Origin of the sequence: Streptomyces rimosus (genome assembly GCF_008704655.1) — a bacterium.
GTDB lineage: Bacteria > Actinomycetota > Actinomycetes > Streptomycetales > Streptomycetaceae > Streptomyces > Streptomyces rimosus.
In genome coordinates this window covers 4,124,783-4,182,453 of record NZ_CP023688.1, presented here as the reverse complement: position 1 = coordinate 4,182,453, position 57,671 = coordinate 4,124,783, and the positions used below count along the sequence as shown (strand labels likewise).

Here is a 57,671-nt window from a genome sequence, read left to right as displayed (position 1 = left end):
TGTTCACCGCCGGGCAGCTGGACCTGATCTTCCAGCGGCTGCTGCTGGTGCTGGAGGCGATGACGGCCGACACCGAACGGCCGGTCGGCGCCATCGACATCCTCACCGGCGAGGAGACCCGGCAGCTGGCGGACTGGACGCACGCCGGGGCACCGGCTTCCGCGGCCACCGTCGTGGAGCTGTTCGAGGCCGCCGCGGCCGGTCACTCCGGCGCCACCGCGCTGGTCGCGCCGGCTGGTTCCCACGACGCCGACGGTACGGCGCGGCTCACCTACGCCGAGCTGAACGCCCGCGCCAACCGCCTGGCCCGGCTCCTGGCCCGGCACGGCGCCGGGCCCGAGACCGTGGTGGCGCTCGCCCTGCCGCGGACCGCGGACCTGATCGTCGGCCTGCTGGCCGTGCTCAAGAGCGGCGCGGCGTACCTGCCCGTGGACACCGACTACCCGGTGGACCGCATCGCCTACATGCTCCAGGACGCGCGGCCCGTGCTGGCCCTGGTCACCGGGGAGACGAGTGCCCTGGTGCCGGACGTGCCGCAGGTCGTGCTCGACGGGCCCGGCACGGCCGACGCGCTCCGTACGCTCGCGGACACCGACCCCGGCGACACCGACCGGCTCCGCCCGCTGCGCCCCGAGCACCCCGCGTACGTCATCTACACCTCCGGCTCCACGGGCCGCCCCAAGGGCGTGGTCATCGAGCACCGCAGCGTGGCCAACCTCCTGCACGCGCACCGCGGGGGCCTGCTCGCCGCGCCGGACGACGGCCCGTTCCGGCTGGCGCTGACCGCCTCCATCTCCTTCGACACCTCGTGGGACCAGCTGCTGGCGCTGCTCCTCGGCCATGAACTGCACCTGATCGACGACGAGGTACGGCGCGACCCGGCGGCCCTGACCGCCCATGTCGTCACCGAGAAGATCGACTTCCTGGACCTGACACCGACCTTCGCGCAGCACGTCGTCAACAGCGGTCTGCTGCGCGACCCGCGGCACCGCCCGTCCGTGCTCAGCCTGGGCGGCGAGGCCCTGGGCGAGGCGCTGTGGGCGGAGCTGGCGGCGCTGCCCGACGTGACGGCGTACAACTGCTACGGCCCGACCGAGGCGACGGTCGACTCCGTGGTCACCGAACTGCGCGCGTCCGACCGGCCCTCGATCGGCCGGCCGGTCACCGGCACCCGCGCCTATGTGCTGGACGCCGCGCTGCGCCCGGTGCCGCCGGGGGTGACCGGCGAGCTGTACGTCGCGGGCGCGAGCCTGGCCCGCGGCTATCTGCGGCGCCCCGGCCTGAGCGCCCAGCGGTTCGTCGCCGACCCGTTCGGCACGCCGGGGACCCGTATGTACCGCACGGGCGACCTGGCGCGCTGGACCGAGCGCGGCCACCTGGAGTTCCTGGGCCGGGCCGACGACCAGGTGAAGATCCGCGGGTTCCGCGTCGAGCCCGGCGAGATCGAATCCGTACTGGCGGGCCTGGACGCGGTGGCGCAGGCCGCGGTGACCGTCCGCGAGGAGGGCCCCGGGGACCGGCGGCTGGTGGCCTACCTGGTGCCCGCCGTGCCGGAACCGGACCTGGGCGCCGTACGCGCGGCGGTCGCGGACGTACTGCCCGACTACATGGTCCCGGCGGCCTTCGTCACGCTGCCGGTCCTCCCGTTGACGGCGAACGGCAAGCTCGACCGCAGGGCGCTCCCGGCCCCCGACTACGGGGCGGTGCTCTCGGGTGTGCGCAAGCCGCCGCGCAACGACGTGGAGCGGGCGCTGTGCGAGGTGTTCGCGGAGGTGCTGGGCGTCCCCGAGGTGGGTATCGACGACAGTTTCTTCGATCTCGGTGGCGACAGCATCGTCTCGATTCAGCTGGTCAGCCGGGCGCGTAAGGCCGGGCTGGTGATCAGCCCGCGCGAGGTGTTCACCCACCGCACCGTCGAAGGACTGGCCCCCGTGGCGCGGGCGGTGCCGGAGACCGGCGCCGAGGACCCCGGCGCGGCCCTGGGCGAAGTGCCGCTGACCCCCATCGTCGCCGGGACCCTGGCCGAGACGGGACAGGCGGCGCACACCTTCGCGCACTACTACCAGTCGATGGTGGTCGAGGTGCCCGCGCAGCTCGGCCACGACCGGCTGCTCACCGCCGTACAGGCGCTCCTGGACCGGCACGACGCGCTGCGCTCCCGGCTCGGCGACGACCGGGTGTGGGAGATCGTCCCGCGGGGCGCGGTGCGGGCCCGCGACTGCGTGGTCCGCGTCGAGGTCCCCGAAGACGATGCCGCGTCGCTGGCCTCCGTACTGGAGGAGCAGGGCCGGGCCGCACAGCAGTGGCTGTCCCCGGCCCACGGCCGCATCGCCCGCTTCGTGTGGTGCGACGCCGGGGCACGGCGCTCGGGCCGGCTCCTGGTGGCCGTCCACCACCTGGCCGTGGACGGGGTGTCGTGGCGCATTCTGCTGCCCGATCTGGCGAGTGCGTGGGAGCAGGCGGGGACCGGTCGTCCGGTGGTGCTGGACCCGGTTGGTACGTCCTTCCGTACGTGGGCGCAGGGGTTGCGGCGGGCTGCCGCCGATGAAAGCCGGGTCGCCACTGAACTACCTTTGTGGAAAACGCAGTTGGCGGGGGAAGGTGCCCTTTTGGGTACGAGAGCGCTGGACCCGGCGCGGGACACCGTCGCCACCGCACGGGAGCTGGAGCTCTCGCTGTCGGCGCGGTGGGCGGAGCCGTTGCTGACGACGGTTCCGGCGGCGTTCCGCGCGGGAGTCAACGATGTGCTGCTGACGGCGTTGGCGCTGGCCGTGGTGCGGTGGCGGGGTGCCGGTTCGGGCCTCGTCCTGGACCTGGAAGGCCATGGCCGTGAGGAGCAGGTGGTTGCGGGTGCGGATCTGTCCCGTACGGTCGGCTGGTTCACCAGCCTGTTCCCCGTGCGGCTGGACCTGGAGGGCGTCGATGTTGAGGACGCGTTCCGGGGTGGTGCGGCGGCCGGGGTGGCGCTCAAGCGCGTCAAGGAGCAGCTGCGGGCGATTCCGGATCATGGCATCGGCTACGGGCTGCTGCGCCACCTGAACCCGGAAACCGAAGAGGCCCTGTCCTCGGCCCCTGCCCCGCAGATCGGCTTCAACTACCTCGGACGCTTCGACGCTTCCGACGAGCAGAGCGCACCGCAGTACTGGGTCTCCGCCCCGGAGTCCACCGGCATCGGCGGCGGCGCCGACGACGCGATGCCGCTGCCGCACGCCCTCGAACTCAACGCGCACACCGAGGACCGCGCCGACGGTCCGGCCCTGGTGGCCGGCTGGGGCTGGGCGGCCGGGCTGCTGTCCGAACAGGAGGTGCACCGCCTGGGCGAGGCGTTCTTCGAGGCGCTGCGCGCGCTGGTGACGCACGCCGAGCAGCCGGGCGCGGGCGGCCTGACGCCCTCCGACGTACCGCTGGCCGGGCTCGCCCAGCACCAGTTGGAGGCACTGCCCGCCGCCACGGCCGACGTGCTGCCCCTGTCGCCCCTCCAGGAGGGCCTGCTCTTCCACGCGCTCTACGAGAGTGAGGGCGTCGACCTCTACAACACCCAACTGGAACTCGACCTCGAAGGGGAACTGGACCGGGACCGGCTGCGCACCGCGGCCCGTACCGTGCTCGAACGGCACGCCAACCTGCGCGCGGCCTTCTGGCAGCGGGACCTCGACCGGCCGGTGCAGCTGATTCTCGACGGGCTCGACGTTCCGTGGCAGGAGATCGACCTCACCGGCCACCCGGACCCCGAGGCCGAGGCCCGTACCCTCACCGAGGCCGACCGCGCCCGGCGCTTCGACGTCACCGAGCCGCCCCTGCTGCGGTTCACCCTGCTCCAACTGGGCGAGAACCGGCACCGCTTGCTGTTCACCAGCCACCACATCCTGCTCGACGGCTGGTCGATGCCGCTGCTGTTCGGTGAGCTCTTCGACCTGTACGCGGCCGGGGCCGACACGCTGCCCGCGGTGCGCCCGTTCAAGGACTACCTGGCCTGGCTGGCCGGGCAGGACCGGGACGCGGCCGAGGACGCCTGGCGCCGGCGGCTGTCCGGTGTCGAACCGTGCCTGCTCGCCCCCGGGAACGAGCAGCCGCCCGCCGTGCCCGCCCAGCACGTGGTCTCCGCGGAGGCCGGGCTGACGGGGGCCCTGGAGGAGCTGGCCCGGCGCCTCGGCGTCACGGTCAACACCGTGGTCCAGGGCGCCTGGGCCGTGCTGCTCGGCTGGTACACCGGGCGCCGGGACGTGGTCTTCGGCTCCACGGTGTCCGGACGCCCGGCCGAACTGCCCGGCGTCGAGACGATGGTGGGCCTGTTCATCAACACCCTGCCGGTACGGGTGGACGTGGACCCGTCCCGCCCGGTCGGCGACCTGCTGCGGCAGCTCCAGGAGCAGCACACCGCGCTCATGCCGTACCAGCACATCGGGCTGCCCCGGCTGCAGTCCCTCGCGGGCGCCGGCGAGCTGTTCGACACGCTCATGGTCTTCGAGAACTACCCGCTGGACGGGGCGGCGCTCCAGGAGGCCGTACCGGGCCTCGCGGTGTCCGCGGTGGGCGGTGAGGACGCCGCCCACTACCCGGTCAGCATCGCGGTGATCCCCGGCGCGGACCTGGAGTTCCGGGTGGACTTCCAGCCGCACGTGCTCGACCGGCAGGCCGTCGGCACCCTGATGGCGCGCCTGCTGCGGGTGCTGCGGGCCATGACCGACGCGCCGGACACCCCTCTGGCCGCGCTCGGGCTGCTCACCGACGACGAGCGCCGCACCCTGCTGACCGGGCGCAACGCCACCGCACTGCCGGTGCCGGAGGCGACCTGGCCCGAGCTGTTCGAGGCCCGCGTCGCCGAGTCCCCGGACGCCACGGCCCTCGTCGTCACCGGGGAGGAACTGACCTACGGAGAGCTGAACTCCCGGGCCAACCGGCTCGCCCGCCTGCTCGTCGGCCGGGGCGCCGGGCCGGGCCGCCACATCGCGCTCGCCCTCCCGCGCGGCAGCGAACTGGCCGTCGCCGTGCTCGCGGTCCTCAAGGCGGGCGCCGCCTATGTGCCCGTCGATCCCGACTACCCGGCCGAGCGCATCGCCTACCTGCTCCGGGACAGCGGCCCGCACATGGTCCTGACCGCCTCCGTGACGGCCGCCGCGCTCGACGCCGCGGACCAGGCCCTCGGCGGCGTACCGCGTCTGGTGCTGGACGCGCCGGAGGTGACCGGAGCGCTCGCCGGCCTCGCCGCTACGGACCTGACCGACGCCGACCGGAGCGCGCCCGCCCGGCCCGCCGACCCGGCCTACGTCATCTACACCTCCGGCTCCACGGGCCGCCCCAAGGGCGTCGTCGTGCCGCACACCGGCATCGCGAGCCTGGCGGCCACCCACGCCGGACGGCTGGCCGCGGGCCCCGGCAGCCGGGTGCTCCAGTTCGCCTCGGCGAGCTTCGACGCCTCGGTGTGGGAGACCTGCATGGGGCTGCTGACCGGCGCCACGCTGGTCATCGCCGACGCGGAGCAGCGCGCCCCGGGCGAGCCGCTGGAGCGGCTGCTGACCGAGCAGCGGATCACCCACGCCACCCTGCCCCCGGCCGTCCTGGCCCAGCTGCGCACCGACCGGGTCCCGGCGGGCACGACCCTGATCGTCGGCGGCGAAGCCTGTGCGCCGGACCTGGTCGCCCGCTGGTCGCGGCGGCACACGCTGATCAACGCCTACGGGCCGACGGAGACCACGGTCTGCGCCACGATGAGCGGGCCGCTGACGGACGGCGGCCGGGTGCCGATCGGCGGCCCGGTGGCCAACACCCGGGTGTACGTCCTGGACGACGCGCTGCGGCTGGTGCCCGACGGCACGGTGGGCGAGCTGTACGTGGGCGGCGCCGGGGTGGCCCGCGGCTACCTCGGCCGCCCCGGCCTGACCGCGCAGCGCTTCGTGGCCGACCCCTTCGGCCCGCCCGGCGCGCGGCTGTACCGCACCGGTGACCTGGTCAGCTGGAATGGACAGGGCGAGCTGGAATTCATCGGCCGGGCGGACGGCCAGGTGAAGATCCGGGGGTTCCGCGTCGAGCCCGGCGAGATCGAGGCGGTGCTCGGCGAGCACGCCGAGGTCGACCGGGCGGCCGTGGTGGTACGCGAGGACACTCCCGGCGACAAGCGGCTGGTGGCCTACGTGGTGCCGGTCCCCGGCAGCACCGCCGCGTCCGCCGAACTGCGGGAGTCCACCGCGGCCCGGCTGCCGCGCCACATGGTGCCCGCCGCGTTCGTCACGCTTCCCGAACTGCCCCTGACGGTCAACGGCAAGCTCGACCGCGCCGCGCTGCCCGCCCCGGACTTCGCCGCCGAGGCAGGCCGCTCGGGACGCGGGCCGCGCAACGACGTGGAGCGGGCGCTGTGCGAGGTGTTCGCGGAGGTGCTGGGCGTACCCGAGGTGGGTATCGACGACAGCTTCTTCGACCTCGGCGGCGACAGCATCGTCTCCATCCAGCTGGTCAGCCGCGCCCGCAAGGCCGGGCTGGTGATCAGCCCGCGCGATGTGTTCACCCACAAGACCGTCGAGGCACTGGCGGCCGTAGCGACGAGCGAGGAGCAGCAGACGGTGAGCGAGGAGCCGAGCGCCGGCATCGGGGGCGTCCCCGCGACCCCGATCGTGCAGGCGTTCACCGGGGCCGCGTGGTTCCCGCGGTTCAGCCAGTCGATGGTGGTGAGCGTGCCGCCGCAGCTGGGCACGGACCGGCTCACCCGGGCCGTGCAGGCGGTGCTCGACCACCACGACGTGCTGCGCTCGAAGCTGGTGACCGTGGCCGGTATCCCGCTGTGGGAGGTGGCCCCGCGCGGCAGCGTCCGGGCCGGTGACTGCGTCACCCGTGTCGATGTGTCCGGCGTGGACCGCGCCGGCCTGTCCCGGCTGCTGGACGAGCACACCGAGGCCGCCCAGCAACAGCTCTCCCTCGAACAGGGCTCACTGGTGCGCGCGGTGTGGTTCGACGCCGGAGACCGGGCCGCCGGCCGTCTGCTGGTGGTGATCCACCACCTGGCGGTGGACGGCGTGTCCTGGCGCATCCTGCTCCCGGACCTCGCCTCCGCCTGGGAACAGACCGCGACCGGCGGCGCGATCACGCTGGAGCCGGTCGGTACGTCCTTCCGCACCTGGGCCCAGCAACTCCAGCTGGCCGCCTCGGACATCGGGCGCATCGGCGCGGAGCTGCCGATGTGGCAGCAGCAGCTGACCGGCGTACGCCCGCTGCACCAGGGCCCGGTGCCCGACGGCACGCCCGCCGTCGAGACCAGCCACGTGCTGCCCGCCGACTGGACCGAGCCGCTGCTCACCGACGTACCGGCGGCCCTGAACGCCTCGGTCAACGACGTGCTGCTCACCGCCCTCGCCCTGGCGCTCGCCGCCTGGCGGCAGGACGGCGGGGCCCTGCTGGTCGACCTGGAGGGCCACGGACGCGAGGAGCAGGTCGGTGACGGCGCCGAACTGTCCCGTACGGTCGGCTGGTTCACCAGCCTCTTCCCGCTCCGCCTCGACCTGGACGGGGTCGATGTCGCCGAGGCCCTGACGGCGGGCCCGGCGGCCGGTGCCGCGCTGCGTACGGTCAAGGAGCAGCTGCGGCGGATCCCCGACAACGGCATCGGCTACGGACTGCTGCGCCACCTGAACCCGCAGACCTCACCGGTCCTCGCCGCCCTGCCCCAGGCCCAGATCGGCTTCAACTACCTGGGCCGGTTCGCCGTGGAGAGCGGCGGCCCGGGCGCCGCGGCGGACACGTACTGGATGCCGGTCTCCGAGGAGGACGCCACGGCGGACCGGAGCGACGGCGACGCCACGGCCACCGGGGCCCGGCTCACGCTCGCGCACCTCGTCGAGATCAACGCGCAGGCCGAGGAACGCCCCGACGGCACCCGTCTGGTGGCTTCCTGGGCGTGGGCGAAGGACGTGCTGGCCGAGGACGACGTACGGCGGCTGGCCGACGGCTGGTTCGCCGCGCTGCGCGCCCTGGTCGAGCACGCACGGGGCGGGGCCTCCGCGGGCCTGACCCCCTCGGACGTTCCGCTGGCCGGGCTGTCCCAGGGGCAGCTGGACGCCCTCGCCGAGGCCCGTCCGGGCACCGTGGACGTGCTGCCGCTGTCCCCCCTCCAGGAGGGTCTGCTGTTCCACGCGTCGTACGACGAGGACGGCGTGGACGTCTACAACACCCAGGTGGTCTTCGACCTGCGGGGCCCGCTGGACGCCGCGGCCCTGAAGGACGCCGCACGGGCGCTGCTCGACCGGCACCCGAACCTGCGCGCCGCGTTCTGGCAGCAGGGCCTGGACGCGCCGGTCCAGTTCGTGCCCGCCGAGGCACCCCTTCCGTGGCAGGACGCGGACCTGAGCACCCTCCCCGAGGAGGAGCGCGCCACGGCGGCGGACCAGCTGGCCGAGACCGACCGGACCACCCGCTTCGACATGAGCACGCCGCCCCTGGTGCGGTTCACCCTGGCCCGGCTGGCCGCCGGCCACCACCGGTTCATGCTCACCAACCACCACATCCTGGTGGACGGATGGTCGATGCCGCTCGTGGTCGAGGAGCTGTTCGCCCTCTACCGCTCCGGCGCGGACGCCTCCGCGCTGCCGCCGGTCGCGCCGTTCTCGGACTACCTCGCCTGGCTGGCCGGGCAGGACCGCGCGGTCGCGGAGAAGGTCTGGGGCGAGGCCCTGGCGGGTGCCGAGCCGGTCCGGCTCGCACCGTCCACGGCGGAGCACGCCCAGGCCGCCCCGAGCAGCCTCTCGCACATCGCGTCCGAGGAGCTGACCGTACGGCTCGGGCAGCTGGCGCGGCGGCTGGGGATCACCGTCAACACCGTGGTCCAGGGCGCCTGGTCGCTGCTGCTGGCCCGGCTGACCGGCCGGGACGACATCGTCTTCGGCACCACCGTCTCCGGCCGCCCGGCCGACATCCCCGGCATCGAGACCATGGTCGGCCTGTTCATCAACACGCTGCCGGTACGGGTGCGCCTGGACCCGGCCGAGTCGGTCGCCGCCCTGCTGATCCGCGTGCAGCGCGAACAGTCCGACCTGATGAACCACCAGTACCTCGGGCTGGCCGAACTCCAGTCGCTGGTCGGCGGCGCGGAACTCTTCGACACCCTGCTGGTGTTCGAGAACTACCCGCTCGACGGCGACGGCGTCCTGGAGCCCGGCGCCGACGACGGCCTGACCGTGGCCGGCATCGACATCAGCGACGCCGCCCACTACCCGGTCACCATCGCGGCCCTCCCCGGCGAACGGCTGGAGTTCCGCACCGACTACCGGGCGGACCTGTTCACCGAGGAGGAGGCCGGGCGGCTGGTCCGGCGCCTGGTGTCCGTACTGGAGACGCTGACCGCCGACCCGGACGCCACGGTCGGCACGCTGGACACGCTGCTGCCCGGCGAGCGGGAAGAGCTGCTGGCCGCGCCCGGCCCGGAGCTGCCCGGAACCGACCCGCGCACCCCGGCCCGGCTGTTCGAGGAGCGGACGGCGGAAACTCCCGACGCCACCGCGGTGACCTGCGAAGACGTATCGCTCACCTACGCGGAGCTGAACGCCCGGGCCAACCGGCTGGCGCGGCTGCTGCTCGCCCGCGGCGCCGGCCCCGAGACCTTCGTGGCAGTCGCCCTGCCGCGCTCGGCGGACCTCGTCGTCGCCCTCCTCGCGGTGGCCAAGACCGGCGCCGCGTATGTGCCCATCGACCCGGACTACCCGGCCGACCGCATCGCGTTCATGCTCGGCGAGACCCGGCCGGTGCTGGCGCTCACCGTACGGGACACCGCGGGCGTGGTGGACGCGACTCCGGCGTACGTCCTCGACGACGCCGGGACGGCCGCCGAGCTGGCCGCGCTGGACGGGCACGACCTGGACCCGGTGGAGCGCCGCGACGGGCCGGGCGCCGCCGACCACCCGGCGTACGTGATCTACACGTCCGGCTCGACGGGCCGCCCCAAGGGCGTGATGGTCCCGCACCGCAACGTCGTCCGGCTGTTCACGCACACGGCCCACTGGTTCGGCTTCGACGCGCGGGACGTGTGGACGCTCTTCCACTCCTACGCCTTCGACTTCTCCGTATGGGAACTGTGGGGCCCGCTGCTCAGCGGCGGCCGTCTCGTCGTCGTGCCGCGCGAGGTGAGCCGCGCCCCGCGCGAGTTCCTGGAGCTCCTGGCACGGGAGCGCGTCACCGTGCTCAACCAGACCCCGTCGGCCTTCTACCAGCTGGTACAGGCCGACCGGGAGCACCCCGCGCTCGGGGACCGGCTGGCGCTGCGCCAGGTCGTCTTCGGCGGTGAGGCGCTCGACCTGCGGCGTCTGGCGGGCTGGTACGAGCGGCACGCCGACGACGCCCCGCGCCTGGTCAACATGTACGGCATCACCGAGACCACCGTGCACGTCACCTACCGGGCCCTGGACCGCGGCGCCGTCGCCGACGCCACCACCAGCCTCATCGGCGAGCCCATCCCCGACCTGCGCGCCTACGTCCTGGACAGCCACCTCAGGCTGGCGCCGCCCGGTGTGGCCGGAGAGCTGTACGTCGCCGGGGCGGGCCTGGCCCGCGGCTACCTGGGCCGCCCGGACCTGACCGCGCAGCGCTTCGTCGCCGACCCGTACGGCGCGCCGGGCACCCGCATGTACCGCACCGGCGACGTGGTCCGCCGCAACGCCGACGGCGAGCTGGAGTACGTCGGCCGCGCCGACGACCAGGTCAAGATCCGCGGCTTCCGCATCGAACTCGGCGAGATCGAATCCGCGCTGGAGGCACACCCCGGCGTCGCCCGGGCCGCCGTGCTCGCAAGGGAGGACGCGCCCGGCGACAAGCGGCTGGTGGGCTATGTCGTACCGCAGGGTGACGACGGCCTCGACACCGCCGGGCTACGGGAGTTCACCGCCACCCTCCTGCCCGACTACATGGTGCCCGCGGCCCTGATCTCCCTCCCGGGGCTGCCGCTGACCGTGAACGGCAAGCTGGATGCCAAGGCCCTGCCCGCACCCGACTACGCCGCCGGGACGGGCGCCGCCCGCCGTGCCCCGCGCACCGCCACGGAGCGCACCCTGTGCCAGGCGTTCGCCGAGGTGCTGGGCATCGAAGAAGTCGGCATCGACGACAACTTCTTCGACCTCGGCGGCCACTCGCTGCTCGCCACCCGGCTGGCGGCCAGGGTCCGGGCGGCGCTGGAGGTGGACCTGTCCGTACGGGCGGTCTTCGAGGCGCCCACCGTGGCCGGGCTCGCCGAACGCTGCGGCGCCGCCACCGGCACGCACGAACCGCTGCTCCCCGTGCCCCGGCCCGAGCGGATACCCCTGTCCTTCGCGCAGCGCAGGCTGTGGTTCCTGCACCGCATCGAGGGTCCCAGCGCCACGTACAACCTGACGCTCGCGCTGCGGCTGACCGGACGGCTGGACCAGCAGGCGCTGCGGGCCGCGCTCCAGGACGTGGTGGCCCACCACGAGAGCCTGCGCACCGTCTTCCCGGACGACGACGGAAACCCGTACCAGCTCGTCCGCACGCCCGAACAGGCGCAGGTCGAGGTCGAGTTCCTGGACGTCGAGGAGAGCGAGGCGGAGCGGTACGCCGAGGAGGCGGCCGGCCACGCCTTCGACCTCACCACCGACATTCCCGTACGGGCCCGGGTGCTGACCACCGGCCCCGACACCTGCGTCCTCGTCCTGGTCCTGCACCACGTCTCCGCGGACGGCTGGTCGCTGACGCCGCTGGCGGACGGCCTCGCCACCGCGTACACCGCGCGGGCCGCGGGCGACCGGCCGGAATTCCGGCCGCTGCCCGTCCAGTACGCCGACTACACCCTGTGGCAGCAGCGGACCCTCGGCAGCGAGGACGACCCGGACAGCCCGATCGCCCAGCAGGTCGCCCACTGGCGCGACGCGCTGGCCGGGCTGCCGGAAGAGCTGGCGCTGCCCTTCGACCGGCAGCGGCCCGCGGTGCTCAGCCACCGTGGCGCCACCGTCCCGGTCCGCATCCGCCCCGAGTTGCACGCCGCCCTCCGCGAGCTGGCGCGCGCCAACGGCGCCTCGGTGTTCATGGTGCTGCGGGCCGCACTGGCCACCGTCCTTTCGAGGCTCGGAGCCGGTACGGACGTGCCCATCGGCACACCGGTGGCCGGCCGCACCGACCAGGCCCTGGACGACGCCGTGGGCTTCTTCGTCAACACCCTGGTGCTGCGGACCGACCTGTCCGGCGACCCCACCTTCACCGAGCTGCTGGCCCGGGTACGGGAGGGCGACCTCGCCGCGCACGGTCACCAGGACGTGCCGTTCGAGCGGCTGGTGGAGGTGCTGCAACCGGCCCGGTCCATGGCACGGCACCCGCTGTTCCAGGTCATGCTGTCCATGGACAACAACAGCGCGGCCGACCTGGACCTGCCCGGCCTGACCGCCGAACCGGTGGAACTCGGCTCCCGTACCGCCAAGTTCGACCTGACCCTGCACGTCATGGAGACCCAGGGCGGGACCGGCCCGGCCGGTATCGAAGGCGAGCTGGAATACAGCACCGACCTCTTCGACCGCGCCACCGTCCAGGGCGTCCTGGACCGGCTGGAGCGGGTGCTCACCGCTGTCACCGAGGCCCCGGACCGGCCCCTGTCGGCGATCGACGTGCTCGGCGGCGCCGAACGCGAACGGCTCCTGGCCGACGGCACCGGCACCGCCCTGCCCGAACCCGCCGGCCGGCGGCCCACCGTCCCCGAGCTGTTCGCTGCCCAGGTGGCGGCGGCACCCGGCGCCATCGCGGTCTCCACACAGGAAGCCGAGCTGACCTACGCGGAGCTGGACGCACGGTCCAACCGCCTCGCGCGGCTGCTCATCGGGCACGGAGCCGGGCCGGAGACCTTCGTGGCCCTCGCGCTGCGGCCCGGCACGGACCTGGTGGTCGCCGCGCTGGCGGTGCTCAAGACGGGCGCCGCGTACGTACCGATAGACACCACCTACCCGGCCGAGCGCATCGCGTACATGCTCGCCGACTCCGCGGCGGTGCTCGCCGTCACCGACGACGGCACGCTGCCGACGGCGGCCGACGCGCCCCCCGCGGTCCGGCCGGCGGAAGCGGACGGCCTGGACGGCACGGCCCTGGACCGGCCGGCGCCCCACCCGGCGCACCCCGCGTACACCATCTACACCTCGGGCTCGACCGGCCGTCCCAAGGGCGTCGTCATCGAGCACCATTCGCTCGCCGCCTACGTGCGCTGGGCCACCGAGGCGTACCCCTCGCTCGCCGGGACGGCCCTGCTGCACTCCTCGGTGTCCTTCGACCTCACCGTCACCAGCCTGTTCGGGCCGCTGATCAGCGGGGGCAGGGTGCACGTCGGACCGCTGGACGACGCCGACGGCACAACCGGGCGTCCCGCCGCGACCTTCGTCAAGGCGACCCCCGCCCACCTGCCGCTGCTCACCGTGCTGCCCCGACCGTTCTCGCCCACCGGCGAACTGGTCGTCGGCGGCGAGCAGTTGGTCGGCGAGGTGCTGGACCAGTGGCGCACCGCCCACCCCGGCGCCGCCGTCGTCAACGAATACGGCCCGACGGAGGCCACCGTCGGCTGTGTCGTGCACCGCGTCGGACCCGACGAGGAGATCACCCCCGGGGCGCTGCCGATCGGCCGCCCGATCCCCGGCGCCGGTGTCCGGGTGCTGGACGAGCGGCTGCGCCTGGTGCCGGAAGGCGTCCTGGGCGAGCTGTACCTCACCGGCGCCGGGCTGGCCCGCGGCTATCTGGGCCGCCCCGGCCTGACCGCGCAGCGCTTCGTCGCCGACCCGTACGGCGCCCCCGGCGCCCGCATGTACCGCACCGGTGACCTGGTCCGCTGGCACCGAGGGCGGCTGGAGTACGCCGGCCGCGTCGACGACCAGGTGAAGGTGCGCGGCTTCCGTATCGAACTCGGCGAGATCGAGGCGGTGCTCAGCGGCCACCCCCGGGTGACCCACGCGGCCGTCGTGGTGCGCGAGGACGGCCCGGGGGACCGGCGGCTGGTCGGCTACGCGGGCGGCGAGTGCGAGGCCGCCGAGCTGCGCGCGTACCTGGCGGAGCGGCTGCCGGACTACATGGTGCCCCCGGTGGTCGTGGTACTGCCGGAGCTGCCGCTGACCCCGAACGGCAAGGTCGACCGCAGGGCCCTGCCCGCGCCGGAACCCGCAGAGGCCGCCACCACCTCCGGCGAACCACCGCGTACCCGGGCCGAGCGGGTGCTGTGCGACCTCTTCGCCGAGCTGCTCAAGCTGCCCGAGGTCGGGGCCGACGACGGCTTCTTCGACCTGGGCGGCGACAGCATCGTCTCGATCCAGCTGGTCAGCCGCGCCCGCAAGGCCGGTATCGGCATCTCGCCGCGCGATGTGTTCACCCACAAGACGCCGCGGGAACTGGCCCGCGCCGCCAGGACCGAGCGCGCCGCGACGGCCGAGGACCCCGCCGCCGCGATCGGTGAGATACCGCTGACGCCCATCGTCGCCGGGATGCTCGCGGACGGTGGCCCGCACGCGCAGTTCCACCAGTCGATGCTGATGAGCGTGCCCGCGGGTCTCGGCGCGGCACGGCTGGCCCGCGCGCTGGACGCGGTGCTCGACCACCACGCCGTACTGCGGTCCCGGCTGACGGCGGACGGGCAGTGGACCGTCCTCGACCGTGGCGCGGTACGGGCCGACGCGTGCCTGTCGCGTGTCGACGTGACCGGGCTGGACACCGCCGCCCTGACCGCCGTGGTGGAACGCGAGAACCTGGCGGCACAGCACCGGCTCTCGCCCGCCGACGGCCGCGTGCTCCAGGCCGTCTGGTTCGACGCCGGACCCGACCGGCCCGGACGGCTGCTCGTCCTCGCCCACCACCTCGTGGTCGACGGTGTCTCCTGGCGCATCCTGCTGCCCGACCTCCACAGCGCCTGGGAACAGGCGGGGGAGGCCGGGGACGGCACGGTGACGCTGGAGCCGGTGGGCACCTCGTTCCGTACCTGGGCGACCAAGCTGCGGGACGCCGCCGCCGACCCGCGGCGCGTGGAGACCGAACTGCCGCTGTGGCAGCAGTACGCGCAAGGCGCCGAGCCGCTGGCCGCCCGTCCGCTGGACGCGGCGGTGGACACCGCCGCCACGGGCCGGGACCTCACTCTGTCCCTGCCCACCCGCTGGACCGAAGCCCTGCTGACGGTGGTGCCCTCGGTCTTCAACGCGGGCGTCAACGATGCGCTGCTGACCGCCCTGGCCCTGGCCGTCGCCGACCGGCGGGGCACCGGCGGGGTCGCGGTCGAGCTGGAGGGCCACGGCCGCGAGGAGCACATCGTCGACGGCGCCGACCTCTCGCGCACCGTCGGCTGGTTCACCAGCCTCTTCCCCGTATCCCTCACCCTGGACGGCATCGACATCGCGGACGCGCTGGCCGGCGGCCCGGCGGCGGGCACCGCGCTCAAGCAGGTCAAGGAGCGGCTGCGGGCCATCCCCGACCACGGAGTCGGGTACGGCCTGCTGCGCCACCTCAACCCCGCGACCGGGGAAGAGCTGGCGGCCCAGGCCCGGCCGGAGATCGGCCTCAACTACCTCGGCCGGTTCGCCGCCGGGGACGGTGACGGGGCGGACGGGGCCGGCCGGCCCGAGGACGCGTACTGGATCGGCGAGCCCGGCGGCGGCAGCGAGCCGGACATGCCACTGGCCCACGTGATCGACATCAACGCCATGACCGAGGACCGGCCCGAAGGACCCGTCCTGGTCGCCACCTGGACCTGGGCCGCCGAGCTGCTGCCCGAGGCGGAGGTCCGGCGGCTCGCCGACGGCTGGCTCGCGGCCCTGCGCGCCCTCCTCGGCCACGCCGAGCGCCCCGACGCGGGCGGCCTCACCCCGTCCGACGTCTCGCTCGTCGAGGTGGACCAGGACGACATCGATGAGTTCGAAAGCGACATGGAAGACGACTGGGGGACCGCGGAGTGAAGCAGCAGTCGAAGATCGAAGACCTCCTTCCGCTGTCACCCCTGCAAGAAGGGCTGCTCTTCCACGCCCTGTACGACGAGCGGGAAGCAGACCTGTACGCGGTCCAGCTGACGCTCGACTTCCACGGCGAACTGGACGCCGGACGGCTCCGCAGGTCAGTCGAGGCCGTCGTACGGCGTCACCCGGCGCTGCGTGCAGCCTTCCGCCAGCGCAAGAGCGGCGAATCCGTACAGCTCATCGCCCGCGCGGTCCAGGTGCCGTGGCAGGAGGCCGACCTCTCGGGCCGCCCGGCGGCACAGGCGGAGGCCGAGGCCGCGCGACTGGCCGAGGCGGACCGTACGCGCCGGTTCGACATGACCCGGCCGCCGCTGCTGCGCTTCACGCTCCTCAAGCTCGCGGACGGGCTGCACCGGCTGGTCTTCACCCACCACCACATCCTGCTCGACGGCTGGTCGATGCCGCTGGTCTTCGGCGAGGTCTTCGAGATCTACGCACGCGACGGCGACGCGTCCGCGCTGCCCGGCGTCCGCCCGTACAAGGACTACCTGTCCTGGCTCGCCACCCAGGACCGCACGGAGGCCGAGGCGGCCTGGCGGCACGCCCTGTCGGGCGCGGAGCCCTGCATGGTGGCGCCCGCCGGCGCGCTGCGCGAGTCGGTGGTGCCGGGCAAGTGCGTGAGCGTACTGAGCGCCGCGGAGACCAAGGCGCTCGGCGAACGGGCCCGCGGGCTGGGCGTCACCGTCAACACGGTGGTGCAGGCGGCCTGGGCGCTGGTGCTCGGCTCCCTCACCGGCCGCGACGACGTGGTCTTCGGCGCCACGGTGTCGGGCCGCCCGCCGGAGCTGGACGGTGTCGAGGACATCGTCGGCATGTTCATCAACACCCTGCCGGTCCGGCTGCGCCTGGACCCGTCCGAGACGCTGGGCCGGCTCGTCACGCGTCTCCAGGAGGAGCAGACCCAGCTGCTCGCCCACCAGTACCTGGGCCTCAACCAGCTCCAGTCCCTCGCGGGCGGCGAACTCTTCGACACCCTCATGGTGTTCGAGAACTATCCCATCGACGAGGACGCCTTCGACGACACGGAGGACGGCCTGCGGGTCTCGGCCGTCGCCGCGGACGACGCGACCAACTACCCGCTGAGCGTCTCGGTCGTCCCCGGCCACGACCTGGAGATCCGCTTCGACTACCGCCCCGACCTCTTCCGGCTGGAGCAGGCCCAGGAGGTGCTGGACCGCCTGGTACGGGCGGTCCTGTCGATCACCGAGGACCCGGACAAGTGCGTGGGCCGGGTGGACGTGCTCCCCGCGCCGGAGCGGGTCCGGCTGCTGGCGCTGGGTCGGGGCACGGGGCTCCGGACCGCCCCGACGACCCTGGCCGAGCTGTTCGAGGAGCAGGCCACGGCCACGCCGGACGCCACCGCGCTGGTGTCCGCCGACGGTGAGCTGACCTTCGCCGAACTCGACGCTCGGGCCGACCGGTTGGCCGCCATGCTCACCGCACGCGGCGTACGGCCGGAATCCCGCGTCGCCCTCGTGCTGCCGCGCGACTCCTCGGCCCTGGTGGCGATGCTGGCGGTGCTCAAGTCCGGCGCCGCGTTCGTGCCCGTGGACATCGAGTACCCGGCTGAGCGCATCGGCTACATGCTCACCGACGCGGCCCCGGTGCTCACCCTGACCACGACCACCACCCGCGCGGCCGTGTCCGGCACGGGCGTCGCCGAACTCGTCCTGGACGACGCGGAGACCGTGCGGACGCTTGCCGCCACGGACGTGGCGCGGCGTGAGGACAGGACGCGGGTGTCGCCGTCCAGCCCGGCGTATGTGATCTATACGTCGGGTTCAACGGGGCGTCCCAAGGGTGTGGTGGTGGAGCACCGGAGTGTGGTGAATCTGCTCCGTGCGCACCAGGCGGAGTTCTATGGCCCGGTGTCGGGTGGGCGCCGGTTCCGGATCGCGCTGACGGCTTCGCTGTCGTTCGATACCGCGTGGGACGAGCTGCTGTGGATGTGGGCGGGTCACGAGCTGCACTTCATCGACGACCGCACCCGGCGCGACCCCGACACACTCCGCGACTACGCCCTCGACAAGTCCCTCGACCTGCTGGACGTGACGCCGACGTTCGCACAGCACCTGTTGGACTCCGGCCTGTTCTCGGGGCCGGGACACCGGCCGAGTGTGCTGGTGGTCGGTGGTGAGGCGCTGGGCGCGGCGCTGTGGGAGCGGCTGGCGGCGCTGGAGGGCGTGTCGGTCCATAACTTCTACGGGCCGACGGAAGCGACGGTGGATGTGACCTCCACCGGCCTGGCGGACGCCTCCTGGCCCGCCATCGGCCGCCCGGTGGGCAATGCCGGGGTGTACGTGTTGGACGGGCGGTTGCGTCTGGTTCCGGTGGGTGTGCCGGGTGAGCTGTACGTATCGGGTGAGGGCCTGGCGCGCGGCTACCTGGGCCGTGCGGGCCTGACGGCCGAACGATTCGTGGCCGATCCGTACGGTACGGCGGGCGCTCGTATGTACCGCACCGGTGACGTGGTGCGCTGGAACGCGCGCGGTCAGCTGGAGTTCGTGGGCCGGGCCGACGACCAGGTCAAGATCCGCGGCTTCCGCGTCGAACTCGGCGAAGTCGAAGCGGCCCTGACCGCCCTGCCGGGCGTGAACCGGGCCGCGGTCGTGGTGCGTACCGACGGCGATGTCACCCGGCTGGTCGGTTACGTGGTCGGGAACGCGGAGGGGCCGCGGCTGCGGCAGGCACTCGCCGACCGGCTGCCCGACTACATGGTCCCGGCCGCGGTCGTCCCGCTGGACGAGCTGCCGCTGACCGCCAACGGCAAGATCGACCGCAAGGCGCTGCTCGCGGACCAGCCGGCGCCGGACTACGCCGGGTCGGCCGCCCGCTCCGGCCGCGCGCCGCGTACGGAGACCGAACGGCTGCTGGCCGGGCTCTTCGCCGAGGTGCTGGGCGTTCCCCAAGTGGGGCTGGACGACAGCTTCTTCGACCTGGGCGGCGACAGCATCGTCTCCATCCAGCTCGTCAGCCGCGCCCGCAAGGCCGGGCTCGTGCTCAGCCCGCGCGAGGTCTTCACCCACCGTACGGTCGAGGCGCTCGCCGCGGTCGCGGACACCGCGCGGGACGCGGTCGTGGTGGAGGAGGCCGGGGCGGGCATCGGGCAAGTGCCGGTGACCCCGATCGTGGCCGTGACCGACGAGGCCGGGCCCTGGGGCGAGTTCCACCAGTCGATGCTGGTCGAGGTCCCCGCCGACGCGGGGCTCGACCGGCTGACCACCGCGCTCCAGGCGGTGCTGGACCACCACGACGTGCTGCGCTCCCGGCTCGACGGGGGTACCTGGGAGATCGCGCCGCGCGGTGCCGTGCGGGCTGCCGTACGGCGTGTGGACGTGGCCGGGGCGGACGGTGACGCGCTGATGGCGGCCCTGGCCGACGAGGCCGAGGCGGCGCAGCGGTCGCTGGACCCGAAGACCGGCGACCTCGTGCGGGCCGTGTGGTTCGACGCCGGTCCGCACGCCTCGGGACGCCTGCTCCTGGCCATCCACCACTTGGCCGTGGACGGCGTGTCCTGGCGCATCCTGCTGCCCGACCTGCGCAGCGCGTGGGAGCAGACCACCGGGGGAGGGGAGATCGAACTCGACCCGGTCGGCACGTCGTTCCGCACCTGGGCGCGCGCCCTGGAGACGGCGGCACGGGAACGGACCGGCGAACTCGAACTGTGGCGCGCCATGGTGGCCGAGCCCGAACCGCTCCTCGGCGCCCGCGCCCTCGACCCGGCCCTCGACACCGTCACCACGGCGGCCGAGCTGACGCTCAGCCTCCCCGCCCGGTGGACCGCGCCGCTGCTGACCCAAGTGCCCGCCGCGTTCCGGGCCGGCATCAACGACGTGCTGCTCACGGGCCTGGCGATCGCCGTCGCGAACTGGCGCGACCGGCAGGGCAAGGAGAACGCCGGACGCGCCGTCCTGGTGGACCTGGAGGGCCACGGCCGCGAGGAGCAGGCCGTGCCCGGCGCGGACCTGTCCCGTACGGTCGGCTGGTTCACCAGCCTGTACCCGGTCCGCCTGGACCTGGACGGCATCGACCCGGCCGACGCCGCCGCGGGCGGCGCGGCGGCGGGCGCCGCCCTCAAGCGGATCAAGGAACAGCTGCGGTCCGTACCGGACAACGGCATCGGCTACGGCCTGCTGCGCCACCTCGATCCGCGGACGGCCGAACAGCTGGCGGGCGGCGCCGTACCGCAGATCGGCTTCAACTACCTGGGCCGGTTCGCGACGAGCGGCCCGCAGGACACCGGCGGGGATGCGCACTGGGTGTCCGCGCCCGAGGCCACCGGCATCGGCGGCGGCACCAACGACGACATGCCGCTGCCGCACCTCATCGAGGTCAACGCCCACACCGAGGACCGCGCGGACGGCCCGCACCTGGTCGCCACCGTGGGCTGGGCCGGTGACGTGCTGTCCGAGGCGGACGTCAAGGCCCTCGGCGAGGCATGGTTCGACGCGCTCAAGGCGCTGGCGGCGCACGCCGCGCGGCCGGGCGCCGGCGGGCTCACCCCCTCCGACGTACCCCTGGCCGGACTCGGCCAGCCGGAGCTGGACGCGCTCGCCGCGACCGTCCCCGGCGAGCTGGCCGACGTGCTGCCGCTCGCGCCCCTCCAGCAGGGCCTGCTTTTCCACGCCGTATTCGAGGAGCAGGGCCCCGACATCTACAACACGCAGCTCGTCTTCGACCTCGAAGGCGACTTCGACGCCGACGCGCTGCGCACCGCCGCACACCTCCTGCTGGACCGGCACGCCAACCTGCGCGCCGCCTTCCGGCACGACGGCCTGGACCGCCCGCTCCAGCTCATCCCCGCACGCGTCGATCTCCCGTGGGAAGAGATCGACCTCACCCACCTCCCCGCCCAGGAGGCCGAAGCCCGGGCTCGGGCGGCGGTCGAGGCCGACCGGCTGCGCCGCTTCGACCTCGGCGCACCGCCGCTGGTGCGCTTCACCGTGCTCACGCTGCCGGGCGGCCGGGCCAAGGTGCTGTTCACCAGCCACCACATCCTGCTGGACGGGTGGTCGACCCCGCTCCTGGTGGGCGAGCTGTTCGAGCTGTACACGTCCGGTGGCGACGCCGCCGCCCCGCCCAAGGTCCGCCCGTACCGGGACTATCTCGCCTGGCTGGCGGGCCAGGACCGGCAGGCCGCCGAGGGCGCCTGGCAGCAGGCGCTCGCGGGCGTCGAGCCCTGCCTCCTCGTACCGGAGGACAACCAGCACACGCCGGTGCTGCCCGCGCAGCGCTCGGTACGGGCGACGGCGGAGCGGACCGAGGCGCTGACCGCCTTCGCGCGCCGGCACGGTCTGACCCTGAACACCGTCGTGCAGGGCGCCTGGGCGGTACTGCTGAGCAGGCTGACCGGCCGCGACGACGTGGTGTTCGGCAGCACCGTCTCCGGACGCCCGCCCGAGGTCCCCGGCGTCGAGACCATGGTGGGCCTGTTCATCAACACCCTGCCGGTCCGCGTCACCACGGACCCGGACCAGCCGGTCGCCACGCTGCTGTCCCGCCTCCAGCACCAGCAGACCGAGCTGATGCCGCACCAGTACCTCGGCCTCAACCGCCTCCAGTCCCTGGCCGGAACCGGCGCGCTCTTCGACACCCTGCTGGTCTTCGAGAACTACCCCGTGGACGGCACGGCCCTGGACGAGCAGACCGGCGGGCTGTCGATCCGCGGCGTCGAGGGCGAGGACGCCGCGCACTACCCCGTCAGCCTCGCCGCGATCCCCGGCACCGAACTGGAGCTGCGCGCCGACTACCGGCCCGACCTCTTCGACGCCGAGCGCGTGGACCAGCTCCTCGGCAGCCTCCTGCGGGTCCTGGACGCCATGGCCGACAACCCCCGGGGCACGGTCGGCGACATCGAGATCCACTCGGCGGACGCCCGGACCGCCCTGCTGGAAACCGGGCGCGGCACCGAGGTCCCGGCCACCCCGGCAACCCTGGCCGAGCTGTTCGAGGCGCAGGCCGCGGCCACGCCCGAGGCGACGGCGCTGGTGTGCGCCGACGGCCGGTTCACCTTCGCCGACCTCAACGCCCGCGCCAACCGGCTCGCGCACCTGCTGGTCGCGCGGGGTGCCGGACCGGAGACCTCGGTGGCGTCGGCGCTCCCGAGGACCGGCGAGGCCGTCGTCGGCCTGCTGGCGGTGCTGAAGTCCGGCGCCGCCTACGTCCCCGTCGACCTGGAGTACCCGGCGGACCGCATCGCGTTCATGCTGGCCGACTCCCGCCCCGTACTGACCCTGACCACGCACGGACCGGCATCGGCGGAACTGCCGTCCGGGACGGACCAACTGCCGCTGGACGACCCCGAGACCGTACGGGCGCTCGCCGCGCTCCCCGCCACGGACCTGGCACAGGCCGACCGGGTGGCGCCGGTGTCGCCGTCCAGCCCGGCGTATGTGATCTATACGTCGGGTTCGACCGGCCGCCCCAAGGGTGTGGTGGTGGAGCACCGAAGCGTGGTGAATCTGCTCCGAGCCCACCAGGCGGAATTCTTCGGGCCGGTATCGGACGGGCGCCGGTTCCGGATCGCGCTGACGGCGTCGCTGTCGTTCGACACCGCGTGGGACGAGCTGCTGTGGATGTGGGCCGGTCACGAGCTGCACTTCATCGACGAGACCACGCGCCGGGACCCCGAGCTGCTGCGTGCGTACGCGGTGGCCGAGCAGCTGGATCTGCTGGACGTGACGCCGACGTTCGCGCAGCACTTGTTGGACTCCGGGCTGTTCACGGGGCCGGGACACCGGCCGAAAACGCTGGTAGTTGGCGGTGAGGCGCTGGGCGCGGCGCTGTGGGAGCGGCTGGCGGCGCTGGAGGACGTGTCGGTTCACAACTTCTACGGGCCGACGGAGGCCACGGTTGACGTGACCTCTACCGGGCTGGCGGAGGCGTCCTGGCCTGCGATCGGGCGACCGGTGGGCAACGCCCGGGTGTACGTGTTGGACGGGCGGTTGCGTCTGGTTCCGGTGGGTGTGCCGGGTGAGCTGTACGTATCGGGTGAGGGTCTGGCGCGCGGCTACCTGGGCCGTGCGGGCCTGACAGCGGAGCGGTTTGTCGCCGATCCGTACGGTACGGCGGGCGCTCGTATGTACCGCACCGGTGACGTGGTGCGCTGGAACGCGCGCGGTCAGCTGGAGTTCGTGGGCCGGGCCGACGACCAGGTCAAGATCCGCGGCTTCCGCGTCGAACTCGGCGAGGTCGAAGCGGCGCTCGCGGCGCATCCCGGTGTCAGCCGGGCGACCGTGGCCGTACGGGAGGACCGGCCGGGCGTCACCCGGCTGGTCGGCTATGTCGTCGGTACGGCGGACGGACACGAGGTGCGGTCCTTCCTCGGCGGGCGGCTGCCCGACTACATGGTTCCGGCCGTGGTCGTATCGCTGGACGAGCTGCCGCTGACCGCCAACGGCAAGATCGACCGCAAGGCACTGCCCGCGCCCGCCCACCACGCCACCAGCGACCGGCCGCTGTCCGGCCCGCGCGACGCGACGGAGCGGACGCTGTGCGAGGTGTTCGCCGAGGTGCTGGGGGTGCCGGAGGTGGGCATCGACGACAGCTTCTTCGACCTGGGCGGTGACAGCATCGTCTCCATCCAGCTCGTCGGCCGCGCCCGCAAGGCCGGGCTCGTGCTCAGCCCCCGGGACGTCTTCCGGCACCGGACGCCGCGCGCTCTGGCGCAGATCGCCGGCGACCGTCCGCCGGGCGTGGCCGAGGACCGGGACGCCGGTACCGGCCCGGTGCCGCTGACCCCGATCGTGGCCTCCATGATCCAGGAGGCCGGGCACTACGCCGGGTTCCACCAGTCGATGCTGGTCGAGGTCCCGGCCGGGCTGGGGCTCGACCGGCTGACCGCCGCGCTCCAGGCCGTACTCGATCACCATGACGTGCTCCGGTCCCGGCTGCGCGGGGACAGCTGGGAGATCGCCCCGCGGGGGACGGTGCCCGCGGCTGCGTGCGTCGAGCGGGTGGATGTCTCCGCGGCCGACGCCGACGGGCTTCTGGACGCCCTGGAGGACGCGGCCGCCGCGGCACAGCGGAACCTGTCCCTCGAAGAGGGCCGCATCGTCCGCCTGGTCTGGTTCGACGCCGGCCCGCACGCCACAGGGCGGCTCCTCCTGGTGATCCACCACCTCGCCGTGGACGGTGTGTCCTGGCGCATCCTGCTGCCCGACCTGGCCTCCGCCTGGGAGCTGAGCGCGACGGACGGCGACTGCGTACTGGACCCCGTACCCACCTCGTTCCGCACCTGGGCCCGGGAGCTGACCAAGCGCGCCGCGGACTCCGGGCAGCGGGACTTCTGGGAGCGGACGCTCGACGGGCCCGCGTCCGCCCTCACCTCCCGCACGCTCGACCCGGCGCGGGACACCGTCGCCACGGGCGACGAACTCGCCGTGACCCTGCCCGCCGAGTGGACCGGCCCGCTGCTCACCTCGGTGCCCGCGGCCTTCCGCGCCAGTGTGGACGATGTGCTGCTCACCGGCCTGGCGCTGGCGGTCCTGACCTGGCGCCGCCGCCGCGGTCTGCCCGACACCCCCGCTGTGGTGGTCGATCTCGAAGGCCACGGCCGCCAGGAAGAGTTGGTGGACGGCGCCGATCTGTCCCGCACGGTCGGCTGGTTCACCAGCCTGTATCCCGTACGGCTGGACCTGGACGGCATCGACCGGTCCGACGCGCTGGAAGGCGGGGCCGCCGCCGGGGCCGCCCTGAAGCAGGTCAAGGAGCAGCTGCGGGCCGTCCCCGACCGGGGCATCGGCTACGGGCTGCTGCGCTACCTCAACACCGGGACGGCCGACGCCCTGGCGCGGCTGCCGCAGCCCCAGATCGGGTTCAACTACCTCGGCCGGTTCGCGGCCTCGGGGGCGGACCCGTCGGACGGGCCCTCCTACTGGGAGGCCGCTCCCGAAGCCACCGGCCTGGCCGGCGGTGCGGAGCCGGACATGGCCCTGCCGCACATCGTGGACGTCAACGCGGTGACCGAGGACCGGCCGGACGGCCCGTATCTCGTCGCGAACTGGGGCTGGGCCACCCGCGTCCTGCCCGAAGCGGACGTCCGGGAGCTGGCCGAGGCGTGGCTCGACGCGCTCAAGGCGCTGGTGACGCACGCCGCGCGGCCCGGCAGCGGCGGTCTCACCCCGTCCGACGCGCCGCTCGTCACCGTCACCCAGCGGCAACTGGACGAACTGCGCTCCGAGCACCCGTCCCTCACGGACGTGCTGCCGCTCTCGCCGCTCCAGCAGGGCCTGTTCTTCCACGCCCAGTACGACACCGACGGCGTGGACGTCTACAACACCCAGCAGATCTTCGAGCTGCGCGGGCAGGTCGACGTACCGGCCCTGCGGGCCGCGGTGGAGGCGCTGGTCGCCCGCCATTCCGTACTGCGCGCCGGCTTCCGGCAGCACGGCTTCGACCAGCCGGTGCAGTTCATCGCCGGGACCGTGGCCTCCCCGTGGCGGGAGATAACGCTCTCGGAGGCGGAAGCGGACCGGTTCGTCGAGGACGACCGGATACGCCGCTTCGACCTCGCCGCACCCCCGCTGATGCGCTTCACCCTCATCCGGCTCGGCGGCGACCGCTACCGCCTGGTGTGGACGAGCCACCACATCCTGCTCGACGGCTGGTCGGTGCCGCTGATCACCGGCGAACTCTTCGAGCTGTACGGGAAGCGCGGCGACGCGTTTGCCCTGCCGCCCGTCCGTCCCTTCGCCGACTACCTCGCCTGGCTGGCGCAGCGCGACCGTACGGCCTCCGAGCGGGTCTGGCGCGAGGTGCTGTCCGGCGCCGAGCCGTGCCTGCTCGCGCCCCCGACGGCGGAGCAGGCGCCCCCGGCGCAGCCCGCGCAGTACGCGGTCAGCGCCTCCGCCGAGCTGACGCGGGACCTTGACGCGCTGGCCCGCCGGCTCGGGCTGACGGTCAACACCGTGCTCCAGGGCGCCTGGGCACTGGTGCTCAGCCGGATGACCGGCCGCGACGACGCGGTCTTCGGCACCACGGTCTCCGGGCGCCCCGCCGAGATCCCGGGCATCGAGGACATGGTCGGGCTGTTCATCAACACCCTGCCGGTCCGGATCACGCTGGACGTCACCGAGTCCGTCGCCGATCTGCTGGCCCGTGTCCAGCACCAGCAGTCCAACCTGCTCGACCACGCCTACCTGGGCCTCGCCGACCTCCAGGCGCTCGCCGGCACCGGCGACCTCTTCGACACGCTGCTGGTCTACGAGAACTTCCCGATCGACCACGAGGCGCTGGAAGCCGCGGTCGGCGACGTGGAACTGGCCGACGCCCACGGCTCGGACGCCGCGCACTACCCGATCAGCGTCGCGGCCCTCCCCGGCGAGCGGCTGGAGTTCCGCGCCGACTATCAGCCGCACCTCTTCGAGGAGGCGTGGATCGACCGGCTCTTCGGGCGGCTGCTGCGCGTACTGGAGGCGTTCACGGCCGAGCCGGACGCCCCGGTCGGCCGCATCGGGGTCCTCTCCGGCGCCGAGCTGCGGCGGCTGATCCCGGAGCCGGTGGCGCACCGGGCCCCGGACGCCACGCTGCCCGAACTGTTCGCGGCCCGCGCGCGGGCCGTGCCGGACGCGGTCGCGGTCGTCCACGAGGACGAGCGCCTGACCTACGCGGAGCTGGACGCCCGCGCGGAGCGCTGGGCGCGGGCGCTGACCGCGCACGGCGCCGGACCCGAGACCTTCGTCGCGGTGGCGCTGCCGCGCTCGGCGGACCTCGTCGCCGCCCTGCTCGCGGTGCTCAAGTCCGGTGCCGCGTACGTACCGGTGGACCCCGGCTACCCGGCGGACCGCATCGCGTACATGCTCGACGACACCGCACCGGTGGTCGTGATCACCGAGACGGCGCGGGATCTGGACGGCGCGCCCGGCAGCAGGCTGTCGCTCGACGCGCTGCGGGCCTGGGACGACGAGGCCGAGAGGGCACCGTCCGCGCGGCCGCTGCCCGGGAACCCGGCGTACGTGATCTACACATCGGGCTCGACCGGGCGGCCCAAGGGCGTGGTCGTACCGCACGCCAACGTCGTACGGCTCTTCTCGGCGACCCGGCACTGGTTCGACGTCGGCGCCGACGACGCCTGGACGCTGTTCCACTCCTACGCCTTCGACTTCTCGGTGTGGGAGCTGTGGGGGCCGCTGCTGAGCGGCGGCCGCCTGGTGGTCGTACCGCACGAGGTGAGCCGTTCGCCGCGGGACTTCCTGCGACTGCTCTCCCGTGAACGGGTCACCGTCCTCAACCAGACCCCGTCGGCCTTCTACCAGCTCATGCAGGCCGACGAGGAGACGGACGTACCGCTCGCCCTGCGCTACGTCGTCTTCGGCGGCGAGGCGCTGGAACTGCGCCGTCTGGCGGGCTGGTACGCCCGGCACGCCGACGACGCGCCGCGCCTGGTCAACATGTACGGCATCACCGAGACCACCGTCCACGTCACCCACCTGCCGCTCGACCGCGAGACGGCACAGGGGGCCACCGGCAGCCTCATCGGCGAGGCCATCCCGGACCTGCGCACGTACGTGCTGGACGCCGGACTGCGCCCCGCCGCCCCGGGAGCCGCCGGCGAACTGTACGTCGCCGGCGCGGGCCTGGCCCGCGGCTACCTCGGACGCCCCGGCCTGACCGCGCAGCGCTTCGTCGCCGACCCGTTCGGCGCGCCCGGCACCCGGATGTACCGCACGGGCGACGTGGTGCGGTGGAACGAGGCCGGGGAGCTGGAGTACCTGGGCCGGGCCGACACCCAGGTGAAGATCCGCGGGTTCCGTATCGAACTCGGCGAGATCGAGGCCACTTTGGAGGCGCACCCGGCCGTCGCGCAGGCCGCGGTCATCGCACGCGAGGACACTCCCGGGGACCACCGGCTGGTGGCCTACGTGGTGTCCGCCGGGGATGCCGCGGACGGCACGGACCATGACGTGCTGCGGGAGTTCGCCGCCGCGCGGCTGCCGGAGTACATGGTGCCCTCGGCGTTCGTGGCGCTGGAGCGGCTGCCGCTGACCGTGAACGGGAAGCTGGACCACAAGGCGCTGCCCGCGCCCGGCCACACCGGGGCGCCGCGGGCGGCCCGGCGCGGCCCCCGCACCGCCACCGAACGCGTCCTGTGCGAGGCGTTCGCGGAGGTGCTGGGCGTGCCCGAGGTCGGCATCGACGACAGTTTCTTCCACCTCGGCGGCCACTCGCTGCTGGCCACCCGGCTCATCGGCCGGGTCCGTACGCTCCTGGACGCGGAACTGCCGATACGGGCGCTGTTCGAGGCGCCGACCGTGGCGGGGCTCGCGGAGCGCCTGGACCCGGCCGGGACGGTACGGGAGGCCCTGGCCCCGGTGCCGCGGCCGGAGCGCGTGCCGCTGTCCTTCGCGCAGCGCAGGCTCTAATTCCTCAACCGCCTCGAAGGCCCGAACGCCACCTACAACCTGCCGCTCGTGGTGCGCCTGCGCGGCAGCCTCGACCCGGCGGCCCTGCGCGCGGCCCTGGTGGACGTACTGGACCGGCACGAGAGCCTGCGTACGGTCTTCCCCGAGGTGGACGGGGCTCCCCAGCAGGTCGTCCGTGTCGTGGACGACGTGCCCGGCTGGCAGGCCGCCCGTACCACGGAGGAGGAACTGCCCGCGGCCGTCGACCGGTTCGTGGACCACGCCTTCGACCTGACCGCCGAAATACCGCTGCGCGCCGCGCTGTTCCCGGTGGCCGACGGCGAAGCGGTCCTCGCCCTCGTACTGCACCACATCGCCGGTGACGGCCAGTCCCTGGCGCCGCTGGCCGCCGACCTGCAAGTCGCCTACGCGGCACGGGCCGCCGGTACGGAGCCGTCGTTCGCGCCGCTCCCGGTGCAGTACGCGGACTACACGCTGTGGCAGCGGCGGGTGCTCGGCGACGAACAGGACCCGGACAGCCCGATCAGCGAGCAGGTCGCCTACTGGCGGCGCGCCCTGGCCGGCCTGCCCGAAGAGCTGGACCTGCCCTTCGACCGGCCCCGCCCGGCGGTCAGCAGCCACCGGGGCGGCAGCGTCGCCGTACACCTCGACGCCGCGCTGCACGGCAAGCTGGCCGAGCTGGCGCGGGCGCACGACGCGACCGTGTTCATGGTCGTCCAGGCGGCGCTGGCCACGATGCTGTCGCGGCTGGGCGCGGGGGAGGACGTGCCGATCGGCAGCCCCGTCGCGGGCCGCACCGACCAGGCCCTGGACGACCTCGTCGGGTTCTTCGTCAACACCCTGGTCATGCGCACCGACCTGACCGGCAACCCGTCCTTCGCCGAACTGCTGCACCGCGTACGGGAGACCGGCCTCGCCGCCTACGCCCACCAGGACGTGCCCTTCGAGCGGCTGGTGGAAGTGCTGCAACCGGCCCGGTCCATGGCGCGCCACCCGCTCTTCCAGGTCATGCTGGCCATGGAGAACGGCGGCCCCGCGCGCCCGGCGGCCGACTGGCCGGGCGTCGAGGCCGAGCCGTACTCCGTGGACAACGTCGCGGCCAAGTTCGACCTCACCTTCAACCTCGCGGAGAGCTACGAGCCCGGTGGCGAGCCGTCCGGCATCGACGGCGAACTCGAATACGCCACCGACCTCTTCGAGGAGTCCACGGCCCGGTCGCTGGCCGACCGGCTGACCCGCGTGCTCACCGCGGTGACCGCGGACCCGGCGCGGCCGGTCGGCGAGATCGACCTGCTGTCCGGGCCGGAGACGGCACGCCTGCTCGACCAGGGGCAGCACATTGACGCGGGCGCCGTACCCACGACGTTCCCGGAGCTGTTCGAGAGCGTGGTGGCAGCGGACCCGGACGCCCCGGCGCTCGTCGCGCCGGCCCGCGACGGCGCGGGCCGCGACACGCTGTCGTACGGCGAGCTGAACGCCCGCGCCAACCGCCTGGCCCGGCTGCTGATCGCACGGGGAGCCGGCCCGGAGCAGTTCGTCGCCCTGGCGCTGCCGCGCGGCACCGACCTGTTCGTGGCCCTGCTGGCGGTGCTGAAGACCGGCGCCGCCTACCTCCCGCTGGATCTCACCTATCCGCAGGAGCGGATCGACTTCATCCTGCGGGACACCGCGCCACGGCTCGCCGTCAGCCTCGCCGAGGTCAGCGGGGTGCTGGACACGGCAGGCCGCTCGCTCCCCGTCGTACTCCTCGACGAGCGGGAACCGGACCTGGCGGAGCAGCCGTCGCACGACATCGGTGACGCCGAGCGGAGCGCCGCGCTGCTGCCGTCGCACGCGGCCTACACGATCTACACCTCCGGTTCCACCGGCCGCCCCAAGGGCGTGGTCGTCTCCCACGCGGGCATCTCCTCGCTGGTGGCCACCCACCGCCGGTGGCCGGCGGCCGGTGCGGGCAGCCGGGTGCTCCAGTTCGCGGCGGTCTCCTTCGACACCTCGGTGTGGGAGATCACCATGGGCCTGCTCACCGGCGCGGCCCTGGTGGTCGCGGCCGACGACGAGCGCGGCCCGGGGGAGCCGCTGGTCCGCCTGCTCACCGAGCAGGGCGTCACCCACGCGACGATCCCGCCCGCGGTGCTCGCCCGGCTGGACCCGGCACGGCTGCCGGCCGGCCGTACGGTGATCGTCGCCGGTGAGGCGTCCGGGCCCGGCCTGGTGGAGCGCTGGGCCGCACACCACCGCGTGATCAACTCCTACGGTCCGACCGAGACCACCGTGGACGCCAGCATCGCGGTCTGCGCGCCGGGCCCCCGCGACACGGTCCCCATCGGCGGGCCCGTCGTGAACACCCGCCTGTACGTCCTCGACCCGTCCCTGCGGCTGGTCCCGCCGGGCGTGCCCGGAGTGCTCCACGTCGCGGGCGCCGGGCTGGCCCGGGGCTACGGGAACCGCCCCGGGCTCACCGCCCAGCGCTTCGTCGCCGACCCGTACGGCCCGCCCGGGTCGCGGATGTACAACACCGGCGACGTGGTGCGGTGGAACGCCCGGGGCGAGCTGGAGTTCGTCGGGCGGGCCGACGACCAGGTGAAGGTGCGCGGCTTCCGCATCGAGCCGGGCGAGATCGAGACCGTGCTCGCCGGGCACCCCTCGGTCGAGCAGGTCAAGGTGACGGTCCGCGAGGACGTGCCGGGGGACCGGCGCGTCGTCGCCTACCTCGTGGGCGCCGCCGACACTGCCGACCTGCGGGAACTCGCCGCCGAGCGGCTGCCCGACTACATGGTTCCCGCGGCCTTCGTCGCGCTGCCCGCGCTGCCGGTCACCTCCCGCGGCAAGGTGGACGTGAAGGCCCTGCCCGCACCGGCCTACGCCTCCTCGGGCGGCCGGGCCCCGCGCACCCCCGTCGAACGCGCCCTGTGCGAGGTCTTCGCGGAAGCGCTCGGCGTCGACACGGTGACCGCCGACGACAACTTCTTCGAGCTGGGCGGCCACTCGCTGCTGGTGCTCCAGGTGGTCAACGGCGTCGAACGCACGCTCGGCGTACGGCTCCCGCTGCGCAGCCTCTTCGAGCACCCGACGGTGGCCGGGCTCGCGGAATCCGGCCTGGACGGCGGGCCCGGCGGGTTCGAGCCGCTGCTGCCCCTGCGGACCGGCGGCGACCGCGCCCCGCTGTTCTGCGTGCACCCCGTGGGCGGTCTGGGCTGGGACTACTTCGGCCTGCTGCGCGGCCTCGACCCGGACCGGCCGGTCTACGCGCTCCAGGCCGACGGCATGGACGGGGACGGCGAGACCGGCCTGCCGGACACGATCGAGGAGATGGCCCGCGCGTACGTGACGCGGCTGCGCGACGTACAGCCCACCGGCCCGTACCACCTGCTCGGCTGGTCCTTCGGCGGGCTGATCGCGCACGCCATGGCCACCCGGCTCCAGGAGGACGGCGAGGAGGTCGCGCTGCTGGCCCTGCTGGACAGCTACCCGCCGGTGCCGGGGGCGGCCCCGTCCACCACCGACCAGGAGGAGGAGCAGACGGCCCTGCTGGAATTCCTCGGAATCGACCCCGCCGAATTCGGCGGCACGGCCCCCACTCCGGAGGAATTGGCCCGGCTCCTGGCGGACGACCCGATCACTTACGCGGCACTGGGTACGGAACGCCTGCTGGCCATCGGCCGGATCATCGGCCGGGGCGTGCGGGCGAGCAGGGAATTCCGCCCTGCCGTCTTCCACGGCGACCCGGTGTTCTTCCGGGCCACCGAGGATCAGGCCGCCGACCTGCGTCCCGAATCGTGGGCGCCGTACACCGAAGGGCATATCGAGATACACCCCGTCGACTGCGCCCATTCCGACATGCTCGAACAGCGGTCGGCGCTCACGAAGATCACCGCTGTCCTGTCCGAGAAACTCACCTGAGAACACCCGGTAAATCCCGAAGCAATCCCAGAGCAGTCCCCAGAGCAAGGAGCTCACCGTGCAGAACCCGTTCGAGAACCCCGAGGGCACCTACTACGTCCTGGTCAACGCGGAGAACCAGCACTCCCTGTGGCCCGCTTTCGCGGAGATCCCCGACGGCTGGGAGATCCGCTTCGGCGAGGAGAGCCACCAGGCGTGCGTGGACTACGTGAACGAGACGTGGACGGACATGCGCCCGAAGAGCCTCGCCGACGCCATGGACGGCGAGGCGGCCTGACCCTCTCGTATTCGTGACCGGCGGGCGGCACACACAAAGCCGCCCGCCGGAAACCCAGCCCCCACGAGAAAAGGGACCCACCCGCTTTGCACGCCCGATCAGTCGCGCACTCCACCTGGTTCCGCCGCTACACCCCGAGGCCGGATGCCGATATCCAGGCCGTGTGTTTTCCGCACGCCGGGGGAGCCGCGAGCTATTACCGGGACTGGGCCCGCGCCCTTCCCGCCCGTATCGAGGTCCTGGTGGCCCAGTACCCGGCCCGTGAGGACCGCCTGCCGGAAGACCCCGTGGACGACCTCCACCGGCTCGCCGACCTGGCGGCCGAAGACCTGCTGCGGACCGCCGACCGGCCCTGCGTCCTGTTCGGGCACAGCATGGGGGCTCTGGTCGCCTACGAGGTCGCGCTGCGCATGCAGCGGGCCGGCCGGACACCGGCGCGCCTGTTCGCGTCCGCTCAGAACGCGCCCGGACGACGGCCCCCGGGCGGGCTGGGCGACGCCTCCGACGACACCCTCGTACGGGAACTGCGGGAGATGGGCGGCACCGCCGACGCGATCACCGAGCACCCCGAGCTCCTGGAGCTGCTGCTGCCCGGCATGCGCGGCGACTACCGGGCCGTGGACGCCTACCGGCCGCGTACCGGCACCGCGCTGACCTGCCCCGTCACCGTGCTGTACGGAGAAGCGGACCCGTATGTGGACCCGGCGGACGCGGCCGCCTGGGCCGGGGCCACCACCGCGGACACGGAGTGCGTACGGTTCGACGGAGGCCACTTCTACCTCCGGGACCGGCAGGCCGAGCTGCTCGCGGCGATCGCGGACCGGGTGCCCCTTTGGGACGCTACGCGTATGTGAAGGCGCGGACCGGTGCTTCGGTAAACTGCCCCGGGCCCAGCCTGCCCGGACGAAGACCCTTCGAAAGCGACGACGCGATGCCCACCAGCATATTCTCCACCTCGGAGGAGTATCTTCCCGCAGCGCGGCGGGAGTTGACGGACGTCTGGGGCAAGCGCGCGGCCGTCGAGCGCCTCGGCCCGGACGTCGGCGCGCTGACCCTGCCCGACGCCACGCTGCGGGACGTGTCCGAGCTGTGCCGGACCCGGCCGGTGTCCTTCGTCAAGCACCTGACCGCCGAGATCGCCCGGGTGCCCGTCGACGAGGCGCGGGACCTCGACGCCGTGACGCGGCGCGCGCTCGCCGCCCTCCCCGAGGACCTTCCCTCGGGACCGCTGGCCGTCCAGGCATGGGTGAGCGGCCAGAACCCCGCCGAATACGGCTCGGCGCAGCTGTTCCGCGGCCTGGCCGACGCCCTGGAGAAGCAGGGCTTCGAGGTCGTGCGCTCCGGCGCGCCCGCGGTCCTGTCGGCGTGCATCACCCGTTCGGGCGTCCTGCTCGGGATCGGGAACCCCACCGACAGCCTCTCGGACTGGCCGGGCGGCCGGGTCCGGCTCTCGCGCGGCCCCGACACCATCTCGCGGGCGGAGTTCAAGCTGGAAGAGGCGATCAAGGTCTTCGGCCTCGGCCTCCCCCGCTCCGGAGTGGCCGCCGACCTCGGCGCCAGCCCGGGCGGCTGGACCCGCATCCTGCGCACCCACGGCCTGAAGGTGTGGGCCGTGGACCCCGGCGACATCGACCCCCGGCTGCTCGCCGACCCCGGCGTCCACCACGCCAGGACGACGGCCGGCAACTTCTTCGCGTCCAACCAGACGCGCTTCGACGTCGTCGTCAACGACATGAAGATGGACCCCCGCCTGACCTGCGACACCATGCTCACCGCCGCACAACGGCTGCGCCCCGGCGGCACGGCCGTCGTCACCCTGAAGCTGGCTCACGGCAACGTGGTCGAGGTCGTGCACAAATGCCTGGCCCGGCTGCGCAAGAAGTACGAGATCCTGCACGCCCGCCAGCTGCACCACAACCGCCACGAGGTCACGGTCGTCGCGCGGCTGCGCTGAGGGGCAAAGGCCGTATCGCGACCGTACGGCCGCTGTGAGCCAGGCCATACGCCACCGCCCGCCCGTCTGTGACCATGCCCGCATGGTCACCGAGGGGGAGCACGCCCGGTCATGGACCGCCGCCGGGAGCGGACCGGCGGAACCGCTCGCCGCGCGCCTTCGGCGCTTCTCCTTCGACCGGCACACCCACGGGCAGCCGGCCACCGGCATCGCGCGGAAGGGCCGCGCACGCCCGGCGGCACGGTGGTGATCCCCGCCGGACACCCGGTTCCCCGACCCCGCCGTACGGGACGCCGCGCTCTTCGCCCCGCCGCTCGGCGGTCCGGCCGGATCACCGCCCTCATGAGAAGGACGAACATTCATGGTCAACCGAGCGAAGGACACCGCCGTGACGGAGCGCATCGGGATCATCGGCGTGGGCGAGATAGCCCGCGCCATGGTGGAGGGCCTGTGCGAGGGGAACGAGGCCCCGCCGGAAATCTTCCTCTCCCCCAGGGGAGCGGACACGGCCGCCGAACTGGCCGCCCGCTACCCCACCGCGCGCGTCTGCTCCGGCAACCAGGACGTGATCGACCGCGCCGGGCTGATCGTCATCGCCGTCCGCCCCGACCAGCGCGCCGAAGCCCTCCCCGGACTCACGGTCCCCGCGGACCGGGTCGTGGTCAGCGTGCTGGCCGGAGTGGCGATCGACGAGGTACGCCGCACCCTCGGCACCGAGGCGCCGGTCGTACGGGCGATCCCGCTCCCCGCCGTACGCAGCCGCACCTCGGTCACCGTCATCTGCCCGGACCACCCCGCTGCCGCAGCGCTCTTCGGCACGCTCGGCGGCGCGCTGCCACTGGCGGACGAGGCGTCGTTCAACGTCTTCTCCGCCCTTACGGGAACCATCACCAGCCACTACCAGTACCTCGCCACGCTGACCGAATGGGCCACGGGCCACGGCGTCCCGGCCGAGACCGCGGACCAGTACCTCCGCAGTCTGTTCCAGGACGTCGGACGGTCCCTGGGTGACGGCTCCCGGCCGCTGCCCCGTCTCGTGGCGGACCACGAGACGCCGAACGGGAGCAACGAGCGCATCCGCACGACCTGGTTCGACGAGAAGAACGCGGGGGCGCTCAGGGAGGCGCTCGATGGTCTGCTCGCGCACTTGGCGGGGAGCCGGGCAGCGGATGTCGGGCCGTCTTGACGCAAATATTTCGCGTTAAGCTGGGCCGGTGAATGCCAGGAAGAGCGCGGAGGCCGCATCCGGGGCCGGGACGGCGGGCGCCAAGGGCAGTCCCCGTAAATCCGCCCGCCCCGGAGGCCGCAGTGCGCGGGTGCAGGAGTCGGTGCACCGGGCCGTGCGGGAGCTGACCGCCGAGCGGGGGCGGGAGGGGCTGACCGTGCCGGCCATCGCGGCGCGGGCCGAAGTCACGCCGTCCACCGTGTACCGGCGGTGGGGTGACCTGCACGAACTGCTGTCGGACGTGGCGGTGGAGCGGCTGCGGCCGGAGGGGCCGCCGGAGGATCACGGCTCGCTGCGAGCCGACCTGGGGGCCTGGGCCGAGCAGTTCCTTGAGGAGATGGCGTCCGCGGCCGGCCGCGCGTACATCCGTGACGCGCTGGCCGGTGACCCGGACGGCAGCAACGCCGGGCAGTGTTCCGGGTACGCCGCCGAGCAGGTGCGCACCGTCCTGGACCGGGCGCTGGCGCGGGACGAGGCGGTGCCGGAGCTGGAGGAGGTCATGGATCACCTCGTGGCGCCGATGATGTACCGCATCCTGTTCCGGCCGGGGCCGGAGACCGGCCCGGGCGCGGTGGACTACGCCCGGAGCCTGGTGGAGCGGCTGCTGCCCGCCTGACGGCTACAGCGGCGCGAGTTCCGGCGCCGGCCGGTGGGCGCTCTCGTAGGCGTGCGCCAGCCGGAGCAGGGTGGCTTCGGCCAGCGGACGGCCGATCAGCTGCATACCGATCGGCAGGCCCTCGTCGTCGCGGCCGACGGGCACGGAAAGCGCCGGGAAGCCGGTCAGGTTGGCGGGGGCGGAGAGCCGTACGTACGCGTCGGAGACCGACTCGGTCGAGCCGTCGGGCCAGATGAACTCCGACTGCCCGGCGCGGGCGGCGGTGGCGGGGACGGCCGGAGCCGCGAGTACATCGATACCACCGGCGCCCTCCGCGCCATCCGTCCCGTCGAAGAGCGCCAGCCACCGCTGGTGCATGAGCGTCCGGGTGCGCTGGGCGCGGATGTAGTCGGTGGCCGGGACGAATTCGCCCGCCTCCAGGAGGATGCGCACGTCGTCGGCGTACAGGCCGGGCGAGGCCCGCAGCATGTCCTGGTGGTACGCCGTGGCTTCCGGCACCATCAGGCCCCACTGGGAGGCGTGCACGTACTCCGTCATCGGTACGCGCACGGGCACGGCGGTGGCGCCGAGCGCGGTGAGCGCGTCGACGGCGGTGCGGACCGCGGCCGCAACCTGGGGCTGTACGCGCTCGAAGTAGTAGTTGGCGGGGATGCCGATACGCAGTCCGGCGATCGGTGCGCCGAGAGCCCGCGTGTAGTCCTCGGGCGGGTGGGCGAGGGACGCCGGGTCGCGCGGGTCGTGTCCGGCGAGGGCCTGGAGGACCAGGGCCGCGTCGGCCGCCGTACGGGTCAGCGGGCCCACATGGTCCAGCGACCACGACAGGGACGTCACGCCGTGCCGGGGCACCAGGCCGTACGTCGGCTTCAGACCGACGACGTGGTTGAGGGCGGCGGGGACGCGGATCGAGCCGCCGGTGTCCGTACCGAGGGCGAAGGTGGCCGTACCGGCGGCGACGGCCGCCGCCGAACCGCCGCTGGAGCCGCCGGGTATGTGCTCGGGCGACCAGGCGTTGCGGGTCTGCGGGGTGGTCAGTCCGTACGCGAACTCGTGGGTGTGGGTCTTGCCGGTCAGCACCGCGCCGGCCGCGCGCAGCCGCTCCGTCACGGCGGCGTCCGCGTCCGGTACGTGGTCCGCGCGCACCCGGGAACTGGCCGTGGTCGGTACGCCCGCGACGTCGATCAGGTCCTTCAGCGCCACCGGAACGCCGTGCAGCGGCCCCCGCGGCCGTCCGGCGGCGATCTCCCGCTCGGCCTCTGCGGCGGACCGCAGCGCGGCCTCGCGGGCCACCGACACATAGGCCCCGAGCTTCGGCTCCACGGCTTCGGCCCGGTCGAGGACGGAGGTGGTGAGTTCGACGGGGGACAGGGCGCGGTCCGCGATGAGGCGGGCGGCTTCGGTGAGCGAGAGGCGGTAGGGCTCGGTGTGGCTCATGAGGTCCTCCGGGAGGGGGAGCCGCCGGGTACGGCGGTGAAGGAGGGCGCGGGCGGGGTCTCGCCCAGCGGTATGTCGCGCAGCGAGCCGAGAACCGTGTCGATGGCGTGCACGGTCGCCGCGACACCGGCCAGGCGGTCGGACGGAAGCGGCAGTCCGGCGCGTCGGGCCAGGTGGGCGAGGTGGTCGGGCGGGAGCGGGGGAAGCGGGGGGTGGGCGGGAGAGGGCACGGGGGTCTCCGTGGGAGTGGGCGGGGGCAGCTCTGAGGGACGCGTTAAAGCAAAGGCTTTGCGTTTGGTGAGCGTAGGGGGCTAGGCTCGCCAAACGCAAATGCTTAGCTTTTACGGCTCTTCAGTTGCGCGATCCCGGCCCCGTCTCCGTCCCCTTCCCGCCCCCACCCGTACGGAGGTCTCCATGACCGTCCACCCCGCATCCCCCTGGCACATCGGCGACATCGTCGTCCACCGCATCGACGAGGTGGCGCTGCCGCCCGAGACCGGTGCCTGGCTGCTCCCGGACGCGACGTCCGGGCTCGTCACCGAGGTGCCCTGGCTCGCGCCGTCGTTCGCGCGCCCCGACGGCACCCTGCGCGCCGCCGTGCAGACCTTCGCGCTGGAGATCGGCGGCCGGCGCGTGCTGGTCGACACCGGCATCGGCAACGGCAAGACGCGCGCCAACCCGGCCTGGCACCAGCTCGACACGCCCTACCTCGACCGGCTGGCCGCCGCCGGCTTCCCGCCGGAGAGCGTCGACCACGTGATCCTCACGCACCTCCACGCCGACCACGTCGGCTGGAACACCCGCCTCGCCCCCGACGGCAGCTGGCGCCCGACGTTCCCCCGCGCCCGGTACCTCACGGCGCGCGCCGAGTACGCCTACTGGTCCGGCGTCGAGATGGAGGAGAGCCGCCGCCAGATGTTCCGCGACTCGGTCGAACCCGTACGGGAGAACGGCCAGTTGGACCTGATCGACGTTGCCGGGCCGGGTGTCGAGATCATCCCGGGGCTCACCCTCGTCCCGGCCCCCGGCCACACGCCCGGCCAGAGCGCGGTCGCCCTGCGCAGCGACGGGCGGTCGGCCCTCATCACCGGCGACTGCGTGCACCATCCCGTCCAACTCGCCCACCCCGACCTGTGCAGCAGCGTGGACATCGACCCGGAGGAGGCCGTACGGACCCGTCGCCGCCTCCTCGACGAGGTGGCGCGCACCGGAGCCCTGCTGCTCGGCAGCCACTTCCCGGCGCCGACCGGCGGGCTGGTGCGGCGGGGCGGTGCGGGGGAGGGGGCGTACCGGCTGGTGGCCGACGAGGGGTGAGGCGGCCTCCTCCGCGGCCGGTGGGCGCCCCGCGCGCCGGGGCGTGCACTACCCGGAGTGCGCGCCCCGCATGGCGGCATTTTTGAATGCTTAAGGGCATATCGGGGCAAGGCTGCCACAGTCGTTGCTGTCCGTCGCAGGCGTTGCCGTCTGCGGTTGTGCGCCCGGGAGGCCCCCCGATGAACCAGAGATCGTTCCGTGTCGTGGCGGCCACCGGATGCGCACTGCTGCTCGCGGCCCTGGCCCCGGTGAGTACGGCGATGGCGAACGCCAGTTCGACGGTAGGCCGGGTGGCGGCCCCGCTGGCCGACGCCGTGCGGTTCCCCTGGTTCGGCGGACCGGTCGTCGTGGCGCACCGCGGCGCCTCCCAGGTGGCGCCGGAGAACACCCTCGCCGCGGTGGACGCGGCGGAGCGCCAGGGCTTCGAGTGGGTGGAGAACGACGTACAGCGGACCCGGGACGGGCAGCTCGTGGTGATGCACGACGCCACGCTGGCCCGCACCACCAACGTCGAGCAGCTGTACCCCGACCGCTCCCCCTGGCGGGTACGGGACTTCACGGCCGCCGAGATCGCGCGGCTGGACGCCGGGAGCTGGTACGGCAAGCGCTTCGCGCGCGAACGGGTGCCGACGCTCAAGGAGTTCCTGCGGCGCATGGAGGACCGCGATCTGCGGCTGCTGCTGGAGATCAAGAACCCGCAGCAGTACCCCGGCATCGAGTCCCGCATCGTCAGGGAACTCGCGGGCGCGGGCTGGCTCGACCGCTCCCATGTGCGCCGCAGGCTGGTGGTGCAGAGCTTCAGCGCGAACAGCGTCCGCACGGTGCACAACCTCGTCCCCCAGGTGCGCACGGGTTTCCTCGGCAACCCGCCGGTGAACTCCCTGGCTTCGTACGCGCGTTACGTGGACCAGATCAACCCCCAGCTGTCCAAGGTGAACGCCCAGTACGTGTCCGCCGTCCACCGGCTGCACGGTGCGCACGGCGACCGGCTGGAGGTCTTCGCATGGGACGTACCGCCGCGGAACTACCACCGGATCGCCGCCGCTTACGGCCTGGACGGGGTCATCGTCTAGGCGCGGCCGCCGGTACGGGCGGCTCCCGGGCCGCCCGGGTCGTGGTCCGGCCGCCCCGGCCCGCCCGGAGCCGTCATGGCAGGATGACCGGTCGTGACGATTCGGGTGCTGATCGCGGACGATCAGGAGATGGTCCGCCGGGGGCTGCGGCGGATACTGGAGAGCCAACCGGACATCGAGGTGGTGGGCGAGGCGGCGGACGGGGTGGCGGCCCTGGAGGCGGCCCGCGCCCTGCGGCCCGACGTGGCCCTCGTGGACATCCGCATGCCGCGGATGGACGGCCTGGAGGTCACCCGCAGGCTGGCCGGTACGGGTACGGACTCCGGCCCGGCGGGCGGTACGGCCGATCCGCTGCCCAAGGTCAGGGTCGTCGTCGTGACCACCTTCGACCTGGACGAATACGTGTATCCCGCGCTGCGGCACGGCGCCTGCGGCTTCCTGCTGAAGCGTTCGGGCCCGGCGCTGCTGATCGAAGCCGTGCGTGCCGCGGTCGCCGGGGACAGCCTGATCAGCCCCTCGATCACGGTCCGGCTGCTCAAGCACGTCACCGGCTCCCGGCCCGCCGCGCCCCGCGCCCTGGAGGCGCTGACCGAGCGCGAGACCGAGATCGCCGGGCAGGTGGCGGCGGGCCTGACCAACGCCGACATCGCCCGCGAACTGTTCATCTCGCCCGGCACGGTCAAGACCCACGTCGCCAGCATCCAGCGCAAGCTGGGCGTACGGAACCGGGTCGGCATCGCGGTGCACGCCTGGGAGATGGGCTACGCGGGGCGGGAGGTCCCGCGGTGGTGACGGGGCGGCGGCTGGGGTGGTCCGCTGCCGGGGCGCTGTGCCTGCTCCTGCCGGTGCCGCTGGTCAGGGGCGGGGCGCCGCTCGAAGCGCTGATCGCGGCGCTGCCCGCGGTCGTGGCCGCGTTCGCCGCGCCGATGCGCTGGCCGTGGGGCAGGATCACCCTCGGCGCCGCCGTGATCACCGCCGCCGTGCTGTCCCTCGCCGTCGACCTGGTCTACCGGGGCCCGAAGAGCTACGCGGCCCTGTGGGAGTTCGCCGAGGCCCCGGCGCTGCTCGTACTGGCCGCGCGGCAGATCCGCCGCGCACCGGCCCGGCAGGCCGCCGTGGGCGGGTTCCTGGCGGCGCTGGCGTTCATCCTGCTGCCGCTGCGGTTCCTGCACGCCGATCCGCCCGTGAAGGGCGGTGCGGCCGTCCTGGTGAGCGCGCCGGCCCTGTTCGTCACGGTGGGCGTCGGCGGCCTCGCGCTGTACCTGCGGGCCCAGGAAGATCGGCGACACCGCGCGGTGGCGCAGGCCCGTCGCGAACAGCGCCTCGAAGTCGCCGGTGACCTGCACGACTTCGTGGCGCACGAGATCACCGGCATCGTGCTGGAGGTGCAGGCCGCCCGGGTCGCCGAGTACGACCGGGAGCAGACGGCGGAGCTGCTGGCCCGGCTGGAGGACGCGGGCCTGCGCGCGCTGGACTCGATGGACCGTACGGTACGGACGCTGCGCGACCCGGAGGGGCATGCGGTGGCCGACAGCCCGCAGCCTCCCGAGGCGTACGGCGACGCGGGCGAGCTTCCGCCGACCCGCCTGTACGGGCTGGCGGACCTGGCCGAGATGGTCGAACGGTTCGGCGCGACCGGCGTCCGGACGGCGCTCGACCTCGACGACGCCCTGTCCGGCACCCTGCCCCGCGCCACCGAGGACGCCGTCCACCGGGTCGTACTGGAAGCGCTCACCAACATCCGGCGGCACGCGGCCGGTGCGGAACGCGTGAGCGTCGAGGTCGCGGGCGCTCCTGCCGGTGACGGGCCGGGGGACGGCCGCCGGGTCGCGGTGACGGTCACCGACGACGGCGGCGGCCGCCCGGCAGGGCCGCTGGGCCTCCCGCGGCACGGCGGCGGCACCGGTCTCGCCGCCCTCACCGCGCGCGTCGAAGCGCTCGGCGGCACGCTGGCGTACGGACGGCACGGGGACGGCTGGCGGGTGCACGCCGTACTCCCGGCGACCTGAAACGGGACGCCCGGGGCCCGGACCGTAACGCTCCGCACAGCCGGGCAATACAGCCGCGCGACAAAGCCACGCGATATCTGCCGAACGGCAGATGTGGCACGGGCGCGAGCCGCCGATCCTCGGAGGTGCACCCATTCCCGCACCTCGGAGGAGCGATTCCGGTGGTTCCACGCAGCACCCGTACGACCGGCTTCCGCCTCGCGGCGGCCTGCGCCGCACCGCTGGCCGCGCTCGCCCTGACCGGCTGTTCCGTGGACGCCAAGTCCGCCGCACCCGCGGTGAAGACGTTCCCCTTCGCCGGCCGGACGCTGAACGTGAAGACCCACGAGATCCCGGCCGACCTGGTCGCCACCGACCGCAAGGACATCAAGGTCACCCGCTGGTTCGACGCGAAGAGCGGCAGCAAGAGGCTGCGGTGGGAGCTGACGGGGGAGACCCTCGACCTGGAGGCCGGGTGCACCGGCCTGGCCATCTGTGACGCGCGCTTCAAGGTCGAGGTGCCGCGCGGCGTGACCGTGCTGCGCGAGGGCGCGAAGACGGACCTGCGCGGCGATACGAAGGCGGAGCCGCACGGCGGCGCCCAGCACGGCAAGGACCACACCCCCGCATGACCACCCTCGAACTCCTCGGCGTCAGCAAGGTCTACCGCGGCGGCAAGCAGGCCGTGGACGGCCTGACCCTCCGTATGGGCCCCGGTCTGCTGGGCCTGCTCGGCCCCAACGGCGCCGGCAAGTCCTCCCTGATGCGCATCGCCGCCACCCTCACCCGGCCCACCGCCGGACAGCTCCGCTACGACGGCGAGGACGCGGTCCGGCGCCCCGGGCCGCTGCGCGCCGCCCTGGGCTACCTCCCGCAGGACTTCGGCGTCTACCCGAACCTGACGGCCCGCGAGTTCCTGGCCTACCTCGCCGCCGCCAAGGGCGTGCCCGCGGGCCGGGCCCGCACCCGTATCGGCGAGCTGCTGGAGCTGCTCAACCTGACGGAGGCGGCCCGCCGCCCGCTGGGCGCGTACTCGGGCGGCATGCTGCGCCGCGTCGGCATCGCGCAGGCCCTGCTCGCCGACCCCAAGGTGATCATCGTGGACGAGCCGACCGCGGGACTCGACCCCGAGGAGCGCGCCCGTCTGCGCAACCTGCTCGCCGAACTGGCCATGGAACGCGTCGTGCTGCTCTCCACCCACATCGTCTCCGACATCGAGTCGGTCGCCGGGGACATCGCCGTCGTCGCGGGCGGCCGGCTGCTGCGCCGCGGCACGCCGGAGGAACTGCTCGCCGCGGTGGCCGGGCAGGTGTGGGAGGTGCTGGTCGGCACGCAGGAGGTGGCGGAGGTGCAGGCGCGGCACGTCGTCAGCCGGATGGTCCGGACCCCCGAGGGCGTACGGGTACGGCTGCTGTCGCCGTTCCGGCCGTACGAGGGAGCGGTGCAGCGGATGCCCGACCTGGAGGACGCGTACCTGGCGACGGTCGGCGCGGGAGGCGTCCGATGAGCGTCGGCAGGGTCCCGGTGAGCCCCGGCGGGTTCCGGGTGGGTATCGGCAGTCTTCCGGTGAGGCTCGGCCGCCTGGCGCTGGGCGATGTCCGCGACCGGGTGCGCCGCCCCGCGTACGCCGTGACGCTGCTGGCCGCCGTCCTCCTGGGCTATCTCGCCGTCCCGCAGCCCACCTCGCACTGGGTCATCCTCCAGATCGGCGATTTCCGGGGGACGTACAACAGCGCGTACGTCGGTGTCGCGACCGCCCTCGCCGCGGCGCTGTGGCTGCCGCTGGCCGGGTTCTATGTCGTACGCAACGCGCTGGTCAGGGACGAGCGTTCGGGCGTGGGGCGGCTGCTCGCGGCCACCCCGCTGCGGACCACCGGCTACTTCGCGGGCAAGCTGCTGAGCAATGTGCTGGTGCTGGTCTCGATGCTGGGCGTGCTGGCGGTCACCGCGGTGGTCATGCAACTGGCACGCGGCGAGTCCTACCGCATCGACCCGGTGGCGCTGCTGAAGCCGTTCGTGCTGATCGCGCTGCCCCTGATGGTCGTCACCGGGGCCGCGGCGCTGCTGTTCGAGTCGCTGCCGGTGCTGCGCGGCGGCGTGGGGAACGTCGTCTGGTTCTTCGTGTGGCTGGCGCTGGTCCTGGGCGGCCAGCGGCCGGACGCGCCGCTGGGCGGCATCGGCGTACACGGTGCGGTGGCTTCGATGGCGGACGATCTGGCCGCCCAACACACACGCGTAACAGGCGAGTTCAGCCTCGGGTTCACCTACCTGGAACAGCCGCTGCGCACGTTCGTGTGGCACGGCTTCACACCGGAGCAGGGCTTTGTACTGGGCCGTGTGGCCCTGGTCCTCGCCGCCGTGGCGCTGGCCCTGCTGCCCGCCCTCTGGTTCGGCCGCTTCGATCCGGCGCGCGGGGGAGCGCGCGGCGCGACGGCCGGCCAGAGGGTTCAGGAGGCGGCCCCGGGCACGGTCCCGGGGCCGCCCCAGCCCCATGGCCCCACCGTGACCACCGTCCACCGGCCGCTTTCCTTCCTGAGCCCCGCCACCGCCACACCCCCCGGAGCCACCTACCACCGCCTCGTCCTTGGCGAACTCCGCATCCTGCTCCAAGGCGTCGCCTGGTGGTGGTGGACCGGAGCCGCCCTGATCTCCATCGCGGGGCTGTGTGTGCCCACGGCCGGTGCGGCCCGGGTGGTCCTGCCGCTGGCCTGGATCTGGCCCGTACTGATCTGGTCCCGGCTCGGCGCCCAGCGCCACGAACACGGCGTGCAGGCCCTACTGGGCAGCTACCCGGCAGCACGCCACCGCGCGCTGGCCGAATGGTCAGCGGGCTTCGCCCTCACCGCGGCAACCGGGTCCGTACCACTGCTGCGGCTGGCGATGGCGGGGGACTGGCAGGGCGTGGCCTCCTGGGCGGGCGGCGCGGTCTTCATTCCCGCGCTGGCCCTGGCGCTGGGCTCGCTCTCCCGTACCCACCGACTCTTCCAGGCCCTGTACCTCCCGCTCTGGTACTGCGTCTTCAACGGGCTGCCGCTGCTCGACTACATGGGCGCCACCCGGCCGGAAGGCCGGCCCGCAGCCCTCTCCCCCCTGCTCGTCGCCGGGCTCGCCGCCCTGCTGCTGGCCGGAGTGGTGGCAGCGGCGGGCCCTCTGCGCCGGGCCCCGGCCGTCTCGTAGGGTCGAAGGGGTGGCACGCTGCCGACCGTACGGAAGCGGCCGCCCCAGGGCACGAAGGAGCAGAGACCGACCATGAGCGACACCGTCTGGGGCGGGGACCAGCTGGACCTCGACGCGTACCTCGCACGCATCGGATACGAGGGCGAGCGCACGCCCACCGAAGCCACCCTGCGGGAACTGCACGCCCGCCACGCGGCCGCCTTCGGCTTCGAGAACCTGGAGATCATCCTCGGACGGCCGGTCCCGCTGGACCTGAAGTCGCTCCAGGAGAAGATGGTCGGCCGCCGCCGCGGCGGCTACTGCTACGAGCAGAACCTGCTCTACGCCGCCGCGCTGGACCGGCTCGGCTTCCGGGTCTCGGGCCTGGGCGCCCGCATCCGCATGGGCGAGTCCAAGATCCGTCCGGTCACGCACGCGCTGCTCAAGGTGCGGCTGGACGGCGAGGACTGGATCACCGACGTCGGCTTCGGCGGCGAGGCCCTGCTGGCGCCGGTCCCGCTGCGCGAGGGCATCGAGGTCCGGCAGGGCGGCTGGACGTTCGGCCTCGTACGCGAAGCGCCGGAGGGTGCGGAGGGCGCGGACACGGCCTGCGGCACCTGGGTGCTGCGGTCGCGGCACGAGGACGGCTGGTTCGACCTGTACGCCTTCGGCCCGGAGGCGCGCTACCCGGCCGACTACGGCGTCTTCAACTACTACATCTCCAGCCACCCGCGCTCGCCGTTCACCGGCCGGCTGGTGGTCCAGCAGCCCGGCCCCGACCTGCGGCGCACCCTGATCGGTACGGAGCTGACGCTGACCCGCCCCGACTGGTCCCGGGTGGTGCGCCAGGTCCCGGCCGAGGAACTGCCGGCCGTACTGGAGTCGGACTTCGGCCTCGTACTGGACGAGCGGGACGCGGCCGAGCTGGTGGCCCTGCACCGGGAGCAGCCGGTGGCGTAGGCCCGGCGGGCTCCCGGCGGGCGGGCCGGCCCCGGTGAGCGGCCGGGGCCGGGCCGGGCGCGGCTACCGTACGACCGCGAACCCCTCGATCTCCACGAGCGCCGCCTCGTCCCACAGCCGCGTCGCGCCGATCACCGCCATCGCCGGGTAGTCGCCGCCGACCAGCCGCTTCCACACCTGGCCGATGGCCGCCGCGTTGCTGCGGTAGTCGGCCACGTCCACGGCGAAGACCGTCAGCTTGGCCAGGTCGCCGGGGCCCGCGCCGGCGGCTTCGGCGGCGGTCAGCAGATTGCTCAGCGCACGCTCGAACTGCTCGACGACGCCGTCGCCGACGATGCGGCCCGCCCCGTCCAGCGCGGTCTGCCCGGCCAGGAACACGATCGTCCCGGGCGCGGCCCGTACGGCGTGGCTGAAGCCGGTCGGCGGTGACAGCACGGGCGGATTCACCCGCTCGAAACCGCCGGATGCCTGTCCCTCGCTCATCCCTGGTGTGCCCCCTTCATGCCTTCATGGCCTCATGCCCGGTGTGCTCCCTCGGCGGCCAACTCGTACCGCACCCCCAGGGATTGCAGCGCGTCCCGCTCTTCCTGCGGAAGCCGCTCGTCCGAGATGACGAGGTCGAAATCGGCCAGCGGAGCCAGCTCGTACAGCGCCTGGCGGCCGAACTTGGAGTGGTCCACCAGCAGTACCCGGCGCCGTGCCGCCGCCATCAAAGCCCGCTTGACCAGGACGTTCTCCTGCGCCTGGTGGTAGCAGTGGCCGTTGTCGACGGCGGAGGTGGACAGGAAGGCCACATCGGCGCGGAAGCTGCGGGCGATGTCGGCCGTGGACATGCCCAGGAAGGCGTTGAAGGCGGCGTGGTACTCGCCGCCCAGCGCGATCACCCGGATGTCCGGCTCCTCGGCCAGCTCGTTGATCACCTGGAGCGAGTTGGTGATGACCGTGTACGCGCCGCGCGAGGCGAGCGAGCGGGCCAGCGGCAGCGCCGTACTGGAGTCGTCGATGATCACGGCCTGGCCGGGCTCGGCGATCGCCAGCGCCGCCGCGCAGATCGCCTCCTTCGCCGCCACCTGCTCGTTGCCGCGCCAGCGCGCGTTGGACTCGAACAGGGCGTTGGGCGCGGCGGTCGCCCCGCCGCGCACCTTGCGCAGCCAGCCCTGGTGCTCCAGCGAGTCCAGGTCGCGGTGGACCGTCATCTGGCTGACGCCCAGCTCCTGGACCAGGTCCTCGATGCTGACCTGCCCTTCGGCCAGCACCCGGTCCGCGATCCGCTTGCGCCGGTCCTTGGGGCTCAGCTTCCCCTCGGGAACCGCGGTCCTGACGGCCTTGTCGCCGCCCTTCGCGGACCGGTCCGCTCCCGTGGCCGGTGCCGAGGCGTCTGGAGTTGCTCCGGTGTCGGCCAACGCTGATCCCTTTCCATACGTGCTCGGCTGTCCGCCGAGTCTATGGCGTGGTCACGCCCGGGTCGCCGCCTCGTGCGGGGCGTGGTCGCACCGGGGCCCGGCGCCTCGGCTATGGCGTGGGCACGCCCGGGGCCGCCGTCTCGCACAGGGTCCGGCCGCCGAGCGTTCCGTGCGCCGCGTACGGGCGGAAGCGGACGAACGCCGCCTCGTGGTGGAAAGGCCGGGCCCGGTGCGCCGCGACCGTCTCCCGGTGCTTCGGACGCCGCTCACCGTAGGCGTACGCCGTCATCTCGCGCAGACTGCGCCACACGGAGAGGGTGCCGACGAAGCGTGGCGGCCGGGCCAGCGCGGCCGACGCCGTCATGGCCGGGTCGGCGGCGGCCCGCCCCGACGCCCGGGAGTTGGCGCGCAGGAACGGCCCCAGGCGGCGGAGCCGGGTCTCGCCCAGGGTGAGCACCACCACCTGCTCGTCGTCGTCCGCCGGGCGGGCGTCGGGCGCGACTTCGACGGGCATGCCGGACCAGGAGCCCCGTACCCCGAGCGGTTCGAGACGCACCTGACACCCGGAGGCGAAGTGCCCGGCCAGCGGATGGTCCGCCAGGAAGCGGTCCAGGGCGGCGTCGTCGTCCCACGCGGCGATCAGCGCGGCGCGCCCCGGGCGCAGCCGCGGCAGCCCGGCCGCGATGTCGCCGGTCAGCGCGGTCTGCGCGTGCCGCAGGCCGGGGAGGGCGCCGGGGCGCGGGCGGGAGCGCAGGACGTCGCGGGCGGCGCGGAGGCCGATGTCGGCGAGATGCACGGAAACGATCATTTTCGTACCCCGTTCCAGGGGCCGGCCCGCCATATGGGCCGATCACCCTCAGCCGTAGTTACTACCGCGTATACTTTGTGGTACACGCTTGAGTACACGCCTCAGTATCCACCGGAGACACCGTGAAGGCGAGCCCATGAGCGACATCGACCGGACGCGCGCGGCCCGCGCCGAGACCCGCAGACGCATCGAGGACACCGCCGCCCGCCTCTTCGCCGAGCGCGGCTACGCCGGCACCACCATCGGCGACATCGCCGACGGCGCGGGCCTGAGCAAACCGATGCTCTACCGCCACTTCGACTCCAAGAAGGAACTCCACCTCGCCCTTCTGGAACGCCACCGCGACGAACTCGCCGCCGCGCCCGTCCAGCAGCTCCTGCACGGCGAGGGCGACCTGCTCACGCGCATGGAAGCGATGTACGACGCGTGGTTCGGGCACGTGCGGAGCCACCCGTACATCTGGCGCATGATGTTCCGCGACACCACCGGCGACCCGGAGGTGCAGGACTTCCACCGCGAACTGCAACGCCGCCAGCGCGCCACCGACGTGGCGCTCCTGCGCGAGCACATCCCCGGCCTGCCGGAAGCCGAGCTGGAACCGCTCGGCGAGGCGATCCGCAGCTCCCTGTACGGACTCGCCCTGTGGTGGCTGGATCACCCCGAGCAGCCGCGCGAGGTGCTGGTCGCGGCGATGGTGCGGATCACGCGGGGGCTGCTGATGACGGCCGGGGAGTGAGGCCGGAACCAGGCCCCTCTTCGGAGCCGCCCTCGCGCCCGCCGTGCAACGCGGCACGCAGCCGCCCCGTCCAGTACGCCGTCGTCTCCCGCGCGAGCCGGGTCTCCGGCGCGAACATCTCGAAGCCGTGCCACGCGCCCGGTACGTAGTGCAGCGCGACCGGCACACCGGCGTCCGCCAGCCGGCGGGCATAGGCGAGCCCGGTGTCGCGCAGTGGGTCGAGGCCGCAGACGACGACGCACGCGCCGGGCAGGCCGCGCAGGTCGGTGGCGCGGGCCGCCGCCGCGTACGGGTGCGCGCCGGCCCCCTCGGGCACGTAATGCCGCCAGCCCCGCTGTACGAACGCGCCGTCGGGCAGCCGCGGATCGTCGTCCGCGGGCGTCGGGCGCGTACCGGCCGAATCGTCCAGGTCCGGTACGACGAGCGACTGGTGGACCAGGGCCGGGCCGCCACGGTCGCGGGCCATCAGCGCGACGGCCGCGGCGAGCCCGCCCCCGGCGGACTGCCCACTGACCGCCAGGCGTGCCGGATCGATACCGAGCGCCGCCGCCTGCCCCGCCGTCCACTCCAGGGCGAGGAAACAGTCCTCGACCGCCGCCGGACACGGGTGCTCCGGCGCGAGGCGGTATTCCACGGACACCACCGCGGCGCCCACCGCGCGGACCAGCTCGATCGCCGTACGGTCCTCACCGGGCGGCGCCTGCCCGAAGGTGTAACCGCCGCCGTGGAACTGCAGTACGCCTGGGAGAGGGTCCGGCTCGTACGGCAGCGGGCCGTGCTCGTACGGCAGCGGTCCCGGTCCGCCCGGCGACGCACCCGGCGCGCCCACCGGCCGGTAGACCTCCACCGCCAGCTCCGAACCGTCCGGCCGCGGCACGCCGAACCGCTCGCTCTCCACCCCGGTCCGGTCCGCCGGGAAATGGCAGGCCAGCGTGTGCAGGCCGGCGCGGGTGCCCGCGATGTCGGCGTACGGGTCGAGCATCGGCGGCAGTTGCTCCAGGACGGGCGCCAGCTCGGGGGCCACGGGCAGCTCGGGATGCGCACGCGGTGGGGGGTCTCCAGGCAGCTCAGGATCTACCGGCACAGCAGGCACTCACCACTCCCACCCTCGGACTCGTCCGATCACCGCCCCCAGAGGGGCCCTCCTCTCCCGCCTACCCCGTCACCCGATGTCCGTCCCCACCTCACTTCGCATCGGCATAGCACTCCACCACCGCCGTACTGAACGGGAACCGGACCGGCGTCCCGCCGAACGCGATCCGCCCCGCCAGCTCGGCGGCCTCCGCCACGAATCCGGCCACCGCCCCGGCCTCTTCCTCGGGGGCGTGCACGATCACCTCGTCGTGCTGGAAGAAGACCAGCTCCGCCCGGAGCGGTGCCAGCGACCTGCGCAGCGCGGCCAGCATCAGCAGCGCCCAGTCGGCGGCGCTGCCCTGCACCACGAAGTTGCGGGTGAACCGGCCGCGGGCCCGGGCGCCCGCCGTGCTGCCGTACGCCGGTGCCTCCTCCTGCGGCAGGCCCGCCTCGTCGGGCGGCGCCACGGAGGCGGGCGGGCACGTACGCCCCAGCCAGGTCCGTACGAGACGGCCCTCCTCGCCCGCCCGCGCGGCCGTGTCCACGTACTCCACCGCGTCGGGATAGCGCCGCCGCAGGTCCGCCATGTGCTTGAGGGCGTCCCCGGACGTCTGGCCGTAAATGGCCCCCAGCAGCGCCAGCTTGGCCTGATCGCGGTCGCCCCCGAACGCCCGCGCCGCCAGGTCCGCGTACAGGTCGCGGCCGCTGCCCGCCACCTCCATCAGCCCGCGGTCCCGCGAGACCGCCGCGAGCACCCGCGGCTCCATCTGCTCGGCGTCGGCGACCACCAGCCGCCAGCCCGGGTCGGCGACCACGGCCCTGCGGACCACCTTCGGAATCTGCAGCGCGCCGCCGCCATTGGTGGTCCAGCGGCCCGAAACCGTGCCCCCGGGCAGGTACTCCGGGCGGAAGCGGCCCTCGTGGACCCACTGCTGCAACCACGACCAACCGTGCGCGGTGTGCAGCCGGTACAGCCGCTTGTACTCCAGGAGGGGCGCCACCGCAGGGTGCCGTACCTCCTGCAACTCCCACTTACGGGTCGAGCGCAGCGTGATCCCGGCGCCGGCGAATGCCTTGACGATCTCGGCGGGCAGGTCGGGGCGCACCCGCACGCCCTCTCCGAACGCCCGCGACACCTCATCGGCCAGCTCCGCCATCCGGCGCGGCTCCAGCCCGCCCGGATAGCGCTCGCCCAGCAGCTCGTCCAGCAACTCCCGGTGCACGTCCGCCCGCCACGGCAGCCCGGCGCGCCCCATCTCGGCGGCCACGAGCATTCCGGCCGACTCCGCGGCCAGCAGCAGCCGCATCCGGTCCGGGTGCTCGGCCCGCTCCGTACGCTCAAGCTGCCCGGCGTACACCTCCAGCAGCGCCGTGAACTCGTCCACGCCGGGCGGCAGCGGCACCGGGCCCGGCTCGAACAGCGACGGCTGTGTCTCCGCGCCGCGCACCGGCGGGTCGTCGGGCACCGGCAGCCGGTGCAGCCGCGCCCACGCCGCGGCCAGCGACCGCGGCTGGCCGGACTGCCCCTCCTCGTGCCCGATCAGCAGCGCCTCGGCCGCCTCCACGTCGTAGCACCGCTCGACACGCACCCCCGCCGCGAGCAGCTTGCGGTACGTCTCCGCGGTGGAGCGCCACACCCACCGCTCCGCCTGCGGACACGCCCGTACGGCCTCCACCACGCTCCCCGCCCGGACCGGCACCCCCACGGCCCGCCCGCCCCCGTCCACAGCACAAGCCACCACCCCGCCATCCCCGGATCCCCCGACAACCCACCGCATGGGCTCACCTTCGCATCCACCACTGACAACGGCGCGGCGCGGCGTGCCCGCGGCAGATGGCGCTGAGCGTGGGGTAGCGGATCGCCCTGGCCCAGTCGTTCTTCAGGACGGAGAGGCTGGCGACGGTCACACCGACCCGTTCGGCCGGCTGGGCCAGGGCCATGCCGCGCTCGTCCAGCAGGCTCATGCCGACGGCGAGCTGCCGCTCGACGCTTGCACGGCGTCGGCCGACTCCCGGGAGGTGGGTGTCGACGTGGCCGCCCGTCGTCGCCGTCGCCATCACGCTGCTGGGCGTTCTCGTCCCGCTGCTGTACATGCTGACCACCAACCTCCCGAAAGTCGGCCGACGCCGTTCAAGAGCCAGGCCGCAGCTCGCGGCACCCCGGCCCCCTACCGGCTCCCCTCACCCGCCCCCCACCACCACCAACTCCTCCCCCACGCAAACCCCCAACCGCCGTACCTCCTCCTCCAGCTCCGCCCCCGGCAGCGCCGAGCCGTCGAACGTCGTGAGTTCCACCCTCGAACCGGTCAGGGACCAGGTGCCCACGACGCGGCCGCCGAGGAGTACCACCGGGGATATCCACCCCGCCGCCCGGCTCACCTTGCCGCGGTGGGCCGCCGGTATCAGGCGGGTGTCGGAGGTGCCGGGGGCGAGGACGTACTGGTCGAAGGCGGGGAGGAGGTGGAGGCCGTGGTGGGGTTCGGTGCGGGCGAGGTCTTCCGCGTCGTCGGACATCACATACGCCCGGTCGCCGTCCACCTCGACCTCCACCACCCGGTCGCCCAGCGCCTCGAACCAGCCCCGCAGCACCGCCTTGCGCGTGGCGCCCCGCAGCAGCCATGCGTCGAACACCGCGGGCGTCGCCGGCCCGTGCGCGCGCAGGTACGCCGGTATCACGGCCGCCGCAGCCTCTTCCGGGCCCGGTATGCCGCGCCACCCCGGCAGCCACGACCGGGGCGACGTGAACGTCACGTGCTGCCCGCGCGCCGGGCCCTGGCACAGCCGCCCCGTCCATGCCAACGGCTTGAGCACCGTGCTCCACCCGGACGCCAGCTGTTCCCCGAGTCCGGCCAGGCCCGGCCGCGCGAGCACCGCCTCGGTCAGTTCCCGCCGGGTCAGCACCTGCCCGTCCAGGATTTCCCCGACCGCCTCGCCCAGCGCCTCCATCTGCCGCGGGCTCACCCCGAACGCCCGCTGCCAGGCGCCCTTTTCCCACGTCCGCGCGGCGGCGAGCAGGGAGAGATACGCCCCCGCCCCGCCGGCCGGCAACAGATGCAGCGTCCCCCGCATGGCCCACGTCCTGACGAGCGAACGCGCCTCCAGCGCCTCCCGCACACCCGCCGCCGAGGGCTTCTCCTGTCGCACCGCGACCGCCAGCTCCGCCGCCGAGGCCACCTGCGCCTGCACCCCCGCGAGCCGCCCGACGATCTCCTCGGCCGACGTGTCCGTACGAGGCAGGAGGCCCTGCCGCCGCAGCCGCCAGGCCAGCACCTGCTCGTACGTCACCCGCACATCCCCGTTCATGACCCCATTGCACACCACCCCACTGACAACGGCCCTCGCGCAACCCGAGCCCCGTCGGCCCCGGCCGACCGGCCCCGTCAAGTCGCGCCGTCAACCACCGCATTGGCCGGTTACGTCCCCTACCCGGCCCGTCCGAGGAAAGGGAGAATGCGCCCGCCGACCCCACCCGGGCCCGGCTGCCACACGCCGCACTTCGCCCACCTCGCCGCATACCGCCCCACCCCGCCACGGCAGACAAGGGAGTCGCCCATATGGCCATCGCGCACCGCGCCATCGGTTCCGGACCGCACCCGGTGATCGTCCTTCACGACTGGTTCGGGACCTCGGCCAACTGGGGCTCCGTACTGGACTTCCTCGACCGGGACGCCTTCACCTACGCCTTCCTCGACTGCCGTGGCTACGGCGACCGCAAGTACGTCCCGGGCCGCTACGACCTGCCGGAGATCGCCGGCGACGCGCTGGCCCTCGCCGACCAGCTCGGCTGGGACCGGTTCTCCCTGGTGGGGCACTCGATGGGCGCCAAGGCCGCACAGCAGGTACTGGTCAACGCGCCCCATCGGGTGAACCGCCTCCTCGGCCTCGCGCCGGTGCCCGCCGCCCCGTACTCGATGGACGACGCGACGCACGAGCTCTTCTACGGCGCCTCGGCGGACCCGGAGAAGCGCCGCGCCATCATCGACCTGGTCACCGGCCACCGCGCGGGCCGCATCTGGCTGGACCGCATGGTCCGGCACTCCCTGGACATCTCCCGCCAGGAGGCGCATGCCTCCTATCTGGCGAGCTGGCAGCAGCTCGACCTCTCGGAGGCGGTCACGGACGCGGTCAAGCGCCACCCCGTGCCCGTACGGGTGGTCGTCGGCGCGTACGACCTGGCGGTGACCGCCGGCCTCATGAGGGAGACCTGGCAGCGGTGGTACCCGCAGGTCGAGATCGTCACCATCGAGGGATCGGGCCACTACCCGATGCACGAAACCCCCGTGGCCCTGGCGACCACGATGGAGGAATTCCTCCGGGGGTAGGCGGGGCACCGGACCGCGCCTTCCCGAACGCGCCCGCGCCCGCAACCTCTGTCAGCATGGCTACGTACTGCCCGTAACGCCACAAAACGCCACGAAGCGGACTCGCCGCCGCTCCGGCGCGCGGCGTGGCGTCACGGCGGGCGTGGTGGCCGACGGAGCGAGGTACGGGCATGCGGGTGGCGCTGGCGCAGACGGACTGTGCGCTGGGCGAGGTGGACGCGAACGTCGCCACCGCGCGCGAAGAGGTCGAGAAGGCGGCGGAACAGGGCGCCGACCTCGTCGTCTTCCCCGAGCTGAGCCTGCACGGCTACCACCTCGGCGTCCTGCCCCGGGACGTGTCGGTCGAGGCGCAGGACCCGCGGCTGCGCGACCTGAGCACGCTCGGCCCGGACGTCCTCGTGGGCTTCCACGAACACACGGTGCTCCGCGCGTACAACACCGCCGCCTACTACACGGACGGCGCGCTGCTGCACGCCCACCGCAAGCTGTACCTCCCCAACTACCTCTCCTGGGAGGAGCGCAAGCACGTCAGCCCCGGCCAGTCGCTGCGCGCGTACAGCCTCACGAAGTCCCCCAGCGGCGGCCGGGGCGCGACGCTGGTCTGCAACGACGCCTGGCAGCCGGTCCTGCCCTGGCTCGCCGTGCAGGACGGCGCCGAGGTCCTGTTCGTCCCCACCAACAGCGCGGCCAGCCTCGACCCGGAGGCCATGGACACCGGCTCGTACTGGGACACCCTGCTCTCCTACACGGCGCGGATGCTCCAGTGCTGGATCGTCTTCGTCAACCGCGTCGGCAACGAGCACGGCGCCACCTTCTGGGGCGGCTCCCGCGTGGTGGACCCGCGCGGCACGGTGGTGGCACAGGCCCCGAAGTGGGAGCCCGCGCTGGTCACGGTCGACATCGACCCCTCCGAGGCACGCCGCCAGCGCCGCGCCGTTCCCCTGGTCGCGGAGGCCCGGTTGGGTCTCATCGACCGGGAGGTGCGGCGCTTGATCGATGAGGGCGGGGACAGCTGAGGTGGGGGAGAGGGAGGGCACGCTCGTTCGGGTGAAGGATCGCCCGAACGCCTGCCTGACGTCGCCGGTGCTGCCAGGCTCGTTCCGTACGAAGGAGGTCCTGTGGCCTGGGCAGCCCCGGAGCGCGAGCATCAAGCGATCAGCGCCGCGCTCAAGATCGCGTCGGTCGAGGAGACCTTCGAAGCGCTGAGCGCGGCAGCCCCCGAGGGGTGGGGCGTGGAACAGATCGAGGGGGAGATCCACGTGGCAGCACCCGCCGACGGCGAGCACGCGGAAATCGTGGCCGAAGTCGCGGACCAGGTGACCGGCCGTCGCAAGGACGCGGGGCTGCGCACGCGTACCGGGCTCGGACTGAACGTGCCGGGCGTATGGATCACCGGCAAGGTCACTCCCGACCTGGTGATCGCCCCGAAGGGAAGCTTCGGCGGGCGGCTGAAATTCCACGACCCGTCGCCCGTGATGCTGGTGGGCGAGGTGACCTCCGAGGCCACCACGGACCGCGACCGCGGCCCCAAGCTGCGCGGTTACGCCCGCGTCGGCATCCCCCTCTACCTCCTGGTGGACCGGGAGGCACACCGCGTGACCCTGTACTCCGAGCCCGCGGGGGACCGTTACACCCGCGAGTCGGCGGTCGCCTTCTCCAAGACGATCGCCCTTCCCGCCCCGTTCGACTTCGAGATCGACACCGCCGAGTTCTGAAGCTGTCCGGCGGCCCGCCCCCCACCAGGACGGACCGCCCCCACCCCTACCAGCTCGACTTCCGCACCCCCGGCAGGAACCCCGCGTGCGCCTGCTCCCGCAGGCCGACGCGGGAGAGTCCGAACGCGCGGAAGTAGCCGCGCGGGCGGCCGTCGACGCTGTCGCGGTTGCGGACGCGGGTGGCGCTCGCGTCGCGCGGCTGGCGGGTCAGTTCGCGCTGGGCGGCGAGCCGTTCCTGTTCGGGGGTGTGCGGGTTGCGGATGACGGACTTCAGCAGGGCCCGCCGGGCGGCGTAACGGGCCACCGTCGCGCGCCGCTTCTCGTTCTTCGCGATCTTGCTCTTCTTGGCCATCAGATCTTCTCCCCTCGTGCGCGGATACGGGCGACGGCCGCCTCGATCCCGATCGTGTCCACGGTCTTGATCCCCTTGGCGCTCAGCGTCAGCCGGACGTGCCGGCCTTCGCTGGGCAGCCAGTAGCGCTTGCGCTGGATGTTCGGGTCGAAGCGCCGCGAGGTGCGGCGGTGCGAGTGCGAGACGGATTTGCCGAAGCCGGGGGCGCGGCCGGTCAGCTGGCAGTGGGCGGACAAGGTCAGGACCTCCTAATGAAAATGGAAACCATTTCTGTATAGTAGCGCCCATGGCCCGCAACGAACTACGCCCCTTGATCAAGCTCCGGTCCACCGCCGGGACCGGCTACACGTACGTGACCCGCAAGAACCGCAGGAACGACCCCGACCGGCTGGTGCTGAGGAAGTACGACCCGGTCGTCCGCCGCCACGTCGACTTCCGAGAGGAGCGCTGAGCAGCGTCATGAAGCCTGGAATCCACCCCGCGTACGGGCCCGTCGTCTTCCGTGACCGGGCCGCCGACTTCGCCTTCCTGACCCGGTCGACCGCGACCAGCGACAAGACGATCGAGTGGGAGGACGGCAACACGTACCCGGTCATCGACGTCGAGATCTCGTCCGCGAGCCACCCCTTCTACACGGGGACGGCGCGCGTACTGGACACCGCGGGGCGCGTGGAGCGGTTCGAGCGCCGTTACGGGAAGCGCGGGGCCCGCTGATGGGCGGCCCGTCGCAGGACCCGTCGCCGGACCAGCCGCGCGAAGGCGCGACCGGCGGTCCCGGCGGCCCCAGTGGCGGCTACGGGGACCGGCTGCCCGTGGTGATCGTCGGCGGGCTGCACTCGGACGCCCGCCGGACCACCGTGGAGCGCCTGCTGCGCGCCGTGCCCGGCAGTGTCGCGCTGCACCACGACCTCGCCACGGCCGCTGAAGGAACGGTTCGCCGGACCGTACGGGACGCCGGCGGCGTGCTCGACACGGGCGAGGCGCCGCTGGTCAACGACTGCGCGTGCTGCGCGCTGCGCGAGGACCTGGTGCCCGAACTGGAGCGGCTGGCCGCGGGG

At 73.6% G+C, this 57,671-nt stretch carries 35 protein-coding genes and 1 pseudogene (2 of these 36 running past the window's edge); 25 read left to right on the top strand and 11 right to left on the bottom strand.

What is annotated here, in order from left to right; genetic code table 11:
• From CP984_RS17530 to CP984_RS17495, 10 genes and pseudogenes are all read left to right on the top strand, one after another.
• Positions 1-15,890, top strand: the 3' portion of a protein-coding gene (locus CP984_RS17530; protein WP_129820997.1) for a non-ribosomal peptide synthase/polyketide synthase. The gene continues 9,121 nt to the left of window position 1, outside the view; only the last 15,890 of its 25,011 coding nucleotides appear in the window; its start codon lies beyond the left edge, outside the window; its stop codon occupies positions 15,888-15,890.
• Positions 15,887-28,309, top strand: coding sequence for a non-ribosomal peptide synthetase (locus CP984_RS17525; protein ID WP_003983009.1), 12,423 nt, complete (start codon positions 15,887-15,889; stop codon positions 28,307-28,309). The genes CP984_RS17530 and CP984_RS17525 overlap by 4 nt, the downstream gene beginning before the upstream one ends.
• Positions 28,310-28,321: 12 nt before the next feature.
• Positions 28,322-29,620: pseudogene (locus CP984_RS42060) on the top strand (condensation domain-containing protein); the annotation flags it as partial.
• A gap of 75 nt (positions 29,621-29,695) precedes the next feature.
• A complete protein-coding gene (locus CP984_RS17520; protein ID WP_226048819.1) occupies positions 29,696-32,209 on the top strand; it encodes an amino acid adenylation domain-containing protein in 2,514 nt (837 codons plus the stop codon).
• A gap of 58 nt (positions 32,210-32,267) precedes the next feature.
• Positions 32,268-32,486, top strand: a complete 219-nt coding sequence (locus CP984_RS17515) for an MbtH family protein (protein ID WP_003983011.1) — start codon at positions 32,268-32,270, stop codon at positions 32,484-32,486.
• A gap of 86 nt (positions 32,487-32,572) precedes the next feature.
• Positions 32,573-33,340 carry a thioesterase II family protein gene (locus tag CP984_RS17510; protein WP_030185141.1) on the top strand — a complete coding sequence of 256 codons (768 nt, stop codon included), beginning with the start codon at positions 32,573-32,575 and terminating at the stop codon, positions 33,338-33,340.
• A 77-nt stretch (positions 33,341-33,417) separates the two neighbouring features.
• Complete coding sequence (locus CP984_RS17505; protein WP_003983013.1) at positions 33,418-34,440, top strand: SAM-dependent methyltransferase; 1,023 nt, start codon at positions 33,418-33,420, stop codon at positions 34,438-34,440.
• 82 nt (positions 34,441-34,522) lie between these two features.
• Positions 34,523-34,690 (top strand): hypothetical protein, encoded by a 168-nt coding sequence (locus CP984_RS41275; protein WP_156100259.1) that lies wholly within the window; start codon positions 34,523-34,525, stop codon positions 34,688-34,690.
• A 111-nt stretch (positions 34,691-34,801) separates the two neighbouring features.
• Positions 34,802-35,626, top strand: coding sequence for an NAD(P)-binding domain-containing protein (locus tag CP984_RS17500; protein ID WP_003983014.1), 825 nt, complete (start codon positions 34,802-34,804; stop codon positions 35,624-35,626).
• A gap of 130 nt (positions 35,627-35,756) precedes the next feature.
• On the top strand, positions 35,757-36,281 hold the full coding sequence (locus CP984_RS17495) for a TetR/AcrR family transcriptional regulator (protein ID WP_003983015.1): 525 nt from the start codon (positions 35,757-35,759) through the stop codon (positions 36,279-36,281).
• 3 nt (positions 36,282-36,284) lie between these two features.
• Here CP984_RS17495 and CP984_RS17490 read toward each other — a convergent pair whose 3' ends face one another.
• Entirely contained in the window at positions 36,285-37,712 is a 1,428-nt protein-coding gene (locus tag CP984_RS17490; RefSeq protein WP_003983016.1) for an Asp-tRNA(Asn)/Glu-tRNA(Gln) amidotransferase GatCAB subunit A, read from the bottom strand.
• Entirely contained in the window at positions 37,709-37,942 is a 234-nt protein-coding gene (locus CP984_RS17485; protein ID WP_003983017.1) for a hypothetical protein, read from the bottom strand. The genes CP984_RS17490 and CP984_RS17485 overlap by 4 nt, the downstream gene beginning before the upstream one ends.
• 184 nt (positions 37,943-38,126) lie before the next feature.
• On the opposite strand from CP984_RS17485, the gene CP984_RS17480 reads away from it, so the two are divergent.
• From CP984_RS17480 to CP984_RS17445, 8 genes are all read left to right on the top strand, one after another.
• Positions 38,127-39,026 carry an MBL fold metallo-hydrolase gene (locus tag CP984_RS17480; protein ID WP_003983018.1) on the top strand — a complete coding sequence of 300 codons (900 nt, stop codon included), beginning with the start codon at positions 38,127-38,129 and terminating at the stop codon, positions 39,024-39,026.
• 179 nt (positions 39,027-39,205) lie between these two features.
• Positions 39,206-40,099, top strand: a complete 894-nt coding sequence (locus CP984_RS17475) for a glycerophosphodiester phosphodiesterase (protein ID WP_003983020.1) — start codon at positions 39,206-39,208, stop codon at positions 40,097-40,099.
• Between the two features lie 93 nt (positions 40,100-40,192).
• Positions 40,193-40,891 carry a response regulator gene (locus tag CP984_RS17470; RefSeq protein ID WP_003983021.1) on the top strand — a complete coding sequence of 233 codons (699 nt, stop codon included), beginning with the start codon at positions 40,193-40,195 and terminating at the stop codon, positions 40,889-40,891.
• Entirely contained in the window at positions 40,885-42,108 is a 1,224-nt protein-coding gene (locus tag CP984_RS17465; protein WP_003983022.1) for a sensor histidine kinase, read from the top strand. The genes CP984_RS17470 and CP984_RS17465 overlap by 7 nt, the downstream gene beginning before the upstream one ends.
• Positions 42,109-42,269: 161 nt before the next feature.
• Positions 42,270-42,719, top strand: a complete 450-nt coding sequence (locus CP984_RS17460) for a hypothetical protein (RefSeq protein ID WP_003983023.1) — start codon at positions 42,270-42,272, stop codon at positions 42,717-42,719.
• The gene (locus CP984_RS17455; protein ID WP_030185136.1) at positions 42,716-43,594 is read left to right on the top strand and encodes an ATP-binding cassette domain-containing protein; all 879 of its coding nucleotides are present in this window, start codon (positions 42,716-42,718) and stop codon (positions 43,592-43,594) included. Before CP984_RS17460 ends, CP984_RS17455 begins: the two co-directional genes overlap by 4 nt.
• A complete protein-coding gene (locus tag CP984_RS17450) occupies positions 43,591-45,264 on the top strand; it encodes an ABC transporter permease (RefSeq protein WP_226048667.1) in 1,674 nt (557 codons plus the stop codon). Before CP984_RS17455 ends, CP984_RS17450 begins: the two co-directional genes overlap by 4 nt.
• A gap of 72 nt (positions 45,265-45,336) precedes the next feature.
• On the top strand, positions 45,337-46,203 hold the full coding sequence (locus tag CP984_RS17445; RefSeq protein ID WP_003984619.1) for an arylamine N-acetyltransferase family protein: 867 nt from the start codon (positions 45,337-45,339) through the stop codon (positions 46,201-46,203).
• A 63-nt stretch (positions 46,204-46,266) separates the two neighbouring features.
• On the opposite strand, the gene CP984_RS17440 is transcribed toward CP984_RS17445, so the two are convergent.
• The 3 genes from CP984_RS17440 to CP984_RS17430 form a co-directional block, all read right to left on the bottom strand.
• Positions 46,267-46,686: a RidA family protein gene (locus CP984_RS17440; RefSeq protein ID WP_003984620.1), complete on the bottom strand. Its 420-nt coding sequence runs from the start codon at positions 46,684-46,686 to the stop codon at positions 46,267-46,269.
• Between the two features lie 32 nt (positions 46,687-46,718).
• Entirely contained in the window at positions 46,719-47,606 is an 888-nt protein-coding gene (locus CP984_RS17435; RefSeq protein WP_003984621.1) for a DeoR/GlpR family DNA-binding transcription regulator, read from the bottom strand.
• 109 nt (positions 47,607-47,715) lie between these two features.
• Positions 47,716-48,414, bottom strand: coding sequence for a hypothetical protein (locus CP984_RS17430; protein WP_043978355.1), 699 nt, complete (start codon positions 48,412-48,414; stop codon positions 47,716-47,718).
• A 136-nt stretch (positions 48,415-48,550) separates the two neighbouring features.
• Here CP984_RS17430 and CP984_RS17425 point away from each other — a divergent pair, with 136 nt between their 5' ends.
• Positions 48,551-49,150 (top strand): TetR/AcrR family transcriptional regulator, encoded by a 600-nt coding sequence (locus CP984_RS17425; RefSeq protein WP_003984623.1) that lies wholly within the window; start codon positions 48,551-48,553, stop codon positions 49,148-49,150.
• Here CP984_RS17425 and CP984_RS17420 read toward each other — a convergent pair.
• From CP984_RS17420 to CP984_RS17405, 4 genes are all read right to left on the bottom strand, one after another.
• Positions 49,116-50,174 (bottom strand): alpha/beta hydrolase, encoded by a 1,059-nt coding sequence (locus tag CP984_RS17420; RefSeq protein WP_003984624.1) that lies wholly within the window; start codon positions 50,172-50,174, stop codon positions 49,116-49,118. The two genes, CP984_RS17425 and CP984_RS17420, sit on opposite strands and share 35 nt — an antisense overlap.
• Before the next feature lie 160 nt (positions 50,175-50,334).
• Positions 50,335-52,002, bottom strand: a complete 1,668-nt coding sequence (locus CP984_RS17415; RefSeq protein WP_030190630.1) for a bifunctional 3'-5' exonuclease/DNA polymerase — start codon at positions 52,000-52,002, stop codon at positions 50,335-50,337.
• A 4-nt stretch (positions 52,003-52,006) separates the two neighbouring features.
• Entirely contained in the window at positions 52,007-52,318 is a 312-nt protein-coding gene (locus CP984_RS43020; protein ID WP_371282786.1) for a helix-turn-helix domain-containing protein, read from the bottom strand.
• A gap of 87 nt (positions 52,319-52,405) precedes the next feature.
• The gene (locus CP984_RS17405) at positions 52,406-53,527 is read right to left on the bottom strand and encodes a winged helix DNA-binding domain-containing protein (RefSeq protein WP_003984627.1); all 1,122 of its coding nucleotides are present in this window, start codon (positions 53,525-53,527) and stop codon (positions 52,406-52,408) included.
• 251 nt (positions 53,528-53,778) lie between these two features.
• Between CP984_RS17405 and CP984_RS17400 the strand changes: the two genes are divergently transcribed.
• The 3 genes from CP984_RS17400 to CP984_RS17390 all read left to right on the top strand — a co-directional run bounded on the left by CP984_RS17400 (position 53,779) and on the right by CP984_RS17390 (position 56,261).
• Positions 53,779-54,546 (top strand): alpha/beta fold hydrolase, encoded by a 768-nt coding sequence (locus CP984_RS17400; protein WP_003984628.1) that lies wholly within the window; start codon positions 53,779-53,781, stop codon positions 54,544-54,546.
• Positions 54,547-54,716: 170 nt separating this feature from the next.
• Positions 54,717-55,562 (top strand): nitrilase-related carbon-nitrogen hydrolase, encoded by an 846-nt coding sequence (locus CP984_RS17395; protein ID WP_003984629.1) that lies wholly within the window; start codon positions 54,717-54,719, stop codon positions 55,560-55,562.
• A 102-nt stretch (positions 55,563-55,664) separates the two neighbouring features.
• Positions 55,665-56,261, top strand: a complete 597-nt coding sequence (locus CP984_RS17390) for a Uma2 family endonuclease (RefSeq protein WP_003984630.1) — start codon at positions 55,665-55,667, stop codon at positions 56,259-56,261.
• 46 nt (positions 56,262-56,307) lie between these two features.
• Here the strand turns inward: CP984_RS17390 and rpsN are convergent, their stop codons facing one another.
• Together rpsN and rpmB are read right to left on the bottom strand one after the other, a co-directional pair.
• On the bottom strand, positions 56,308-56,613 hold the full coding sequence (rpsN, locus tag CP984_RS17385; RefSeq protein WP_003984631.1) for a 30S ribosomal protein S14: 306 nt from the start codon (positions 56,611-56,613) through the stop codon (positions 56,308-56,310).
• Positions 56,613-56,849 (bottom strand): 50S ribosomal protein L28, encoded by a 237-nt coding sequence (rpmB, locus tag CP984_RS17380; protein ID WP_003984632.1) that lies wholly within the window; start codon positions 56,847-56,849, stop codon positions 56,613-56,615. The genes rpsN and rpmB overlap by 1 nt, the downstream gene beginning before the upstream one ends.
• A 50-nt stretch (positions 56,850-56,899) precedes the next feature.
• Here rpmB and rpmG point away from each other — a divergent pair, with 50 nt between their 5' ends.
• The 3 genes in view from rpmG to CP984_RS17365 are tightly spaced (at most 8 nt apart) and all read left to right on the top strand, a layout consistent with a single transcriptional unit that may run on beyond the window.
• Positions 56,900-57,064 carry a 50S ribosomal protein L33 gene (gene rpmG / locus CP984_RS17375; RefSeq protein WP_003984633.1) on the top strand — a complete coding sequence of 55 codons (165 nt, stop codon included), beginning with the start codon at positions 56,900-56,902 and terminating at the stop codon, positions 57,062-57,064.
• Positions 57,065-57,072: 8 nt separating this feature from the next.
• On the top strand, positions 57,073-57,327 hold the full coding sequence (locus CP984_RS17370) for a type B 50S ribosomal protein L31 (protein WP_003984634.1): 255 nt from the start codon (positions 57,073-57,075) through the stop codon (positions 57,325-57,327).
• On the top strand, positions 57,327-57,671 hold the beginning of the coding sequence (locus tag CP984_RS17365) for a CobW family GTP-binding protein (protein WP_003984635.1). It continues 891 nt past the right edge of the window; the window shows 345 of its 1,236 coding nt (coding positions 1-345); it begins with the start codon at positions 57,327-57,329; its stop codon lies off the right edge, out of view. Before CP984_RS17370 ends, CP984_RS17365 begins: the two co-directional genes overlap by 1 nt.

Bases quoted from the DNA above. Each gene is read 5' to 3' on its own strand.
- CP984_RS17505 (WP_003983013.1), top strand. From the start codon at position 33,418: ATGCCCACCAGCATATTCTCCACCTCGGAGGAGTATCTTCCCGCAGCG.
- CP984_RS41275 (WP_156100259.1), top strand. From the start codon at position 34,523: ATGGTCACCGAGGGGGAGCACGCCCGGTCATGGACCGCCGCCGGGAGC.
- CP984_RS17500 (WP_003983014.1), top strand. From the start codon at position 34,802: ATGGTCAACCGAGCGAAGGACACCGCCGTGACGGAGCGCATCGGGATC.
- CP984_RS17490 (WP_003983016.1), bottom strand. From the start codon at position 37,712: ATGAGCCACACCGAGCCCTACCGCCTCTCGCTCACCGAAGCCGCCCGC.
- CP984_RS17480 (WP_003983018.1), top strand. From the start codon at position 38,127: ATGACCGTCCACCCCGCATCCCCCTGGCACATCGGCGACATCGTCGTC.
- CP984_RS17475 (WP_003983020.1), top strand. From the start codon at position 39,206: ATGAACCAGAGATCGTTCCGTGTCGTGGCGGCCACCGGATGCGCACTG.
- CP984_RS17455 (WP_030185136.1), top strand. From the start codon at position 42,716: ATGACCACCCTCGAACTCCTCGGCGTCAGCAAGGTCTACCGCGGCGGC.
- CP984_RS17450 (WP_226048667.1), top strand. From the start codon at position 43,591: ATGAGCGTCGGCAGGGTCCCGGTGAGCCCCGGCGGGTTCCGGGTGGGT.
- CP984_RS17445 (WP_003984619.1), top strand. From the start codon at position 45,337: ATGAGCGACACCGTCTGGGGCGGGGACCAGCTGGACCTCGACGCGTAC.
- CP984_RS17440 (WP_003984620.1), bottom strand. From the start codon at position 46,686: ATGAGCGAGGGACAGGCATCCGGCGGTTTCGAGCGGGTGAATCCGCCC.
- CP984_RS17430 (WP_043978355.1), bottom strand. From the start codon at position 48,414: ATGATCGTTTCCGTGCATCTCGCCGACATCGGCCTCCGCGCCGCCCGC.
- CP984_RS17425 (WP_003984623.1), top strand. From the start codon at position 48,551: ATGAGCGACATCGACCGGACGCGCGCGGCCCGCGCCGAGACCCGCAGA.
- CP984_RS17415 (WP_030190630.1), bottom strand. From the start codon at position 52,002: ATGCGGTGGGTTGTCGGGGGATCCGGGGATGGCGGGGTGGTGGCTTGT.
- CP984_RS43020 (WP_371282786.1), bottom strand. From the start codon at position 52,318: ATGTACAGCAGCGGGACGAGAACGCCCAGCAGCGTGATGGCGACGGCG.
- CP984_RS17405 (WP_003984627.1), bottom strand. From the start codon at position 53,527: ATGAACGGGGATGTGCGGGTGACGTACGAGCAGGTGCTGGCCTGGCGG.
- CP984_RS17400 (WP_003984628.1), top strand. From the start codon at position 53,779: ATGGCCATCGCGCACCGCGCCATCGGTTCCGGACCGCACCCGGTGATC.
- CP984_RS17395 (WP_003984629.1), top strand. From the start codon at position 54,717: ATGCGGGTGGCGCTGGCGCAGACGGACTGTGCGCTGGGCGAGGTGGAC.
- rpsN (WP_003984631.1), bottom strand. From the start codon at position 56,613: ATGGCCAAGAAGAGCAAGATCGCGAAGAACGAGAAGCGGCGCGCGACG.
- rpmG (WP_003984633.1), top strand. From the start codon at position 56,900: ATGGCCCGCAACGAACTACGCCCCTTGATCAAGCTCCGGTCCACCGCC.
- CP984_RS17370 (WP_003984634.1), top strand. From the start codon at position 57,073: ATGAAGCCTGGAATCCACCCCGCGTACGGGCCCGTCGTCTTCCGTGAC.